A 57,671-nucleotide genomic window follows, 5' to 3' on the forward strand; every position below is an offset into this window, starting at 1 on the left:
GCACGGACGCGCATTCTGCGCCACTGGACCGATCAACTGGCGGCCGAATGCCGCGCCATGGTGGAGTATCAATGCCGCCAGGCCGAGGAACATGTCGCCCCGACATTGTTGATGCCGGGCCCGACGGGCGAAACCAACGAGCTGTACTGTGCCGGGCGGGGCTGCTTTGTGGTGACCGCCGACAATGAAACACCGTTGGTGGCATTTTTCGGCCAGCTAGCAGCGGCATTGGTCACGGGCAACACGGTGTTTGTTTGCCTGCCTGCAGACTACCCGGTCAAGGCCAAAGACGTCGCTGCGCAGCTCGAGCAGAGCGGCTGTGCTGGCGGTGTGATCACCGCGATTGATAACGATCAGCTTGCCGATCTGGTCAGCCATCCCGCTGTGGCTGGCGTGGCCTATGCCGGCAAGCTGTCAACAACCCAGGCGCTTGGGCGCCAACTTGCTGCCCGAGACGGCTTGCTTGCTCAGCTTATCAGTGAAACTGATACCGAGCAGCTGCCGGTTATCGGCAGTCCGACATACTCACTGCGTTTTGTGACCGAGAGGACACGGACGATCAACATTACTGCGGTTGGCGGCAACGCCACCTTGCTTGAGTTGGGGAGCGGTGAGGAACATTAACCAGAGGGTGGGCCGCTGCATGCAGGAATTTAGCTTGCAACCTGCTGGCGGCCGAGCAACCCATCGCTGATTATCAGCGCTAAAACCAAATGCCCCTGCTATGGACAGGGGCTTTATGTGAGGGAACTCAAACAATGATAGAGAATAGCTTTGCTATTACAGCAACGTTTATCGCCTACCTGATCGGTATGCTGGCCATTGGCTACATTGCGTATAAGCGAACGTCAAATTCAGCCGATTACTTCCTTGGCGGACGTACATTGGGACCTTGGCCCGCAGCGCTTTCTGCCGGTGCATCGGATATGAGTGGCTGGCTGCTGCTCGGTCTGCCGGGCTACGCCTATGCGGCGGGTATCGAGTCTCTGTGGCTGGCTGGCGGCTTGCTGCTGGGGACCTGGCTCAACTGGCTGATCTGTGCCAAGCGCCTGCGTACCTACAGTATTACTACCGATAATGCACTGACCATGCCGGAGTTTCTGGCCCGTCGCTTCAACGATAAATCCAAGCTGATCCAAACTATTTCAGCATTCTTTATCTTGCTGTTTTTCCTCTTCTATACCAGCTCGGGTTTGGTTGCCGGTGGAAAGCTGTTCGAGACGGTGTTCGGTCTTGACTATGCCGTTGCGGTGATTGTCGGTACGGTGTGCGTGGTGTCTTACACCTTGTTCGGTGGTTTCCTGGCGGTGTCTTGGACCGACTTGGTGCAGGGCCTGCTGATGGCGGCGGCATTGATGATTGTGCCTATTGCGTCGATGAACGGCAGCCCGGTAGATCTGGCACTGGCGCTGGAAGCGAAAAACCCTGAATTGATGACCCTGTTCAACGATGTGAAGGGCGAGCCGCTATCGGCTATCGCGATTATTTCCCTCGCGGCCTGGGGCCTGGGCTATTTTGGCCAGCCGCACATTCTGGCGCGATTTAAGGCGACCCGCAGCAATGCCGATATCGCTACTGCCCGCCGCATTGCGGTTGGCTGGACGGCGCTGTCGATGGCCGGTGCGATCCTTGTCGGTCTGGTTGGTATTTTGTACGTTGATAACCAGCTGGCCGGTAACCTTGACGACGGCGAGCGTATTTTCATGCTGCTGGTGAACTCAATGTTCCACCCGGTAATTGCCGGTATTTTGCTGGCGGCGATCTTGGCTGCCATTATGAGTACGGCTGACTCCCAGTTGCTGGTATCGTCATCGGCGCTGGCGGAAGACTTCTACAAGCAGGTGTTCCGCCCGCAGGCGTCGTCGGAAGAGATTGTGAAGGTAGGCCGTATCGCGGTGATCGTGCTTTCTATCATTGCCCTTATGTTGGCGATGAACCCAGACAGCACGGTACTTGGCCTGGTGTCTTATGCTTGGGCGGGCTTTGGCGCGGCATTTGGCCCGGCATTGTTGATTAGCTTGTTCTGGAAACAGATGAACCGCAATGGCGCATTGGCCGGTATTGTGGTCGGTGCGATGACCGTGGTGATCTGGAAGCAGCTCAGCGGCGGTATTTTCGACTTGTACGAAATTGTCCCAGGCTTTGTCTTTGCCACCATTGCGATTGTGGTGGTGAGCAAGATGACCGGTGGTGTCTCGCAAGACGTTGCTGCACAGTTCGACACTTACCAGAAGAATCTCGTCGAGTTCAAGTAATCCCCCGGGGTGATTGACTATCTCTAAGGCGGCGTCTGTTTTCAGATGCCGCTTTTTTATGCCCTTGGCAGCTGCATCTTTATCCATCTTTTCAATGCCTTCTGGCTATAAATTCATGCTCTCAATGCAAAGGGATATTGCGCTCATGAACAGCGTGATGCTTATTCCGCATTTTCGTTTTTGACGAGATTAACGCGTTTCATTTCATTGCTTATCCCTCACAATTTATGGGCTTATTAATGCTATTGCTGCCTTGCCTAAGCCTTTCCAGCTTGCGTGTCGGGATTCGGCCAATAGGTATGAACAGCCGTTTACTCACGGTGATGTATGGCGGTTGCGTAAGGTAGCTTGGCGTGAATGGAATGGATAACATTATGAAAATAAATCAGAAAAAAGCAGTGTTAAAGACCAGTCTCACTCTTGCCCTTATTGGCATGGCAAGTGCGGCAGCCAATGCCGAGCCCTATGAGATGTTGCTCAGTGATGTGCTGGCCGATGAACAAGCCATTATCGCAGAGCAGCCCGAAGGGCTGGCATTGGTGATGGAGTCGATCCGGACGCTGGATAACGGGCGCGTCGAGGCGATTACCGTCGGCAACTCGAATAATCCGGAGAATGTCAAACGGGTCGAGTCGATTGTCAGTGAGCAGGATTGGAACTTCCTCTTTGTTGAGCGCCACGCGCAATATACCTATCTCAATTTCCTCAAGGGCATCGGCAAGTTCCCGGCGTTTTGCGGGAATTATGATGATGGCAGAGATGCCGAGGCGATTTGCCGTAAATCGCTGGCGACCATGTTTGCCCACTTTACCCAGGAGACGGGTGGGCATAATGCCTATAGCGAATATCCAGAGTGGCGCCAGGGGCTTTACTATTTGCGCGAGGTGGGCTGGAGCGAAGGCACTTCCGGCGGATACGGTATTTGTGATCCGGGCTTGTGGCAGGGTGAGGCCTATCCGTGCGGTCAGTTTGAAGATGGCTCCTACAAGAGCTACTTCGGCCGTGGTGCCAAGCAGCTCAGCTACAACTACAACTATGGTCCATTCTCCCACGCCATCTATGGCAATGTCGAAAAGCTGCTCAACGAACCTGAGCTGGTGGCAGACTCTTGGCTTAATTTGGCCAGCGCCGTGTTCTTCTATCTTTACCCGCAGCCACCCAAACCCAGTATGTTGCATGTGCTCGACGGCACCTGGCAGCCGAACCAGGCTGATTTGAACGCCGGCCTGGTGCCCGGGTTCGGGGTGACCACCATGATCATCAACGGCGGCGTTGAGTGCGGAGGGTCAAGTGAGCATATCCAGTCGCAAAACCGCATCGATTACTATCGTGAATTTGCCAAGTACCTCGACGTACCTATTGCCGAGGGTGAAGTGTTAGGCTGCGCCAATATGCAGGCCTTCGATGCTGGCGGTGCCGGCGCACTCAACGTTCACTGGGAAGAAGACTGGGGTTGGACACCGGATACACCGACAGGCCAAACCTACAAGTGCCAGCTGGTGGCCTACCAAGGTCCATTTTCTGCCTTCGTCGAAGGGGACTACCGCAAGTGTGTCGAAGATAAATTCGATGTCAATATCATCAATGATCTCGAGGGCGTGCCGCCTACTGCTGATGCCGGGGGCGATATAACCCTGTTCTCGGATAATACCCGGGTCACGCTTGACGGCAGCGGCTCGCATGATCCTTATGGTGAAATTGTCAGCTATCAATGGCAGCAGGTTTTGGGCAATACCCTTGAAATTGCCGCTGCCGATCAAGCGAAAGCTTCTGTCGTTGTGCCCAAGGTCGAGACGGAGACCCTGTACCATTTCGAGCTAACGGTGGTGGATGATGATGGCCAAACAGCATCGGATACCATGACGATCACTGCGAAAGTCGTGCCGGATAATTTCCCGCCTACGGTCACGCTCGCCGGGCCGCAATCAGTGAAAGCCTCGGAGCCGGTTGTTATCACCGCGACCGTCGAGGACCCGGATGATACCGAGTTCAGCTTTAACTGGCGTGCGTCAAACGGTATCTCGCTGGATGTGGCTGAAGATAATCGCTCTGCCAGTTTTGTTGCACCTGTGGTTGAGAGTGAAACGACCGTTACGGTCTGGCTGGATGTTACGGATAGCGTCAATGAGCCCGTAACTGCCTCACACAACCTCGTCATCAAGCCGGCTTCAACCGGTGAATACCCGGCTTGGGAGCTGGGCAAGAATTATGTTGAAGGCGATCGGGTGACGAACTTGGGCGAGAACTATGAATGTAAGGAATTCCCGTACAGTGGCTGGTGCGGTGTCGCTGAGGCCTACAAGCCAGGAGAGGGGCATGCATGGCAGGATGCCTGGACCAAGCTATAGCTGATATGACTAGAAGCTGATATTTATGCGGTGCTCAGCGCCTGAGTGCCGCTTCTTTATCTGAAGAGCAAAGTTTTGCTGGTATATTTGACTATAAAACGAGCACTTGAACGCAAAAGGGAAAAATAATTCTCGGTAGGTATGTTGTAGCTAAGCGATTGACTTTTTGGTGTTATTTTTATCTGGCTTAGTTTTTTTAACGCAAAATTCCGCTTACTCGTGTACTAGTTTGCTATTACATTGTTGCGGGGGTTCTGATAGTTTGTGCTGGTCACCACGCACTATTGTCAACACTATCACTAGAAGAACCTGTTCCATGAAGTTGAAAATTTCCTCTGCCATCATCTCCACACTTTTACTGGCTGGCCAGGCATCCGCCATTACTCTTTATGAAGATGAGCAAAATAAATTCGATGTCGGTGGCGTTTTTGTCCTCGACGCTTTCCAACCGGTCTGGGGCGAAGACGATATCTTCTCTGCCACCCGCAGTATCCTCAACCTGGGCTTTGAGCGCCAGCTGCAAGATGGCTGGACGCTGGATGCCAAGTTCGAGTGGGATCAATTTCTGAATAATCCGACGTCTGGCAGCAGCAACTTCCGTAACCGCTTGGGCTACGTCACCATCAATAACGATGAGCTGGGTAGCCTGCGATTCGGTAAACAGTGGTCGGCATACCATGATGTTGCCCGTTACATGGATAACCTGATCATCATCGACCCTGATGCGACACCGATTTACTCTGAAGGTACTGACGGCGGTTTCGCGGCAACGGGCCGCGGTGATAACCTGGTGGCTTACCGCTACAGCAACAGCGGCGTGAATGTTTCGGCGCACTACGGTTTTACCAGCAACGGTGAATCCGGCAGCTTTGAAGATGAAAACAACCAAGTTCAAAGCGATACGGTCAAGCGTGATTACAACTACGCGCTATCGACCAGCTACGACTTTGACTCGGGCCTGAGCTTGGGTGTGGCTTACCTGGAAAACAAGGTTGAAGTTGCGCAGGCCTCTGAGGTTAACGGCTTGGAAGACGGCGACAAGCAAACAGCATTGACTGTTGGCGGTCAGTATGTTGCTGGTGGCCTGAAGGTGGCAGCGGTTTACACCAAGGGTGAAAATATCCACAAAGCGGGCCTACAGGGCGGTCCTCGCGCAGAATGGGCAGATGCCAACGCAGTAGACGTCTATGCGCACTACGCGTTTGGATCAGGCCTGCGTCCGTACGCTTATGCTTCACACGTTGATTTCGACGGTGAAAATGGCGTAGATGGTGACCGCCAGGTATATGCAGTGGGTTTGTCTTACGCCTTCACGCCGAAAACCGTGCTGTCTTTCGAAGCCAAGCGAAACGAGCTGAACGAGTTCAGTGGTGAGCCTGGCCGTACCGATAACGGCGGTGGTTTCAACTTCGCGTACGTATTCTAATTCTGCTTTCAAGCACTAATAAAAGGCTGGCATGGTTGCCAGCCTTTTTCATGCCGCTATTCGCATGGAGGAGCCAGGTGGATCATCGCCAGGCCGCCGAGTGAGGTTTCGCGGTATTTCTTGTTCATGTCCTTGCCGGTTTGGTACATGGTATCAATCACCTTGTCGAGCGAGATGCGCGATTTGCTGTTGCGCTTGAGGGCCATGCGCGAGGCGTTGATCGCTTTCATTGCGCCCATGGCATTGCGCTCGATACAAGGGATCTGAACCAAGCCGCCAATGGGGTCACAAGTCATGCCCAGCGAGTGCTCCATGGCAATTTCAGCCGCCATGCAGATCTGCTCGTTGCTGCCGCCGCGGATCGCCGTCAGGCCGGCTGCCGCCATTGAGGATGACACACCAATTTCACCCTGGCAGCCCACCTCTGCACCGGAAATAGACGCATTCATCTTGTACAGCATGCCGATGGCGGCGGATACCGCAAGGAAGTCTTTGATTTGCTTGCCATTAAGCTCGTGGATGAACTTGTTGTAGTACATCAGTACAGCTGGGATCACTCCTGCCGCCCCGTTGGTTGGCGAGGTAACGACCTGGCCACCGGCGGCATTTTCTTCGCTGACGGCAAAGGCAAACACGTTTACCCAATCCAGGACCACCATAGGATCGTTCTCGATCTCTTGGTTGGACTCGAGCTTCTTCAGCAGTGCCGGGGCGCGGCGTACCACATGCAGGCCACCTTCCAGTATACCTTCGGTCTCAAAACCGCGGGCCATGCAGTTCGCCATCACCTGCCAGATCTGGTTTGCCTTGGCATCCAGCTCTTCCTGGCTGCGGAAGGCTAGCTCATTGCGCAGGAACATGGCGCCAATACTTATCCCCTCTCGCTCGGTGATTCTGAGGATATCTTCCGCCGAGTTGAATGCGAAAGGTACCTTGACTTCGCTGGTGGCTTTGCCGTTTTGTAGCTCGTCGGCAGTAGCAATGAAACCACCGCCTATCGAGTAGTAGGTCTCGATAAATAGCTGCTTGCCTGCGTGGTCGAAGGCGGTAATGGTCATGCCGTTTTCATGCAACGGCAGATTATCACTGTGAAACAGCATGTCGGTATCGACATTGAAAGCGATGAGCTTTTTACCCGCCAGTAGCAAGGTTCTGTTGGCAATCCCATCGGCCATCGCTTGGTTGGCGGCCTGGATATCAATCGCATCGGGCTTGTTGTGCATCAACCCCAGGATTGATGCTCGGTCGGTGTGGTGGCCTTTGCCTGTTAGCGACAAAGAGCCGTACAGATCCACTTGTACCCGGGCCACATCGTCCAGCATGCCATCCACTTTCTGGCAGAAATCAAAACCGGCCAGCATCGGCCCGTTGGTGTGGGAGCTGGACGGGCCTACACCCACTTTGTAGATATCAAAAATAGATAGCATGGTCTTTCCTTAAAAAATCACATCTATTAATAAGTTTGGCAGAAAGAAACAAGCCGACACGGGAAAAGCAGGAAAAAACCGAAACAATAGTAGGAAATTGGCTAGAACATTGAGAGAGAAAAGAATAAGAGACAAAAATTTGTCTCTTATTCTATTTTCATCAATTGTTGAATTTGTATTTTCTCGGTGAATGGTTTGAGGTTTCTTGTTTGATATAGAAGTTATTTTCTGAAAGGTGATCCCAAAATTATTAATTTATTTTGATGGCTAATTCTAAAAGTTATTAATTTAAATCAAGCGACAAAACGCTTGGTGGGAATGATAATAACATAACTAGGAATATATCATGGAAATAAAGAAAACCTTTTGCTCCTATATTGCAGCGTCAATAATTTGTTCTTTATATTCAATGTCAGTGACAGGGGCTGAACCGGAAAATATTGCCTCGCCTGACTTTGCCTTTGCTAATACCAGCTTGACCTATGGCGATAACGGCTACCAGGAAGATCCGCTGGGGATGATCAGAGCGTTTGACGGAAACCCTTATACTTCATGGCACCCCGCTCTTCGCAAGGACTCTTGGCTTGGGCAGCTGTTTCCCGAAGCCATGGCGGTAACGGGGTATTCAGTCAAAGGCAATATTGAACATTTTAAAATTCAGGCTAGTCACGATGGGATTGCTTGGCAAACCCTCGATACCCAGCGTGAGCAAACCATCAGCTCGCAACTAACCTACTTTACAATACCGGAAGAAAAGGTAGGGGCTTATCAGTATTATCGCCTATATACCATTGGGGATAATTATTCAGCCAATATAAATATGCTTGAACTATATGGCCATCGCGGAGAAAGCAGTGGTGGTGTGCCTGAAGATGTTACGATGCCGCAGTTTGCCTCTGCCAGTTCCAATGCCTGGGTTATGACAGATACGGCCTTTGAATATTTACCGAACCTTCACACCTTGGCATTCGATAATATTAGCGGCGGTTATAACTTTTCGGAAAATACCTATTGGCGCCCCGTTAGCCAGGATAATGAATGGTTGGCTCAGTCATTTACTCGTCCTCAGCGAATTGTCAGTTATACCCTTGAGGCCCCCTCGCAATACATGGCCCCAGAGCACTGGTTGCTGCAGGCCAGTATTGACGGCAGTACATGGTTGACGCTGGATGAACGCCAGAACCAGGAGCTGGGAAAGGAAAAGCAAAGCTACGAGATAGCATTTGAGCAGCAGGGCAGCTACCCATACTACCGTTTGTATTTCCCCTCTAATGTGAAACCGATTGGGGTCAGTGAAGTTGAACTGCTAGCGGCCGGTGCGACAGCCGCGCCCGTGCCACAGGATGATGCGGTGATGGTGGTGATCAGGGATGCGTTTGGCGACGCGCCATGGTACGAGGAAGGCTCGCACGGTGGCTTTGTCATGGCCATTGCCCAAGGTCACTACAATGCTGAGTTGGATGTGGATGAGAGTGTCGAGTTCCGGACATCCAACATCAATGATGACAGGCGCGACAGTGCGCCGATAGATCTGTCCGAAGAGGCTTTTAAGGCCGATGTCATCAATATGAGCTCCAGTAGTACGACCTATGATGCCGGCAAGAAAGCGGTTAAATCGCTCAATGACTATTACCCGCAGCAGCCGCTCAAAATTACCTCGGCTGGTAATGCCTCGACGGTCTGCACTGCTGAAGCGGCTGAACTGGGTCGCCAGGTGGGATTGAGTGCCTCCGCGCTGGAAGCGCACTTTGCTGGTGTCCCCCAGTCCGAGTGGGAGCACTATTACAAAGCCTGTGATATGACGGTCGTGGCAGCCATCGATGCGCAGCAAGAGGAGAGCTGGATTGTCGTGGCGGGCTATCTGGGTGATCCGGACCGCCCACAAAAGCCGCTGGGGATCCTGAAAGACCGCGGAGTTGTCGCCCCCTATAAGATTGATGGCCGCGACGGCACCAGCTTTTCGGCCCCCTATGTGAGCGCGCTGGCTGCCATGATACTGCAACGCGCCCCCGAGCTAACGGCAAGTGAGGTTGCGGCAATCATATTCGCCACCGCTGACGATCTGGGTGAGCCCGGGGTCGATGAGGTATGGGGGCACGGACGCGTCAATCCTGCAAGAGCGATGCAATATATGGACGAGCAGGGATACGGATACCCTTAATAGTGAGGCGGCCTAATGGCCGCCTTTTTTCGCTGTTCAGCGCCTAATTACGGATCAATGATCAAGGAACAGGTAGTTCTGCCAGCTTTTCATTCTGATCAGGACTTTGCGCATTACCGAGACATGTTCGAAGCTATCGGAATAGACCGCTATTTCGACATTGGCCCCTTGTGGCAATTGATACTCACTGAGGTCATCGTTGATTTTCAGTTTGACCAGGGGGCGTCCCTGGCGCAGCAGCAAATCGCTGCCGTAAAGCACTCCCGCGGCCTGGATCTGGCTTTCGCCGATAGCCGGCAACACTTCGACCACCTCGCCCTGGAAGGTTTTGCCGGGCAAGGCCCGGAAAATAAAGTCGGCCTTGAAGCCGGGGCGCAGTCTTAGTAAGGAGTTCTGCCTGAACGCGCCGATAAAGTACTGCTCTTCCTGGTGGACAAACGTCATCACCGGTTTGAGTGGCAGCGGGACGGCCATCATGCCGGGCCGCAATGTTACTTGGGTGACATAGCCGGCGGTAGGGGCATGAACTACGGTTTCCTCAAGGTTGAATTGGGCCTGGATAAGCTGGGCGCGGACCTTGGCGATAGCGGTGTTTTCACCCATGATCTGTGACTCGTAGGCCAACTTGGCACGTTGCTCTTCTGCCCTCGCCGCAGACAGTGACGCCTCCGCGCTGCGGTAGAACTGGCGGCGGTTATCCACTTCCGATTTGGTAAAGGCACCGCGCTTGTAGCCTTTCTCGTAGCGCTGGTATTGGCTCAGGGTCCTATCCCGTTCGGCGATTGCCCGTTCCGTGCTGGCTTTGGCCGCATGGTAAGCCGCCTCTAGGCCCATGACATTTTGTTTCGCTTCGGCCAACGCCGCTAATTGTAACTGGACCTCGGCTTCATACGGCGTGGGATCGACACGGAACAGGATATCGCCCTTTTTGATAGGTGTATTGGCGACAACCGGTACCTCGACCACTTTGCCCCTTACGCCGGGGACTATCGGGGTGGTGACGAAAAACTGCCCGCCCATGTTGCTGTGCGGGTGGTTGTAGTTCATCAGTAGAATCAAGGCTCCGATGAGAATAATGCCGCCAAGTACTGCCGTCGGTACCGTCCACTTGTTGAGCGGGATATTGAAGATCTTGAACACCGCAATACACAGGGCGGCGTAGGTCAGAATAAGTAATAGATCCATTAGTGCTCATCCCCCTGTGTGCGGTCTGGCGGTGTCTCGTTGTTGGACTGTTTGATCTCCATCTCTGCGACTTTTTCGGTCAGGTGTTCGACCCGCTCTGAGAGCTTGAGGATCTCGTGATGCAGCTCGTTTTGCTCGTTCTGGAGTTGGGTGAACCCCCAACCCCGGTCTTCGCGCCATAGCGTGGCCCAAATCCACAGGAACGGCCAAAGCGCATGCAGGGTAAACAAGCTGACCCAGCCGGCATAATGGATGGCATCTTGGTGGGGGTGGTTGCGTTTTTTTGAAATTTCATAGGGAATATCGTGGATAGCGATGATCCCGTAGAACAGGAAAACCGCGACAAAGCACAATACGCCCAGGGCAAAATAGTCGAGAAACATCCTTGCTCCTTGTCCTTATCAGATCGGCGGTGACGTTGTGCCGGCTTCCGGGTAAGGCACATTCCAGTCATTATCAAATTTAGCATTGATTTACTTTTATGCTTGTTTTACTTGGTTTTATTTCGATATCGGCAATGTGAACAAAAGGGGGGATGGCGTATACTCGTCAGGAATTTGTGCTCCAGTTATTGGCCTGTTGGTCGATATATGTAGTCGACGAGAAAAGGATAGCCGCTCAGGGGAAAGCGGTGGCTATCTCACCGAATATTGTCATGGTGTTCGGTAACCAGGAATAAACACTGACCGTAGAGGGGATATGCCTTACCTATTGATTGCTACTGGCCTGTCAGCGGGCCTACTGGCGTGGATCCTGTACCGTTTGTTTGCCTCCAAGGCGAAGCAACAGCAGTCTTTGGAAGAAAAGCGGAAAAAAGAGGCCCGGTACCAGCAAGTGTTGGAAAAAGCCAAAGTGGCCGAGCGCGAGGACAAAATATTCAAGGCGCAGACGGGGCATGTGCCAAGTCAGCTGTCTTTGGCGAAGGAGTATGAATTAACCAATACTCGCGAAGCTATCTACTGGTACGAAAAAGCCGCCAAACTCGACAATATTATTGCCCAGAATGCCCTGGCACGCTTGTGCCGGGCCGACATCGACGATCCTGACGGCGAGGCAAAGTCGCGATACTGGGAGCAGGTGGTCAAAGCCAAGCGTGGCGAGGCGAAAGAGCTGTTCGAGCTTGGCTTGCTATTGATCCGTGGCCTGGGAACTGATATCGACGTCGAAGCCGGATTGGAACAGGTGCGGGAGGCGGCGGACAAAGAATGGCTGGCCGCTATGCTGTTCCTCGGTGATTGGTATCTTTCTGAGTTTTCGCAACCGCATCAGCCGGTGGAGGCCTTCTTGTGGCGTTTTAGGGCCGCGAGGCTGGGTGATATCAACGGTTTTATGAAAACCGCATTTTGTTATCAGGCCGGGATCGGCGTGAGCAAGGACAGTGCGCGCGCCATGTACTGGCTGGAGCGGGCGGCAGAGCGAGGAGAGGGAGAAGCGCAGCTGCTGGTGGCCAAAATGCATAACCGGGACACGATGTCCGATGCTGCCATCGCTTATATCTGGTATTCCTTGGCATACGCTAATGGCTTTAAGCAGGCGAGGAAAGCCCGGGATGGCGTGGTACAGCAATTTGATATCGATACCATCCTTGGGGTGCAGAATGTGGCAAACAGGATCTACAAAATGCTCAAGCAGGGGGCGGGGGTAGAAGCCCACTCGGTGATGCACTTGCTTGACAAACTTTACGATAGAAGCGGTTATCGGCCGACGGAAGAGATGCTTGATTCGATAGCGTTGGGAGAGCTGGCCAGTGAGATGTCGACGCTACAGCCAATTGATAATGCGCAGCAAGCGAAAAATCGGGTGCAGGGGCTTGATGGCGAGGCGCGCTCTGAATCGTCTGATGAGCTGAAAACTGACATATTGTCTGCCGATGCTGTTGATAGCGCCCCTGGCCAATCGGCCATGTCGGGCTATCAGCAGCAATCGTGGCAGATGTCTTGGGATAGCCTGCTGTCAGGCGATATCCGGCAGGATAAGCCCGAGAAAAAGCAGTGACGATGACAAAAAAGGCCCTGGATGAGGCCTTTTTTGTTACAGGGCTTGGATATAGTCAAGCAGCTGGGGCATCTCGGTCAGGGTGATCACCCGCGGATCATTGATTTCTGGCGCATGGGGGGCGGCATAGTGGAAGGTGGGGATCCCGGCATTGAGGCCCGCCTGGACGCCCCGCGCGGTGTCATCGACGAAGACGCAGTCCTGCAGCCGGTAACCCATATTCATCGCGGCAAAGTGCAGTAAGTCCGGGTCTGGCTTCCAGCTACTGGCTTCAAAGCCGCTGAATAATTTCCCTTCGAAGAAATGCAGCATGTTGGTCAGGCCGAGGGTGTGCTCCATTTTATGGACAGGGCCGTTGGAGGCAATACACATGTCGATCCCCTGCTGGGTCAGTTTCTGGAGCAGATCGGGCACCCCGGCAATCGGCGTCAGGTGTTCGTTGAAGAGTTTGCGGCATTCTTCCCGGTACATCGGCTCAAGGATATCGATAGGCGCCGTTACCCCGGTACGGCGCCGGGTTTCGGCCAGGATATCGACAATCTTGCCGCCTTGGAAATGCTCGATACATTCATCGAGGCTGAGCTGTCCGCCGAGCCGGGAAAAGATGTTCACCAATGCCTGGTTACACAGCCGCTCGCTGTCTACCAAGGTGCCGTCGCAGTCAAAGATGACACAGCGGGTGTGATAGGGCTGATCCTGTCTCATAGTTTTATCCTGTCTATCTCGCTGCCTTGATTGTTAATCCAGCCCTACGATTCCGACAATACGAAGATCGGTATTTTGCTAGCTACATCGCCAACTGTTTGTGAAATAGCGAAAATAATTTGAATCAGCGCGCATTGAACCGGCCGCCAGCATTAGCTCGGCTGGTGCTGGTTGATGAAAGCCTCGAGAATAGCGGTGCCTGAGCCGGCTTGCTGTTGCTCGGCCTGCAAAAACGCCCAAATAGCATCTTCATGCTGGGCCACTAAATGGTACAAGCTTTGGTGCTCGGCCGCCGCTTTGGCTTGCTGGCGGTAGCGAAGGGCATAGGGTTCGACCCAGTTGACCAAGGTGTCGACCAAGCTTTCCCAGTCTCGATGCAGCCACTGCTCGGCGTCTTGCTGGCCCTTTTGCTCCATCTTGGCGTCATGGTCTGGGCAGGGAATACCGATAGACGTTAATTCTGTTTTTAGTTTGGTCGCAGTGATTTGCTCGACATTTATCAGAAGTTGCCATTTATGGATGTGGCTATCGTCACTATACTTGTTGGCAAAAGCAGTGAAAAAGGCAATGCCATACAGTTCACCAAGGTAGGCAGAATAAAGCGGGTTTGTTTCCATGGGCACAAGCCTGTGTTGATAGTCTTTGAGGTAAATGCCTGCTGAGGCAGTAGTGGCGATTATAAGGGGTGGCTATGACTTCATCCATATTTCCATCATGGCTTGGCGGCTATGAGGTCAGGGAACATGTGAGGAACCCGAATATTTCGGTCGGGGAGCATACGTATTATTCGGGCTATTATCACGACAAGCATTTTGAGGATCATTGTGTCCGGTATTTGCTTGGCGATCACTCGAGCCGGGCGGTTTGGGAGTCTGGGATTTTCGGCGAGGTCGACCAGCTGATTATCGGCAAGTATTGCTCGATTGCTTCGGGGGCGACTTTTATGCTGGCGGGGAACCAAGGGCACCGCCATGATTGGATATCATCGTTTCCTTTCGATGTTGGTAAGTTCGGTGACAAGGTCAAATCGGGTTTCGAGCGTGCCGGTGATACGGTGATCGGCAATGATGTCTGGATCGGCAGTGAGTGCGTTATTATGCCAGGCGTGACGATTGGTGACGGGGCGGTGATTGGCGCGCGGGCTGTGGTGACCAAAGATGTGGCACCTTATGCGGTGATCGTAGGTAACCCCGGTCAGGAGATCAAAAAGCGCTTTAGCGATGCGCATATTGCCAAACTGCTGGAGATGAAATGGTGGGACTGGCCGCTAAAGCGGTTGCAGGAGAACATGGACTTGATGTGCAGTACGGATATCGACGCCCTGTTCGAGCGATACCAGCATTTTGAACAGTAGTCTGTGTGTGTTGGATATCGAGAAAAACCGGTCAGCTTGCTGGCCGGTTTTTTTGTGCCTGCAGGGCTTACAGAAAGTGGGTTGGGCTATGGCCGGTCCAGCTTTTGAACGCGCGCGAAAAGCTGCTGAGATCGGCAAACCCAAGCCGGAAGGCGATATCAGTCAGGTTGATATTGGGCTGGTTTAGCAGCAGCAAGGCCTTTTCCAGCTTGTACTGCTCCAGCACTTGCCGGTAGCTCGAGCCTAAGTCGGCGAGGCGGCGGTTAAGGGTTCTGACGCTCATCAGCATCTGTGAGGCGATTTTTTCCCGCGAGATAATTTTCAGGTTGCTTTCGTTGTCTAGCAATTTGTAGATCAGCAGGATGATATCGTGGCTCTCCAGTTGGCTGACCGCTTGGCGCAAGCGAGGAATGGCAACGGAATAGATATCGGGATCCCGTCCTTTTAGCCTGATCGTATCGGCATTTGGGGGAAAGCAAATCTTCAGCAGTGGCGAGCCAGTCTCAATCTGGCAGCCCATTAACTGTTCGAATTTGCCTTGCAGCTGGGGAGTGAAGGGCCAGCGGGTGATTTTCAAAACCAGGTTATTGATGCCTCCGGTGGCTTGCTGGATCATCTCGATTAAGGTGGCGACGTACATCATAAACCCCCGATCGGAAACTTTTGATTTGTCATTGAAGGGATCACGGTTGATCACCCACAGCTCGCTGTTTCCCTGGGGTGTTTTGTGGTGTTTGAGCCGGATGGGGGAGCCTATCAAGATACAGTACTGGCAGGCGTCCTGAATCAAGGTCTTGAGATCGTTGGCTGTCCATAGCGCCAGCGAGTAGCAGCTGAAGGTGAGCGGCGAGGCATGCTTGGCGGCAAAGGCTGGGAAAAGCGGTTCGCCACTGTCCTGGCACAGTTGGTTGAACTGGCTACTGAAGGCTCGGAGATCTGCCGGCTGTATTCGAATGCGCTCGCTCTCTGCCGTATCAGGAAAATACAGGCTCGGATCGAGGCCAAATTGCTCCGCCGCTTGGTGAAGCATTTCCCGCCATCCTTTATGGATAGACATGGAAGCACAGGGAACTGGTGGCATGGAAGTACGATAGGTTATGTGACTTAATGAGTATCGTATTCATTAAATAGTCTGCGTGCATTCAGGCGGCAGTAAAAGTGTGACTGGGGTGAAAATTGTCATCCCCACATTCAGCTCTGATTCAGAAGAAGTCCGTTGAAGGTTGCAATTGGCTTAGCTGGAAGTTTGCCTGAGCTGACGCCATATCCGCTGCAGGGCAAGTTCCAGCGGGGTATGCTGGAGCTTTGTTTGCGGCCAGTCAGAACAACGGAGCGGCAATTGCCCGCCCTGCTGCCACAACGATCGCATGTTGATGAAGCGGCGGAATAATGGGGAGAACAATGAAATGGCCTCCATGACCGTCCAGTGCAGGGGGGTGACAGTAACGGGCTTGCCGGTACTGAGGGCCAAGCCGCGGGCGATGTCCTTGATGCTGGCCTGGTGACCCGGATAGTAGTTAACCGACAGCGGGGGGCTGAATCTTGACTCGGCAGAAAGCTGCTGGACCAGGTTCTCGGCCAGATCTGGCAAGTAGGTCCAGTAGTGGTTGGTGCTGTAGGCGCTGGGGGACTGCAGGATTAACTTGTGGTTGGTTTCTTTGACCAAGATATTGAGGTAGCTGTGAGCTTGGGAAAAATTCAGGTTGTGCCCGTAGCACAATACCTGGATATTCGCGCCGGCGCTGGCGGCCGTTTCTAGTTTAGCGCTGACTTTGGGGGGCAATACGTAGGTTACGGGCTGTTTTTTATGCCAGAACGCAAGGCTACTGAACAGGGGCTGCCGGGTATCGTAGACATTGGTGGTGATCACCAAGTTGCGCCGGTACTGGGCCACCAGTTTCAAGATGTCGTCGAGAGAAAAAAACACCCGCCCGCCCTCAATGGGATCGGGCAGGTGCAGGAAAACCGTGTCTGTTTCGGCGATCAAGTCGTTGAGTAGAGCGCTATCTTGCGGGGTAAGCTCGGCCAGGGTCATGTTGGCCGATAACGAAATGGGTTGGCTGGGGTCGGCGACGGTGGCGGTGATTTGCCAATTGAACCGCTCGAGAGATTGGCAAAGCAGGGTCCCCATTTCATGTTCTGCACCTAGAACCAAGGCTCTTCTCATATTTCCCTCCAACCTTGCGATTCATTTCAAAATCATAGTCATAAGTTAAGAGCTTTTTCTCGTTATAGTGAATAGACAAAAACACATAGTGGGTATTTGAGAATGCATAACATGGAGTGGGACAGCATTCGTATTTTTCTTGCTGTTGCCGAAGAGGGGAGCATGTCAGCCGCAGCACTCAAGCTAGGCATGTCCCAGCCGACGGTTAGCCGACATGTTTTGGCCCTGGAAGAAAAAGTAGGCTTCAACTTGTTTGATCGTTCGACTCAGGGCCTGGGGCTGACTGCGGCCGGAAAGGAATTGCTCGGTACTGCCAAAGAAGCGGCAAAAGGGGTGGACGGGTTTATTTATAAAGCCTCGGAACACAGTGGCAAGCAGGTGGGTCATGTAAGGCTGGCAGCCAGTGACGCGATATCGTATTACTGGCTGCCTTCACTGCTTAATGCGTTTCGGCGCCAATTCCCGGCGATTGAAATTGAGATCCTGGTGGCGAATAAGGAGGTTAATCTCAACAAGCGCGAGGCGGACCTGCTGATCTCCAAGGTGAGGCCAGAGCAGTCGGACTTGGTGGTGAGCTTGCTGCACAGTGAACCTATCGGCTTTTATGCCCACCGGGACTATCTCAAGGAATTTGGGTATCCTACTTCGGTGGTGGAAATGCACAACGACCACCATCAGGTTATCGGTTATGATCAGCAGCGGGTATACATTGACACGGCCTGCCAGTTCGGCAACCGGCTCAACAAGTCACAGTTCAACTTTCGAACCGACAGCTTTAAGATGCAACTGGAGCTGGCACGGGCGAAGGCCGGGATTGCGGTCGTATTTCACTCCGTCGCCGAGCGCTATCCTGAACTGGAGCCGATTCATTTCCCGGAGATTGAACTGCCCGATGCTAACTGGTGGTTGGTCTGTCACCATGACGTTCACATCAACCCGCGGATCCGTTATCTGATGGCGTTTATCAGCGAATGGTTTCGTTCTTCACATGATAAAATTCGGCTAATCAGTTAGTTACATTATTTCTGCTGCTCTACCGATGTTGAGCAGCTGCCGCCTCTACATATCGGAGTCTTTTTTCCCCTTTTCTGCCCCTGCTTCTTTCTATAATTTGTTTAGTGCTATCAACAATTCTTTGTGTGTTTTTATTGCATGTGGTTACAAAATAGGCGTGCGAAAACGTTTTCGTTGCTTCAAACTTGATCTGAACCAGTGAAAATTCAATTTTTTTCAAAATTGTCGAAACAAAAGTTGAGTTATTCAAAAAAAATTGAATAATGTAATCAAAAGCTATAAATCAGAAGAAAATGCTGCTCCACACTTTTTCTTCTGGCCAGGTCTTGAAGACCGGATAGACGTGTAACGGAACATTTTGTTCTAGAGCCCAAATTAATCTGATGAGATAACCCATGAGCAACTCTCTAGTACTTGTAATCAACTCTGGCAGTTCTTCACTTAAGTTTGCCCTTATCGATACTGTTAGCGGTGAAGCAACCCTAAGCGGCCTTGGCGAATGTTTCGGCCTGCCTGAAGCGGTAGTAAGCTGGAAAATTGATGGTGAGAAGCACGAGCACATGCTTGAAGCGGAAGGTAACCACCACCAGCAAGCCGTTGACCGCATTGTAGCCCTGCTTGAAGAGCTAGGCATGAAGCAAGACATCGTTGCTATCGGTCACCGTGTTGTACACGGCGGTGAGAAATTCACTAAGACGGTTAAGATCGACGAAACTGTACTGGAAGAGATCGACAACCTGAGCGATCTGGCTCCGCTTCACAACCCTGCTCACGTTATTGGTATGCGTGCAGCGATGAAAGCGTTCCCAAGCCTGTCTCAGTACGCGGTTTTCGACACTGCTTTCCACCAGACAATGCCTGCTAAAGCGTACACAGGTGCTATCTCTCAGAAGCTATACAAAGAGTACGGTATCCGCCGTTACGGTTTCCACGGTACTAGCCATTACTATGTTAGCCGTGAAGCGGCAAAAATGATCAACAAGCCGGTTGAAGACAGCAACTTCATCTCAGTTCACCTGGGTAACGGTGCTTCTGTTTGTGCGATCAAGAACGGCAAGTCGGTTGACACCAGCATGGGCTTCACCCCGCTTGCGGGTCTAATGATGGGTACTCGTTGTGGTGACCTTGACCCAAGTATCATTGAGTTCCTACTGAAGAAAGGTTGGTCTCAGCAGGAAGTGTTCGACGAGCTGAACAAAAAGTCGGGTCTACTAGGTGTATCTGGCCTGACAAGCGACTGTCGCGGCATCATCGAAGCGATGGAAAACGGCCACGAAGGCGCGACACTGGCGTTTGAAATCTTCTGCTACCGCGTGGCCAAGTACATCGGCTCATACATGGTTGCCCTAGACGAACTAGACGCCATCATCTTCACTGCCGGTATCGGTGAGAACTCTCAGCCAATCCGTAGCAAGATCCTTGAGAACCTGAAGATCTTCGGCTACCGTGAAGACGAAGAAGGCAACGCGGCTGCACGTTTTGGCAACGCGGGTGTTATCACCAAGCCAAACACGCCAATGGCTATGGTTATCCCAACCAACGAAGAGTGGGTAATCGCCAAAGAGTCAATGGAACTGCTGCACGCTTAATCGGTTCTGATCCTGCGGGATTAACCCTGTATTTGTAAACGGCCCGGAGTGTTTATGCTCCGGGCCGTTTTTATTTTTGCCGGTTGTATTGGCAAGGGGCGCTGACCGCTCAACCCGGATCAGTCCTCGCCGGGGACCACTCTGCGGCTTTGATGTTGCGGTTGGTGCGAATCAGATTATCGGGATCCCACTTGGTTTGCCAGGGCCTCACGGGCTTGGTTTTCTGGCTTAAGGATAAAACCGCTCTCGGGCTTGGCATAACTTCTGCTCAAAAGCACCCAGTAAATGGCGGTTAATTTCTTTGGTTAGGGGATCCATATCTTTTTCCAAGGGAATGATGACTTGGAGTTGATAATCGACCAGATTGTCGAAGGGCCTTGCTACCGTGCCCAGGGGAATGTCCATGGCGGAAATGCAGTTGATGATTGCCAGTCCTTTGCCGCCGGCTACCAGACGGCTGGCCATATCACTCAATGAGACGGACCAAGTTTTGCTGGGCGTGATCTGAGCCTCATGGAAGAGATCGGAGATCGAGGTGCGAATGTATTCGTTCGGCTCACCGCCAATTAGCGTCTCGCCATTGAAATCGGCTATTTGGATAAAAGGTTTTCGGGCAAGAGGGTGTGCCTCGGGAAGCAGGCAGATATTGGGGATGGTATAGAAAACGCTCTGATAACGAGGGTCCTCCGTCAAGTCGGTGGTGATTGCAAAATCAAATCGCTGGGCAGCCATTTCGGCAATAATCTGGGTTGAGCGGTAGGAGTAGAGCCCGATATCCAAGCCGGGAAACTGGCTGTCGATAGCAATGGCCAGCTCAGGCAGTAAGTTTACCGCAAAGGCGGGCATACTCACGATGTTAAATTGCCCGACCACCTGTTTTTTGAGCCGGTCGGCAAAGCCTTTTAAGTGGGTTAAACCGGCATAGACTTTCTCGACCTCATCGTAGAACAGTTTCCCTTTTCGGGTGGGGAGCAGGCGGTTGTTTACCCTGTCGAACAATGCAAACCCCAGTCTCTGTTCTAGTTGTTTGATTAACCGGCTAATCGCAGGCTGCGTGATCAGCATTTTTTCAGCAGCCTTGGTCGCACTCCTGGTACGCATTATCCACAAAAACGCCTCTATCTGGCTGTCGGTAAACCCTCGTGATGCCATAACATTTCCTTATGCTTCGATAGTGCTAAGTCATTAGATATCTACTTTTAAACCAGTATACAGTAACTCAATAGTCATGGGTTACGAGTATACCGGTTAGGCCATTACAAGTTGTTATGGCTGATATGCTAATCAGGAGAGCAAGATGATCGAAGCGCTTCAAATGAACAATGAGATGTTCACAGCATGGCGGCGGGATATACACCGCCACCCAGAGCTCGGATTCGAGGAATCCCGGACGGCACATCTGGTCGCTGAAAAACTCAGGGCGTGGGGGGTTGACGAGGTACATACTGGGATTGCGAAAACGGGGGTGGTCGGTGTGCTGAAAGGCAGGCAGGCGTCGAACCGGGCGATAGGCCTGCGCGCGGACATGGACGCGCTGCCTATGGATGAGGCCAATCAATTTGATTATGCCTCATGCCTCCAGGGAAAAATGCACGGCTGTGGTCATGATGGCCATACCGCGATTTTGCTGGCAGCCGCGTGGTATTTGTCACAGCAGCGTAATTTCAGTGGCACGGTGTATTTTATATTCCAACCCGCCGAAGAAGGCTTGGCTGGGGCAAAAGTGATGGTTGAGGAAGGGCTTTTTGAGCGCTTTCCCTGCGACAGAGTCTATGGATTGCACAATATGCCCGGGATCCCCCAGGGCAAGATCTGGTTTAGGGAAGGCCCGTTGCTGGCCAGCTCCGATCGCTTTGTTATTGAGATCACCGGCCGGGGAGGACATGCCGCCATGCCCCATATGGCGACTGACCCGACAATCGTGCTGAGCAATATCATCATGGCAGCCCAAACCATCATCAGCCGGAATACGTCTCCTTTGGACGCTGCGGTGATCTCCTTTACCGATGTCCATGCCGGCTCCGGTACCCATAACGTTATCCCCGATCATGCCTCTCTCAAAGGGTGTCTGCGTGCGTTCGATGAACATGTGCGGCGTGAGTCTATCGAGCGGCTGGGGCGACTGGTCGGGCAGGTTGCGGCGTCCTACGGTGCCTCGGCAGAGTTTATTGTAAAACCAGGTAGTTATCCTGCAACGGTGAACGACAAGGGGGCCGTAGCGGTCGCCAAATCGGCTGCCGACGCTGTCGTTGGTTGCGATAGCGTCGATGCCAAGTGTCTGCCGTTATCGGGCAGTGAGGATTTTTCCTTTATGCTCCAGCAAGTTCCTGGGTGCTATGTGCTTGTGGGCAACGGCAGTGAAGGGAGCCGAGGGGGGATTAGCGTCCATAACCCAAGCTATGACTTCAATGACGAAATTATTCCGGTCGGAGCGTCATTTTTTGTCGAGGTGATCCAGCAAGAGCTAGCCATTAAATAACATATTGACGGAGGAAATCATGGAAGAGACCAAACTCCAATCCAGCCGCTCCTTTTCAGTTGTAATGGAATTGATTGAAAAGTTTGCCAATCGCTTGCCGCATCCGTTCGTGATGTTTTTTCTACTCTATCTTGCGGCGATTGTTTTTTCGGCGATATTCAGTGTCACGCTGAGTCCTGTGATTCACCCTGCCACCGAGCAAGAAATCGCCGTTCGTTCGCTGTTGTCATGGGAAGGGCTCGACTATCTGGTGACACACACGGTGTCGAACTTCACTGGCTTCAGGCCGCTGGGTGTGGTGATTGTTCTGATGTTGTCGTTGGGGCTGATCCAGCAGACGGGGCTGGCCGATGCGGCTATCAGGCGGCTGCTTGTTGGCGTCTCTGTAAAATGGATGACGCCTGCCGTGGTTATGACTTCTATCGTCGGTAACCTTGTGTCCGATGCTGCGGTGTTTTTGATCCCTCCGCTTGCCGCCATGATGTTCAAGACGGTGGGGCGCAACCCACTGGTCGGCATTATCGTCTCCTTTGTCGCGGTATTTGCGGGCTTCTCGGCCAACGTCTTCATTGCCGGAACCGACCTGCTGATGTCAGGGATTTCGACCGAGGTTGTGCAATCGGTACGCCCTGAACATGAGGTCAGTGTTCTGGCGAACTGGTTCTTTATGTGCGTGTCGGTACCTTTGATCACATGCATCATCACGGTGATCACCCACAAATATGCCGAGCCTGCCTTGCAGCGTTTCAGCCATTCAGGCGAGGACGCAGCCGAGCCGGTAACCGCAGAGTTGTCTGACACCGAGCAAAGAGCACTCAGAAGGACGGGCATCGTCGCCCTGCTGTTCATCATTGCCGTCGCCTTGTTGGTCTTGCCTGAGTCCTCTGGGCTGAGAAATGCGGACGGTGGCTTGCTGCCATCCCCCTTCATGCGCGGATTGGTGCCAATTCTAATGCTGTTTTTTACCCTGTGCGGCATAACATACGGGGTATCTCAGGGGTCCATCAAGCAAGCGTCGGATATTCCGTCGCTGATGGGGGCGGCCATTCGGGATATGAGCGGCTTCATCGTGATTGTGTTTATGGTGGCACAGTTTATTGCGGTCTTTAATTGGTCTAACTTGGCCATTGTCGGGGCGGTCAATGGCGCCCAGTGGCTAATGGCAATTGAAATGCCCGCACTCTTAGCGTTGCTGTGCTTTATTTTATTCGCTGCCGTGCTCAACCTGTTTATCTACAGTGGTTCGGCGCAGTGGGCGTTGATGGCGCCGGTGTTTCTGCCGATGCTGATGCTGATGGGGCTCGAGCCAGAAGCGGTACAGGCGGCTTATCGAATCGCCGATTCATCCACCAATGTGATTTCCCCCATCAACCCCTACTTGCCGCTGATCTTGGCTTTCATTCACAGCTATAGCCCGCGGTTTACGATTGGCAACCTGCTGGCAACAGCACTGCCGTATTCGCTGGCGATCCTCTCCGGTTGGATAGTGCTGTTCTTTGTCTGGTACGCCTTAGGGTTGCCGTTTGGGATATATTGAAAATGATCACTTGGAGCCTGGTGGCGTCGGTAAAAGTTGCATGAGGGGGAAAACGGCTCGCTGTGAGCCGTTTTTCGGTCCTTGGCGGAGCCAACTTTCAGGGGCGATTTACAGTGTGAATTGGTTGGTGTTATTCACCTTTCCGAAATCGTATTAATTGTATTATTATACTTCTTGTCTGAGCTGTTCGTTGGCTCGGTACGGTATTGCCTTTCAACCGGATAAAGCCCATGTCTCACACTTTGCTGCCGAACATCATTGAATTTCTTACCCATGTCGACCCTTTCGATAAACTGCCCAAGGACTGCCTCGAAAAAATTGCCGGCTGTATCAAGATCAACTACCTAGGGCAGGGGGAGCGGATTGCTTTCTCGACCGATCAGGAAGAGTGTTACCTCTATATTATCCGCTCCGGCGCGATGGAGCAGCGCAAGTCCGACGGGGTACTCAGGGCCAAGCTGGGCGAGCAAGATATCTTCGGCTTCAGCTTCCTGCAAACCGAAGGGGACAGCAGCCAGGCAGAGATGGCCTATACGGCGACGGCGATGGAGAACACCCTGCTCTATTTGATCCCCCATGCCAAGCTCAAACATATCCTGCGCTCGTACCCGGAATATGCCCAGCACTTTGCCGCCCAGGCCCAGGTCCGGATCCAGTCGGCCCTGAGTGTGGTGTGGTCGGATGATGAAAAGGGGTTGTTTTTCAAAACGGTCGCAGAGGTGGCCAGCGACAGGGTCGCCGTCGTGCCGGCGGCTATGTCTATCCAGCAGACGGCTCATCGAATGACGATAGAGACCCCTTCGCCGGTTGCGGTGGTGAAAGACGGCAATACGATTGTCGGGGTGATGACCGATCGCGATTTGGCAAAAAGGGTGTTGGCCAAAGGCGTTGACCCTGAACGGCAAATCCGCGAAGTGATGACCCCGAACCCGCTGACCGTCGCCCCGGATGATCTGGTGATGAAGGCGGCATCACTGATGATGCAGCACAATGTCCGCAGCTTACCGGTGGTCAAGGACGGGCTGGTGGTTGGGGTATTGTCGACCACGCATCTGGTTCAGAAGCACCGGGTACAGGCGATTTTCCTGATTGAGAAGATCAACTACTCCGACTCGCTGGAGGAGCTGGTAGAACTGGCCCCTGAGCGGCAGGCGATTTTCGAAGCCCTGATCGAGGGTAACGTTGGCTCGGAGATCATCGGTCAGGTGATGGCGATGATTATGGATTCGTTCAACCGCCGTATCCTGCAATTGGTTGAGCAGCGGATGGGGCCGCCGCCTTGTCAGTATACGTGGGTGGTTGCGGGTTCCCATGCCCGAAATGAAGTCCATGCCCTGTCCGATCAAGATAACGCCATTATCTTGTCCGATGATGTGACCGATGATCAGCGGATGTACTTCAAGCTGCTGGCAATGGATGTCTGCAAGTGGATGGATGCCTGCGGTTACAGTTTGTGCAGCGGAAACTACATGGCATCGGTGCAGAAGTGGTGCCAGCCTTTGTCGGTGTGGAAGGCGTATTATACCAAATGGGCGGAAAACCCCGAGTATGAGCGACTGCTCAATATCACGGTATTCTTGGAAGTGAGGGCCATTTTTGGCCAGACGGCGCTATCGCAAGAGCTGCAGGCTCACCTGATGAGCTTGCTGGGGAAAAACAGTAGCTTTTTGAGTATCTTGGCCAAAGAAACGGTGGCAACACAACCGCCGCTGGGGATCTTCAATAAGTTCGTACTGGAGAAAAATGGCGAGCACAGCAATACCCTCAACATCAAGAAATATGCGCTCAACCTGATTGTCGACCTGGCGCGGATCTACAGCCTGGCGGTCGGTTGCACCCTGACCGGTACCGAGGAGCGTTTCCACTATGCCTGCGAGCACGGCAGCCTGAGCGAAGAGAGCCTCAAGGATATTATCGGTGCCTACCGCTTTATTACTCGGGTACGCTACAGCCACCAGCTTCAGGCGTTGAAGAAAGGCGAAGTGCCGGATAACCATATCTCTCCGGATATGTTCGGTAGCTTTGAGCGCAAGCACCTCAAGGATGCGTTCCGGATCATCGCCGAACATCAGGATGCGGTGAAGCTGCGCTTCGGACAGGCCTAACAAGTAAGGAAAGCCAGAATAATGAAACGTGTGCTGTCGTATTTCAAGCCGCTGAACCGCCTTTCCAGGGGGCAGGCCAAATGGCGTGACACTTATGCTACCCGAGCCAGTGCCGAGCGGGTTGTCAACTTGCTCGGTCCGGGGCTGCCGGCCCCGGACAGCACCTTGCTGGATCTTGATATTCTCTGCCTCGACTTTGAAACCACGGGCCTGAACCCCGGCAAAGATCAGATCCTGAGTATCGGTTATGTCGAGATGCAAAAGGGGATGCTCAACCTCAGCAGCAGTGAAGAAACATTTATCAAGGACAGCTGCGGCATCAATGCCCATACGGCCATTATCAATCAAATTACCCCGGAAATGCTGACATCTGGCCAAGCGCTCGATGAGGCGATGGAAGCCTTGTTTGAAAGGATGGCGGGCAAGGTGGTGCTGGTCCATGGCCTGACGATCGAGAAGTCGTTTCTCGAGCACTATGTGCAACAAAGGGGTGGGATCCCGTTGCCGCCACTATTGTGGCTCGATACCTTGCTGATTGAAAAGATGCTGGTGACCAACCGCCACATGCGCGAAGAAGGGGATTATCGGCTGTCCTCTATCCGTCAGCGCTATGGCCTGCCGGAGTACCCGAGCCACGGGGCGCTGATAGATGCAGTTGCAACGGGGGAGTTGTTGTTGGCATTGATGACCAAGTGCTTCGGTCATAGTTCACCAAGGCTGGAGGAGGTGTATGATCTGCACCACTATGAGCTGACGATGAGTCAGTGAGGCTGTCTCTGCGGGGCCGAGAGTGGCCCTGTTACACCGAAGCGCTATAGATGCTGTAAGCGATAAATAGGATGATAAGAAAAAAAGCCCCCAATGTTGCTTCTACAAGCCTTGTCAGAATGCTTTTCTTGGAAATAAACAATAAATATACAGCGATAAAAATCAAGAATGCCGTCATGTAAGATTCTCTTGTTGTTCGAAAGGCCGCATCCTTGTCGCTTAATACCAATGTCCGATTTCTTGTGTTGGTTGCAATATTTTGCTGCCGCAATTATACATATTGAACGCTGTTTTTAAAGCGGGGTAAGTTATCGCGGTGATCTGTTTTTCACTATAACCACTAGTCAGCGATGACGGCTTTGACGCGCTAGACGGATATCTGGCTTTCTCCTGAAAGTGAGAAACTGACTTATAGTTAAGATGAATTCCGCTGAGTGAGATCGGCTAATGAAATATCGGCCAAGAAGTAGCATAAGGCTTTACCTGCAAGTCATTATGGTGGGGGGGCTGTTCCTGTCCCTGATTGGGTGCGAGAGCAGCACGTTCTCGCGCAGTGATGCCGAGCCGCCGATGAACCGCCACTACATGGAGCTATACCGCACCACGGAAATAATGGACAGGCCTCCACCACAAATCTATCGCTACCCGCGCCCTCCGGTAAGTTGACGTTGCTCGGTATCGGCTACTTGCATTCTTCCATCAGCGGCTACTAATCGGCAGATAAAAAAAGCCCCAGCCAATGGCTGGGGCAAACGGATCAATTAATGTAGTAACTTTGGCAAGTAACTAGCGATACCAACCTAAATAAAAACTTGGTCAGTCTTCTCGGCTGGTATCAAAAAGCAAAAATGATCGACTAAGATCAGAAATTTCATCGGGGGTGAAGCACTTACTGCACCTTGGCAACCGCATCTTTGACGAGCAGGCCCAGTTCGTCCCACTGCTTGTTGTCAATCAGGTCGCCCGGAACCATCCACGTACCACCACAAGCCAGTACCGAAGGAAGGGCTAGGTAGTCATCGATGTTGCCTAGGCTCACACCGCCTGTTGGCATGAATTTAACTGGGTAAACCGCAGTCAGTGCTTTTAGCATAGACACACCGCCAGAAGGCTCGGCTGGGAAGAACTTGAGGGTACGCAGGCCCATCTCCATGGCTTGTTCAACCAAGCTAGGGTTGTTTACGCCAGGAACGATAGCAACGCCTTTTTCCTGGCAGTACTTAACGGTTGTTGGGTTGAAACCTGGGCTTACGATGAAGTCAACGCCAGCGTCAATCGCTTCGTCAACTTGCTCTTTGGTCAGCACCGTACCAGCGCCGATTAGCATCTCAGGGAATTCTTTGCGCATGTTGCGGATTGCGTCGGCTGCCGCTTCGGTGCGGAAAGTAATTTCAGCACAAGGCATGCCGTTGTCTACCAGGGCTTTACCTAGTGGGATTGCGTCTTCAGCGTTTTTGATAGCAATGACCGGAATGACTTTCAGTGCAGCTAGTTTGTCGTTTAGGTTGCTCATAATTCTTTACTCTCACTCAGTGTGTTAAATCGTTGGCATTGCGTCGGCAGGGATCACAGCCCCACGGTACTGGATAACCGTTGATGCAACCTGGTGGCCTGCATGAGCGGCTTGGGTTGCCGAGCCGCCGGTGAAACGCTTGGCTAGGTAGCCACCGCTGAACGAGTCGCCTGCAGCGGTGGTGTCGACAACCTTGTCGGCCACTAGGGCAGGGACAAATACATTCTGCTCTGCGGTGACAACAAGGCAGGCATCTTTACCGCGCTTGATCGTAATTTCGGTCACGCCGGCACCCTGGGTACGTTCGATACACTCTTCTAGCGTTTCATCGCCGAACAGCAGCTGCTCGTCGTCGAAAGTCAGTAGTGCGATGTCAGTTAGCGATAGCATGCGAAGGTAGGCTTCCTGGGCTTCTTTCACACAAGCCCAAAGCTTCGGGCGGTAGTTGTTGTCGAACAACACCTTGCCACCTTTGCCTTTGAAATCTTCCAAGAAAGTAAATAGCTGCTCGCGGCTTGCTGCCGTCAGGATCGCGAGGCTGATACCACTTAGGTAAATCGCATCAAATGCCATCAGGCTATTTAGCAGGTCTGTACTTTGCTCTTGTTCAAGCAGGTATTTAGCTGCTGCATCGCTGCGCCAGTAGTGGAAGCTGCGCTCACCCGTGCTGTCGGTTTCGATATAGTAAAGGCCAGGCAGTTTACCTTCCAGGCGAAGCACCAAGTCAGTACTGATCCCTTCCTTGTTCCAAGCTGCCAACATTTCATCACTGAAGCTGTCGTTACCCAGAGCTGTTACGTAGGTGGTGTTGATGTCCTTGCCCTTGGTCAGGCGGGACAGGTATACCGCTGTGTTAAGGGTATCGCCACCAAAAGTACGGGTTAGTTGGTCATTGGCTTGTTGCAGTTCAATCATGCACTCGCCAAGAATGGCAATGTTCATTGTAGCCATACATACTCCGAAAAAGGGATGGGGATGAGCGCCGGTGGCCCTCCCCCCATCAAGGTAATTACTTCAAAAAGTCCTGACGAACGGGTGAGAACATATCTAGCAGGATACTGCCTTCTTCAAGGGCTACTGCACCGTGAACCGCTAGTTTTTTAGCGATGTACGCATCGCCTTTTTTCAGTACGCGCTTCTCGCCGTCAACTTCCGCTTCGAAGCTACCTTCAACGACGTAACCGATTTGGTCGTGGATATCGTGGGCATGTGGGTGGCCAATCGCCCCTTTGGCAAAGATCAGGTGTACTGCCATCAGATCTTCAGTGTGACCAACGATTTTACGCTGGATGCCGTCGCCTAGATCTTCCCACTCAGTGTTGTTGATATCGAAAAACATTGTGTGATTCTCCCGAAAATAATGTGTTGAAATAATACAATTAAAAATAGGGTACAAAGGTTCAGACTTTGTTGTTATTGGTTAAGCCGTGCTCGTCTCGGCTGTGGCTTCAGGCTTTTTTCTTGAAGCACTCACCAGCAAAATACCGACCGTTAGCACGATAGAGCCACACAAAATAAACAGTCCGCGCCCTGATGGATCATTCGGGATCATAGCCATAGCCAGAATACCAAAGCCAGCTACGCTGATTAGGTTACCCAGCATTGAACGCTGCGCTGTATCTAGCGATTGCTGCTCGTCACCACCAGAAACAAGCGGGGTATTCCAGTTTTCAAATAGTTTCTCTACTTCTTTCTCACGCTCGACCGTTAGGCCTTTGTAGAAGAATTTAGTCATGATGAACCAGCCACCGGTGAACACAACGTGTGCTGCCAGGCTCAGACCAACCACCAGATCACTCCACTCACGCCCTGTTAGCGGTTGCTCGAGGCCAAACAGGCCCTCGATGTGGTGCGCTTTCAGTGCAATACCGAAGATGAAGGAAACCACCCCACCCACAACCAGCGTTGACCAACCAGCCCAGTCAGGCGTCTTGCGGATCCACATACCCAGAAGGACAGGGATCAGCATTGGGAAGCCAATCAGGGCACCGATGTTCAGTACGATATCGAACAGGCTCAAGTGGCGCAGAGAGTTAATGAATAGACCAATTGAAATGATGATGAAGCCCATCATGATAGTGGTCAGCTTACTGACAATAATCAGCTCTTTCTGGTTTGCATGAGGTCGGAAGATCGGCTGGTAGAAGTTACAAACGAAGATACCGGCGTTACGGTTCAGACCAGAGTCCATTGAAGACATGGTTGCGGCAAACATTGCTGACATCAGCAGGCCAACCATACCGGCAGGCATTACATTCTGCACGAAGGCTAGATAAGCGGCATCACCTGCCTTGTCACCCATTGAGGCGTACTGTGCTGCAAAGTCAGGCATGAATGCACTCACGTACCATGGCGGCAGGAACCAGATAATCGGGCCTACAACCATTAGGATACAGGCAAGACCTGCGGCTTTACGCGCATTCTCACTGTCTTTTGCTGCAAGGTAGCGGTAAGCATTGATACCGTTGTTCATGACACCAAACTGCTTAACAAAGATGAATACTACCCAAAGAATGAAAATACTGATGTAGTTTAGGTTGTTACCAATCAGGAAGTTACCCTGGAAGTTGTCAACGATGTTGCCAATACCCCCACCGTGGAAGTACGCTGCAATCGCACAGGTGATAGTTACCGCCATGATGACCAGCATCTGCATGAAGTCAGAGGCAATAACGGCCCATGAGCCACCCGTTACCGCCATCAGCATCAGTACGATACCGGTGAAGATAATGGTCGCTTCCATCGGGATGTTGAAAACGGCCGCCACAAAAATTGCCAAGCCATTTAGCCAAACACCTGCTGAAATCAGGCTGTCAGGCATACTGCCCCAAGTGAAGAATTGCTCTGTGGTTTTGCCAAAACGCATACGGATGGCATCAATCGCTGTCACTACACGTAGTTGGCGGAATTTTGGTGCGAAATACAGATAGTTGAGGAAATAACCGAAGGCATTTGCCAAGAACAAAATAACGACGGCGAAACCATCTGTAAATGCTTTCCCTGCTGCACCGGTAAACGTCCATGCTGAAAATTGTGTCATGAAGGCGGTAGCACCTACCATCCACCATAACATTTTACCTCCCCCCCTGAAGTAATCACTGGTCGAGGTGGTGAACTTCCTGAACATCCACCCGATCGCGATGAGAAATAGGAAATAGGCCAGAACTACGAAAGTATCAATGGTCATCTTTATCAGCCTTAAGTTTATCGAATTGGCGCTAGTGTAATAACTGAAAAGTTATATTGTAATACAAGGTGGGTGTTTTCGTGACCTCAATCAAGTTTATTTTCCGTGCTGCAAAGTGATTTTTGATTTTGTTTGTTTTTTTGTCTTTTGTAATCATGGTCTTATGTTTGTATTTTGATATAGATCAATTCGTGTTTTGAAATGTGATGGCAGTCGAGTTTTTTCAATGCAGTAATGAAATAAAAATCTATTTGTATTATTTTATGCTCATAAAGAGGTGTGGTATACGCTCTAACTTAGAGGTTAATATGAACACAACAATACTGCCCGTGTTACTTTCAAATGAAGAACTTGCTGATTTGCATAAAGAAATCGGTCGCCCTTCATTAATGGGCAAAACGATTGCTAAGCTGCAGGCTGAGCTTGAGCAATATATGGCGCTACCAATGGACGTTCCTGGTCACGGTGAGGCTGGTGGCTATGAGCACAACAAGCACAAGCAAAACTACCAATACATCAACCTTGCTGGGCGTTTGTTCCTGATCACGAAAGATGAGCGTTATGCCGAGTATGCTGGCAAGCTATTGGCAATGTATGCTGACAAATACCTCACCTTTGATTTCCATATCCAGCGCAATACCAACCCTCCGGGTCGTTTGTTCCACCAAATTCTCAATGAGCACATGTGGTTGATGTATGCAAGTTTAGGCTATTCTTGCATCAGTGCGTGGCTTTCTCAGGCGCAGCGTAGCCACATCGTGGAGCGGTTATTCAAGCCGATGCTGGAGATGTTTACCGAAAAGTACGGCCATGATTTTGACCGCATTCATAACCACGGTATCTGGGCGGTGGCGGCTGTCGGGATCTGCGGTATCGCCATTGGTGAGCGCAAGTATCTTGAGATGTCGGTGTTCGGCCTCAATGGTGACGGCGAAACTGGTGGCTTCCTGGCTCAGATCTCCAAGCTGTTTGCCCCTTCTGGTTACTACATGGAAGGCCCGTATTACCACCGCTTTGCGATCCGTCCGCTAGCCGTGTTTGTCGAAGTGCTGCACCGCCACATGCCTGAGTTGGACATCTACAACTACAAAGGCCAGGTGATTAAGCAGACTACCCAGGCCCTTTTGGCTACTGCCTACCCGAACGGGCTGTTCCCGGCGTTGAACGATGCGTCAAAGACCATGGCTATCACAGACATGGGAGTCGTGGTTGCCGTCAGCATGTACTTCAAGCGCTACGGCTTTGATAAGAACTTGCTGGGCATGGCCCAGATCCAAAATCAGGTCTGGATGCACCCGTGTGGCCAGGCCCTTTCCGAAGCGTGTGATGCCGAGGCGACGATCGAACCGCCGTTCTGGCCGAGCGTGGAGCTGAACGAAGGATCAGACGGTACGTGTGGCGCACAGGGCTTCCTGCGTATGAAGGCGAAAGACAAAGACATCTGCCAGCTTTCCATGAACTATGGCCAGCACGGTATGGACCATGGCCATTTCGATACCTTGGGGATCGCTTTCTACAACCGAGGTCAAGAAGTACTTCGTGAATACGGTTTTGCCCGCTGGGTGAATGTTGAGCCGAAATTCGGCGGACGCTACCTGGACGAGAATAAGAGCTACGCCCGCCAGACCATCAACCACAACAGTGTGACGGTGGATGAGGGTTGCCAGAACCAGTTCGATATCAAGCGTGCAGACAGTGTGCACGGCAAGCCGCATTTCTTCATGGGTGAAGGTACCGAGCTGCAGGCGATGAGTGCCTTTGCCGACGAGCATTACCCGGGAATGGGGATGCAGCGCACCGTGATGATGCTGAAATCCGATATGCTGGAGAGTCCACTGCTGATCGATCTGTACCGCCTAACGAGCGATAAACCGCACCAGTACGACTACTCGCACCAGTACCAAGGCCAGATCATCCGTACCGACTTCGAGTACAAGACCAATACCGAGCTCCATCCGCTGGGTGATAACTATGGATACCAGCACCTATGGAGCCTGGCCCGTGGCGAAGCCGGTAGCAATGCGTTGATCAGCTGGCTGCAGGGTAACAGTTACTACACCTGGCTTGGCACCAGCTCAAGCGCTGACAACGAAGTGATCTTCACCCAGACCGGTGCCAATGATCCGCAGTTTAACCTGCGTTATGAAAACAGTTTTATCTTACGAACCACGGGCAAAGACTTGCTGTTCGCCTCGGCATTGGAGACCCATGGTTACTTCAATGAAGCGGTGGAAGCCTCCGTCAATGCCCGTGGCAAGCTTCACCAGATTAAAGTGCTGGCTCACAGCGAGACCGGCTCGGTAGTTGCCATTGAAGGGGAAGGCATCCGCTTCACAGTGATGGTGAGCAACCAGCCTAATGTGACCGACACGACCGAACATCGAATTATCATCAACGACAAGACTTATAGCTGGAAAGGATTCCTTGCTGTTGAGCAGGAGACGAAATAATGACGTATCAACCATTACTGATGAGCTTCGACGAAGCCGCTATCCTTCGTGAAGATCTGGGTAAAGATACCCTGATGGGCAATGCACTGGCCCGTGACATTGCAAAACTGGAAGACTACATCGCAACGGTTGGTATCGAAGTACCTGGCCACGGCGAAGGGGGCGGCTATGAGCACAACCGTCACAAGCAAAATTACATCCATATGGATATTGCCGGCCGTTTGTACCTGATCACCGAGAACGAAGCGTACCGTGATTACATCCGTAACCTGCTGGTGGCCTATGCCGAGGTTTACCCGACGTTGGAGCTGAACGTCAGCCTTGACAGTAATCACCCCGGCCGTATCTTCCACCAGACGCTGAACGAGAACATGTGGATGCTTTACGCGTCTTGTGCGTATAGCTGTATCCACCACACCTTGCCTGATGACGAGCGCCGCCTGATCGAAAACGATCTGTTCCAGATCATGGCGGATATGTTTGTCGACACCTATGCGCACGACTTCGATATCATCCACAACCACGGTCTGTGGGCGGTAGCAGGTGTGGGTATCTGTGGTTACGCTATCCAGAACCTGGACATCGTGGATAAGGCGCTATACGGTTTGAAAGGCGACAGCGTTAGCGGTGGCTTCCTGGCTCAGCTTTCTCAGCTTTTCTCGCCAGACGGCTACTACATGGAAGGCCCTTACTACCACCGCTTCTCACTGCGCCCAATTCAATTGTTTGCCGAAGCGATTGAGCGTCGTCAGCCTGAGGTGGGTATTTTTGCCCATAAAGATGGCGTGATTAAAACAACCAGCTACGCGGTCATGTCAACGGCATTCCCGGACGGTACGCTACCGGCTTTGAACGACTCGTCTAAGACCATGGACATCAACGATGAAGGCGTTCTGATCAGTACCAGTGCTTGTTTCGGTCGCTACGAAGAAGACGCCAACCTACTGGCGATGGCTGCTCACCAGAAAGATGTGTGGGTGCATATATCGGGTAAGAAACTGTCTGACGCGGTAGCGAAAGAAGCGTCTATCCCTGCATTTAACTGGGGTAGCCTGTTTGTGACTGATGGCCCTGAGGGCGACAAGGGTGGCCTGACTATCCTGCGTCACCGTGACAGTAAAGATGAAGATACCATGGCCTTGCTCTGGTTCGGCCAGCACGGCTCAGATCACCAGTACCACTCGGCACTGGATCACGGTCACTACGACGGCCTGCACCTGAGCATATTCAACAAGGGCCACGAAACCCTGCACGACTACGGTTTCGGTCGCTGGGTAAACGTTGAGCCTAAGTTCGGTGGTCGCTACATTCCCGAGAACAAGAGCTACTGCAAGCAAACTATCGCTCACAACACGGTAGTTGTTGACCGCAAGACCCAGAACGAATTCAACACGGCATTGGCAGAATCCCGTAACGGTGAATTGCACTTCTTCAAGACTGAAAACGAAGACTTCCAGGGCATGAGCGGCATCGTACGCGAATACTACGCCGGTGTAGATATGCAGCGTAGCGTGCTATTGGCGAAAGTTGACGGTATCGAAAACCCATTGATCATCGACTTATACCGCTTGAGCACTGAAGACGAGCACGAGTATGACTTCCCAGTACACCACAGGGGCCAGATCATCCGCACCGATTTCGACTACCAGGCAAACGCCAGCTTGAAGCCAATGGGCGAAAGCGATGGCTACCAGCACATCTGGCAAGTTGCGCAGGGCGAAGTATCAGGCAGCTCGCTGGTTAGCTGGTTGCATGACAACTGCTACTACAGCATGGTGAGCTCTGCGGGTAATAGTGGTGAAGTGATCTTCGGTCGCCTGGGTGCCAACGATCCCGACTTCAACCTGCGTTCTGAGCCAATGTTCGTACTGCGCCAGAAAGCGAAATCTCATCTGTTCGCCAACGTGCTGGAAACTCACGGTTACTTTAACGAAGCGGTAGAGGCCTCGGTTGATGCCCGCGGTAAGGTTGCGCGCATTGAAGTGGTTGGTATGGATGATGTAGCTTCTGTTGTTCGCCTGCATCTTGTTGATGGCCAGGCTCTGACCTATGCGGTCTCTAACCAAACTGGCGGTCTGCAAGACGGCAAGCACGAAGTACGCTTCGCTGGCGAGAGCTTCAGCTGGGAAGGCCCTTTCGCACAGCTATAATTTTATGTCATAACAAAAGCCGGGCTCGCGAGTCCGGCTTTTTTACGTTTAAGACCCTGATGCAGAAATGTATCAGGGTTTTGTATTATTAATAGGGTCATGATGGATATGTAAACGAGATCTGTATCACGAAATTGTCAAGTTGTAGCCAATGAATTACGAATTTAGCGCCACGCCGCTTTTGGTATATTGTATTACAAGTTGGGTGATCTTATAATGCAGCCATCAATCGAGATAGCCGTTCCTCAAGTGGCTACCCTGAGACTGACTTATTATAACAATCTACTTCCTAACTTAAGCTTTGCCTTGTCTAACAGCGCTCTAGGACGGAGCGCTTTTTTTAGCTAAATTGCAGGGGCGAGCTTTGTTCGTCACCCCCACCCTTTATTCTGCTATCCGTTAATTGCTGTTTTTTGAAATTGCGTTTTATTATTTTAGGTATAATGTTTTGCAATGTCGATTTTCTTCGCTTATAATGCAGCCATCAATCGAGATAGCCGTTCCTCAAATGGCTACCCTGAGACTGACTTATTATAACAATCTACTTCCTAACTTAAGCTTTGCCTTGTCTAACAGCGCTCTAGGACGGAGCGCTATTTTTTTGCCTGTTTTTCGCCTTCCCGAAATTCTTGTCAAAGGTTTCTCAGCATTCTCTCGGTGTCTCTGTGAGTTGATTCAATCGGATACATTGCCTAGTTGTTACTGAAATGGAGAGAGAGCGATGATTTCTATTTCACTGACCGCTCGGATAGTTGGCTGTTGAGACATCCGTTTGAGATAAGCTGCCAGGTGGGAAAAGTGCAAAGGGGACTTTTTGATAGGCAGTGACCATTCGGCTAGCATGAACAGGAAGAAGTCGCAGGCCGAGAGGCTATCACCTAACAAGTAATCATTGCCTGCCAATTGGTTATCGATGACAGCCAAGGCATCGGCGATGCGTTCATCCTGCGCGGCAACCACGTTGGGAATGGTGTAACAGAAAGTGCGGGGCGAGGCTGGCATTGTTGGGGTAGTAATACAGTTGGTACACACATGTCTCCTTGCTAGCGAGTATTAGCCAAATTGCTCAAACAGTTCGCCAATCACTGGCAGTACAGAGGCTACCAATAAACCGGACATGGATAAATTGAACCACTTACGGTGTGCGGCATTGTTCAAATACCGTTTGAGCCATGAACCGAAATAGAGCCAGATCCCGACGCAAGGAAACGAGATAACCAAAAATGTGCCCGCCAGAGTCAGCGTCTGGGTACTGAACTCACCGCCCGATACGGTGAACGCGGCAATGGCCCCTGTCGCAACCACCCAGGCCTTGGCATTGACCCACTGGAACAAGGCGCCGTTGAGAAAAGTCAGCGGTTCGGATTGCTCTTTTGCCCCAAGGCTGCCCCTTGAACTTGAAATCAGCCATGCCAAATAGAGCAAATACAACACGCCAGAGATTTTGATGAGGGTGTGTAGGCGTGGGAAGAGTTCGAAGACCTGTCCGAAACCCAAGCCGACCAGCAGCAACATGAAGGCAAAGCCGACGCATATTCCGCACAAGACAGGCAGGCTCTTCTTGATGCCAAAGTTAAGGCCTGAGGTCATCACTAAAATGTTATTGGGGCCTGGCGTGGCTGACGATACCACCGCAAACAATATCAAGGAGTATAAATAGTCCATTATTTCCTCGTGGTTGAAGGCTCGGGATGCTTGCCGTACAGGTAAGCGGTGCTCGTGCCGAAGATCCATCTCGGCGAGCCTTTCAATATGAATAAAAGTGAATAAAAGGTAAAGCCAAACTGGACTATAAGGGCCGTTTTTGCGGCCGGGACGAAAGTCATTACAAGATAAATGTCAGCGCCCCGTATCGGCCGAGGCGCTGTTCGGTAGTTAAATGCCTTCAAGTGCTTCCAGGGACTCTGGCAGGATCTGGCCGCCGTCGACCACGATAGTCTGTCCGGTAATGTAGCCCGCCTCATCGGAGGCAAAGAACAGCGCGGTATTGCCGATATCCTCGACATTGCCCAGGCGGTTGAGCGGAATAGAGGCGGCCATGGTATCGAGGTACTCCTGACCGAGATCCTGCAGGCCCTCGGTATAGATATTCCCCGGCATGACGGCATTGATGGTGATGCCTGAGCGGGCCAGCTCGATGGCTGCGGTTTTGACAAAGCCGAGCTGGCCGGCTTTCGAGGCTCCATAGTGAGACCAACCCGGGAAGCCGGTAATCGGACCGGTAATGGATGAGGTGACGATGATCCGCCCCTTGCCCTGCGCTTTCATTAACGGAGTAACCGCCTTAACGCTCAGGAATAGGCTCTTGAGATTGGTGTTCATCACCTGATCCCAGTTTTCTGGTTCCATATCGCTCAGGCGGGCTTGCGGGAAGATCCCGGCATTGGCACACAACACATCAATACGGCCATATTTTTCCCTGACATGCTCTGCCATTTGCTGCATCTCCTGCCAGTTGCTGACGTCAGCCAAGATGTATTCGGCGTTCAGTCCCTGCGCATTTAGCTCTGAAATGGCTTGTTGCGCGGCTTCCTCACCACGGGCAACGATAACCACATTGGCCCCCTGGCGGGCAAACACGCGGGCAATACCCTTGCCGATCCCCTTGCTTCCGCCTGTGACGATAACTGTTTGTCCTTTGATTGGGCTGAGCATGATGTACCTTCTCCTAAGATTTGCGATGTGTTATGGGGAGGTATAATAATGCGGTGTTGGTATAATTTTTTATGCTTGATTGTAAGAAATTTTATACATCTGCACCTGTCCCAAATTTATGTAATCCGGTCTGGTTGTTTTCACAGATTCGAGCGCTGTATGACGAGGCAATCGCAGTCACGTGAGGTAAGTGGGGCTGGTAATAAAGGCGCGAGATGGCAAAGGAAATGTTGCCCGTATATATCCAAGCGGCTTGGGGCGCCACTTGGATATATACCGTTGAAAACTATTAGCGAGTTAGGCCACTTCGCTTGGCAGGCGGTGTTTTTCTTCCTGGAGCAGGAACTGAGACGCTGCTCGGGCCTTGTCGGCATTGCCAGCCATGATCGCGTCATAGATAGCACGGTGTTCATTGATGCAGACACCACCGTCTTTGGATGAGTGGTGAATGAAGCTCATGAAGATGGTTGCCAACACATTACCGAACGGCAGGTAGAAGTCGTTACCGGTCGAGAAGAAAATCAAGCGGTGGAAATGCATATCCACTTCTGCCCAGCGGGCTTGGTCGAAGTCGTCGGCAATCTCGCACATCTGCTGGAATGTCTCAGACAGCTCGATACGTTGCTCAGCGGTGGCATGGCGGGCTGCTAGCGCGCAGGCTTCTGGCTCGATGGCTTTGCGTAGGCCGAGGAACTGGTGGTAGAAGACTTCGGCGTTTTGCAGGCCTTCCATCCATTCCAGTAGTTGTGGATCGAGGAAGTTCCAATTCAGGCGGTCAACTACTTTGGTACCAATTTTAGGTTTTGACTCAAGCAGACCTTTCGAAGTCAGAAGCTTAACGGCTTCACGCAGTGCCGTACGGCTAATGCCGAATTGTTCACAAAGCGTCATTTCGCCAGGGATCACTTGTCCTTGCTCAAGCTGGCCAGAGAGAATGCGACGGGCGATTTCGCGGGCGACCTGAACATGCAGGCTGCGTTTGGATCCCGCGATCGCGGTAAAACTAGAAGACATGTTAATCCTTGGTTCAATAACTATATGTATGACTATATGACTACAGTATACTGGATTTAGACTGTTTGCCTGAGTAGTTTTGCGTATTTCAGGCAAAAAGCCGACTTTCGTCGGCCTTTTATCGTAATAAACTTTGCCGCTAGGGGCAATTTTTAGCTCAAAAAACAGTTCATAAGCGGAAGCTGGAGCTGTTGATCAGAAGCTGTAAGTAATGCCCACCCGGCTGCGTAGCTCACGGGTATCGCTGGCATCTTTGCGGTTGTAGTTCACGTCACCAAACTCTACGTAAGGGCTCCATGCCCCCGGACGGTAACGGATACTGATGTTGTTTTCGTAGTTGGTGTCTTTACCATCGTACAAGTCGTAACCCTCGGCCTTGTAGTAGTTCATCTCTAGTCCAAACTGCCATTGGTCGATACGGTAGCCAACATTACCCGTTACCCGATGTCGCTTATCGGTGCTGTTGCCGTTGCTATAGGTTTTGAAGTCGTGGCGGTAGCGGCCGCTCAGCGTTAGGCCCTCAACATTATCGAAGGCATAAGTCAGTCGAAGCTGGGGCTTATAGGTCATGCCGCTGCTGCGGCCTTCAATTGGCATACCCGGCTGCAGGGTCCAGTTGCCGTTACGGAAGCGGTATCCCCAGTCGAATTCCCAGCCATTGTTTTGTAAGTCTTCCATAAACTTACCATCTGCACCTTTAAATTTCAGTTCACCACTGAAATAGAGGTTACCGATGCTTTCGTTAATTTTGACACGGCTTGAGTGCTGTTCTGACTTGCCTCTGTATTCGTGGCGGAAGTCGATAGAAGCCGCGCTGACCTGGCCTGCAACTAAGGCTGAGCCAATAAGTAGCATCAGGGAAGAGTGTTTGAACATAGTGTTTATTCCTGAATTGTAGAGCGTTATCGAAAAAGTAATACAATAGTATTGTTTGTATTTTTGTCGTCAATGAAGGGTTGGAGATATTTGTGATCATGATCTTGGGTGATTTTGATCACGGTTTTTGTTTTTATCTATATAATTCAGCGTCTTGTTTTGTTTTGTGGTGTGGTTTTTATATTGTTCATAAATTTATTAAACGTGAAACTGATCATAAAAAGTATGATTTTTGTGTTTTTTAAATAATTTTTTTTCGCCTTTGTTTACTTGTATTGTGGTTTTATTGCCATGATTTATAAGGGTTATTTTATTTGTGTTATTTTTTATTGGTAATTCTTCGTGATCAATATCGCGATTAATGAATATTGTAGTACAAGATATGATGCGGAGTTTTTATAGTATTAGCAAATTAATACACAAAAGGACTTTTACGATGGATCTCAATACCATGATCGTCGGCATCTACTTCCTGTTTCTGATTGCAATTGGATGGATGTTCCGGACATTTACCAATACCACCAGTGATTATTTCCGGGGAGGAGGCAGCATGCTGTGGTGGATGGTGGGCGCTTCGGCCTTCATGACCCAGTTCAGCGCTTGGACGTTTACCGGTGCGGCCGGTAAAGCCTATGATGACGGTTTCGCGGTTGCGATTATTTTCCTGGCCAATGCCTTCGGCTACCTGATGAATTACCTGTATTTCGCACCGAAGTTTCGTCAAATGCGCGTAGTAACAGTGATCGAAGCGATTCGCCTGCGTTTTGGTAAGCACAATGAGCAGGTGTTTACCTGGTCAGGCATGCCTAACAGTGTGATCACCGCGGGTATCTGGCTGAATGGTCTGGCAATTATCGCATCGGGCATTTTCGGTTTCGATATGACCATGACCATTATCCTGACTGGCCTGGTTGTACTGGTGATGTCGGTAACCGGCGGTTCATGGGCGGTTATTGCTTCTGACTTCATGCAGATGGTGATCATCATGGCGGTAACGGTGACCTGTACTATCGTTGCGGTTATCCAGGGCGGCGGTGTTGGCGAGATCGTCAGCAATTTCCCACTGGAAGAAGGTGCTTCTTTCGTATCGGGTAACAACCTTAACTACCTAAGCATCTTTGGGATCTGGGCATTTTTCCTTTTCTTCAAGCAGTTCAGTATCACCAACAACATGCTGAACTCATACCGTTACCTGGCGGCCAAAGACTCTAAGAACGCGAAGAAAGCCGCATTGCTTGCATGTATCCTGATGACCATGGGCCCATTAATCTGGTTCATGCCTTCTTGGTTCATCGCTGGTCAGGGTGTTGATCTTATGGCGCAATACCCAGAAGCAGGCTCTAAAGCCGGTGACTTTGCTTACCTGTACTTCGTACAAGAATACATGCCAGCGGGTATGGTGGGACTGCTGATCTCTGCGATGTTTGCCGCGACCATGTCTTCGATGGACTCGGGCCTGAACCGTAACTCAGGGATTTTCGTTAAGAACTTCTACCAGCCAATCCTTCGCCCTAACGCGCCTGAAAAAGAGCTGGTGGTGGTCTCTAAGCTAACCTCCACGGTCTTTGGCATCGCGATCATCCTGGTTGCCCTGTTTATTAACTCGCTGAAAGGCCTGAGCCTGTTTGACACCATGATGTATGTCGGTGCGTTGATTGGCTTCCCGATGACCATCCCTGCCTTCTGTGGCTTCTTTATTAAGAAAACACCGGACTGGGCTGGCTGGGGTACGCTGGTTGTCGGTGGTATCGTGTCTTACTTCGTTGGCTTCGTTATCACGGCCGACATGGTTCAGAACTGGTTCGACCTTGAGCCGCTGACTGGCCGTGAATGGTCTGACTTGAAAGTGGCTATCGGCCTGATCGGTCACCTGATTTTCACCGCCGGTTTCTTCATCCTATCAACGGTGTTCTACAAACCGCTATCGGATGAGCGCCAGAAAGACGTTGACCGTTTCTTCAATAACCTGGCAACACCGTTGGTCTCAGAATCTACCGAGCAGAAGCAATTGGATAACAAGCAGCGTCGTATGCTTGGCTCGCTGATCGCAGTCGCTGGTGTGGGAGTGATGGCGATGTTTGTGCTGCCTAACCCATTCTGGGGCCGAATGATCTTCGTGCTGTGCGGGGCAATTGTCCTGGGTGTTGGCTTGCTGCTGGTGAAGGCGGTGGATAGCAGCGTTGAAAACAATGCCGAGTTGGCAACCGAACAAGACTAGGGAGCGAATATGTTGAAACGTACACTAACTTCATTGGCCATAGCCGGCGCCTTGTTTGCCGCTCCAGTGTTTGCCCTAGACGGTACGCCAAGCACGGTATTTTTCGATGCCGATCTGATTGCTGAAAGCAAGGCGCGTATTCACAACGATACGGCAACAAAGGAGGCCCAGGCGAGTTACCAGCGCCTGCTGGACGAAGCGGAAGCTGCGATGAAAGTGGGTTTGCTGTCGGTGACCGACAAGACCCTGATGCCACCAAGCGGTGACAAGCATGATTACTTCTCTATCAGCCCATACTGGTGGCCGAACCAAAAGACAGAAGATGGCTTGCCATGGGTCCGCCAGGACGGTAACACCAACCCGGACTCGAAGACCGATGCGACAGACTCTGTCCGTATCGGCCTGTTCACCCGCTCGGTGCGCGCTCTTGGTGTGGCGTACTACTTCTCCGGTGAGGAAAAGTACGCCGAGCAGGCTGCAGAGATGCTTCGCCATTGGTTCATCAACCCTGAAACGCGGATGAACCCGAACATGCGCTACGCCCAGGCCGTGCCGGGCGTCGATGACCAGCGCCGAAGCGGCATGATTGACTCGCGCAGTTTCTCGGATCGCCTGGTTGATGCATTGGCACTGATTGAACTGTCGGAGCACTGGACCGAGCAGGACGATACCGCCATGCGCGCCTGGCTGGGTGACTTCCTTGACTGGTTGATCACCTCCGAGCAGGGCACCGCCGAGCACTTTGCCCCGAATAACCACGGGACTTGGATGCAGGCCCAAATTGCCGGTATCGCTTACTACCTTGGCCGTGAAGATATCGCCAAGATGGCTGTGGCCCAGACCAAGTGGCGGATCCGCGAACAGCTAGATAGCAAGGGCACACAGCCAGAAGAGCTGGCACGTACCCGTGGCTACCACTATAGCTACTTCAACCTGGATGCCATGGCCTATTTGGCACAGCTTGGCGACAAGTTGGGGGTGGATATCTGGAACCATGAATACCGCGGTCGCAGCATGAAGTCGGCGATAGATTACGTGGCGCAGTACCAGCGTCTCGAAGACTGGCCGCACCCTGACAACGATGTGAAGAAGGGCCGCTTCCAGACCTACCGCATGCTGACGGTCTACCGCAAGGCTGATTTGGCCTGGGGCACCGACTACTACGATCAGGTCATCGACAAGATCGGCTTTGGCAATGCCGAGCTGAATAACCTGTCACAGGTTTGGGCCGAGCGGGACGCGTACCTGCTGTATCCAAAACTGTAAACCCTCTCCGTGAAACACCCGGGCGGCAATTACGCCGCCCGGCACAAGGAAAACACCATGAAAAAACAAACGCCTATCGCGATGGCTTTGCTGGCTGCGCTGTCTTTTCACGCCCATGCCGCTTCGCCGACGCCGGTTCAGTTGCCGGAGACGGCGGTTGTAAAGCCTATCGCCGAGGTTTCACTACAATCGCTGACGGCTGAACAGCTGGTTGCCGCCCAAAGTCGTGAGCCGGTCGATGCCAGCAAGGTCGAGGTTGCGGATAACGCGGCCGCAGAGGCTTTGAAGCAGCTGCTGGAAAATGCCAAGCCGGGTGAGGTGATCACTATTGCCCCGGGCCGTTACGCCAACCTGGGTGTGATTGAACTGACAGCGGATGGCATCACAGTGAAAGCTGAGCAGCCGGGCACAGTGCTGCTGACGGGCTTGGTCCAGCTGGTTGTCAAAGGCGATGACATCACCTTGGATAGCCTAGTGTTTACCGAGGGTGGCCCGGCAGAGCGCTTTGGTGGCGTGCGCCTGGAAGGGATGCGCAATACCCTGCAGAACTCGACCTTCTACTACTTCAATGATGATTACGAGTACCAGCCGGACGAGCGACGCAGTGAGTACCCACGTTACCTATGGGTATCGCTATGGGGCAAAGATGGCAAGGTAATTAACAACCGTTTCGAAGGCAAGCACAAGCGCGGTACCCTGATCGGTATTCAGAAGAACATTGACGATCAGGCGGATAACCACCTGATCGAAGGCAATATCTTCTACTCGCAGAAAAAGAACCGCTACAACGAGCTGGCGATTGAAAAAGCGGTACGCTACAACGGCAACAGCTGGGAGGCGATCCGGATCGGTGATTCTAAGAGCAGCCAGTGGCCGTCACGTACCCAATTCGTCAACAACCTGCTGGTGGACTCGGACGGTGAGCGCGAGCTGATCTCGGTCAAATCAGGCGAGAACCGCATCGCGGGTAATACCATATTCGAGAGCGCGTCGATGATCTCCCTGCGCCACGGCAAGGCCAACGTGGTGGAGAACAATGTGATCATTGGTAACAACAAGCAAGATACCGGTGGTATCCGTATCTACGACGAAGATCATGTGGTTCGCAATAACTACCTGGTTGGCTTGCGCGGCTCGGGCGGCCAGATCGCCGGTAATGCCGATGTTCGCGGTGGCGTGGTGATCAACACCGGCATTATCGATGTGAAGAACAACGAGCAGCTTGACCAGGAAGTCAAAGGCAAAGAGCTGAACAAGCAGTGGACGCCGAAGAACGTCATGGTAGAAAACAACACCATGGTTGATGTGGAGTTCGGAATGGTTCACGGCAACCAGGGCCACCGTGTCAGCCTGTTCGATAACAGCCAGGTCGAGACTATCTTCACCGGTGATCACATTAGGTTCAGCAGCAACGTGGTGTTCAACCTGGATGAAACATTGCAGGCAATGCGAGCCGACCCTGCCACACCTCTGACCAACCCAACTTACAGCGATGAGGTTTATTACGGCCAGGTACACGGTGTTGACGGGGTGCCCGCAGGTGTTTCTCAGCACAAACCCACCTACACCAAAGTCGGCGATTTTTACCAGTTCGCTGGAGGCGGGGCGGATGTCTCGAAACTGCACGTGCTGACTGCCGACGAAATCGGTCCAAGCTACCGTCTGCAGGGTGTACCGCAGAACTAGTTTCACCGTTTACTGGTTTGACGTTTGTCCAATTGACGTAGTTTGCCCGGGTACTTTCCAAGCAAGTGCCCGGGCTTTTCTATTTTCTGTTCTGCAGCGCCCATCGTCCGAAAAGTACAAGTGATTGGATTTTCTGTCTATGTCGCTTTGGCTTGGGCTGGTTAACAATGAATACATGCTCAACACAATACAAAATCAACAACATCCAATATCAATAAATCAGCTCTAGGAAGGAACAAACTATGCCTATTCAACAACAGTTTCGCGATGCCATGTCTAACCTTGCCGCAGCCGTTAATGTGGTGACCTCGGGAGGGGAAGCGGGCACCGTCGGCCTGACAGCGACAGCTGTTTGTTCGGTAACCGATAGTCCTGCTACGGTGTTGGTGTGTGTAAACCGCAATAGCGCCTCCAACCAGATCTTCAAAGACAATGGCCGTATCTGCGTGAATGTTTGTGCTGCCGAGCACAAGGACATGTCGATGCACTTTGCCGGGATGACCGGCTTGGCAATGGAAGACAGGTTTCAGCTACCGGGCTGGGAGATCAACCCGCATGGGGTGCCAGTTCTGACCGATTCATTGGCGACACTGGAAGGTAAAATAAAAACTGTCAGCGAAGTGGGCACTCACAGTGTGTTTTTTGTCGAAGTTGAATCCATAACGACTTCCGAGAGCGATGCGCTGGTGTATTTCTCCCGGGAGTTCAAGTCAGTTGAAGCGACACGGAAGATGCCGGAAGTGGCCTAACTGTCGTTTTTTCAGTTTGCACTTTAGCGAAAACAGGCAGCGACCCTTTGTCGGTATAGAGGGTGGCTGCCTGTATATGATTAGAACTTAAGGCCAACCGTGACGGCGATCTGATCTGGCTCGTAACGGTACCTGCCGACATCCAACTTCAGTACTTCATTGGACACGTTGATGTAGAACAGATCGGCGGTCAGGCGCATACCGATACCGTAATAGGTATTGGTATCGCTATAGCTTGTTGAAGAACACTGATTGTATGAACACCACCTGTCATCTTCAGTGGTGCGGTGGAAGCCGAGTGATACATAAGGCTTTAATGACACGCTTGGGCTAAGAGGAAAAGCATAACCGAGATCGGTGCCAAATTTAATGGTGCTGTAATCAACCGAGCCGCGCTGGTAACCATAGTAATCATAACCAGATTCTTCATAGGAAAGGTTGAATCCGACAATGCGGTTGACATCGTACCCTCCCTCAAGCTTGAAGCCAGTATCGGTATCGATATAACGGTCTGACAGATAAGAAATTCCCAAGCCAACACGTGGCCCCTGATAAGCGTTAGGGCCGCCATTGTGGTAATGGTGGTGCGTGTGGTAGCTAGGGCTATGGTGGGCACTGGCCACCATTGGAGCTGTCGTTAGCAGTGTTAAGGCTGCAGTTGCGAATAACTTTTGCATCATTGGTCTTACTATATTATTTGGGGGCGGGAGGATTATGGAGTTAACGGTGCAATTTGTAATTAGCGAACGAAGTGAAATAACATAAAGCTGACAAAAGCCGACACTTTCGAAGCATTTGGCTGCTAATTTGCGTTAAATGTAAGTAAGTGTTTCAGTTCCGGCTTTGGATGAGAGTGCAGTCTATTTCACAAAGCTTTGTCATAAGCTTCCGGTTGACTATGAAGAGAGGGGGCGATGAGGGAACGAGTGGGTGCACCTGGATAGGTGACGACGGTATTTCTCCCCATCTGTTTGGCTTGGTACAAGGCTTGATCAGCCCTTGATACAAGAAAACAGAATGATAATAAAGTTCAGCGTTCTTATATCGAGCGTAAACATATCCATGTCCAATACCCACTCCTACTTTTGGGTAATAGGATCATAGAGCACTGTTAATATTATTCTCAACAACTGGCGTGAAGTGAGAATGTCATCACTTTATATTGCTTTTGTGTCTGTGGGATCAGCCAGGCTCTATGTCTGCTCCTTGGTATCAATCAGCGCATTAAGCAAGGAAGATAGCTGGCGGTATTTCTCTTCGCCGAGTTTGGCTTTGAGTTGAACATACTGCGCTTCTATTTGGGGGCGCAGGCTATCGACCAGTGTTTTTGCTTTCTGGGTGAGGTGGATATAGTACTTGCGGCCATCAGAAGCGGACTTCTTGCGCTGTACGTAGCCCATTTTCTCAAGGCGATTAATGATTCCTGTCAGGCTCGGGCCAAGGATGCAGCACTCGCGGGAAAGGGTTGAGAAATCAATTTCACCAAGCGTATCGAGCACCCGCATCACACGCCATTGCTGCTCGGTGATTTCATTATCCGCCAAGATTGGGCGGAAGTAGTCCATGGATACATCCCTTGCGCGAATCAGCTGCAGGGGAAGCGAGTCTTCGTACTTAGTCACAATATAACCTTCTAGCCGTTACCGTGTTGTCGGAAATTATTATTTTTTTCAGACACATAATCACAATATAAATCAAAGTACCGAAAAGCAGTATACCCAAGTGACTTCAAGTTGCAGGTTTCAGAAGCGATTTTGATTTAGAGCCACTGGCTACAAATCACTGCCTTGTATTCATTCAAGTCATTCTCGCTGAACCAAGCAGCTTACAGTGACTTGGGTATAATAGTATGTTGCTCTTATCTTTTCCTCCAAGAAATTGACCTGTACTCCTTTGGGTATAGCAGAGCTCGGAAACAATGCGGGCTTGCTGCTAGGCAATGAGCCCGCCGTGAATGCAGCCGCTAGGCGTATAAGATGCTCGGTAGGAACAGTACGATGGCAGGCATCAATACAATGAGCGCAAGTCGCACCATGTCTGCCACCCAGAAGGGGAATACCCCTTTGAAGATGGTGGCGGTGTTGATGTCCTTGATAAGGCCGGATAACACAAACACATTGAGTCCGACCGGTGGGGTGATCAAACTGATTTCAGTGACTACCACCACCACGATACCGAACCAGATTGGGTCGAAGCCAAGTTCAACCACCACTGGGAAGAAAATCGGCACAGTCAGCAGCATCATCGACATACTTTCGAATACGCAGCCGAGAATGATGTAGACCAATATGATCAGGCCCAGCGCCATCATAGGAGACACGTTTACCGCCTGGATCATCTCAATCAGGGCCGTCGGTAACCCAGCTCGGTTGATGAAATTAGATAGGATCAGGGCGCTGATCACCACCGCAAACAATGAAGCCGACGTCTTGGCGGTATCGACCAGGATCTCGCGTAAAATGGCATAGTTGAGCTGGCGGCGGTAGGCGGCCAGGGCAAAGGCTCCTGTCGCACCGATCCCGGCAGCTTCGGTTGGGGTAAAGGCGCCGATATAGATCCCGCCCATGACCAGTACAAACAGTGAAATAGTCGACATGATCCCTTTAAGGGCGATAAAGCGTTCTCTCCAGCTGACGCGCTCGCCAGGAGGGGCACTGTCAGGGTTGCGGAACACCACCCACTGTACCGCCATCAGGTAAAGGACGATACCGATGAGCCCGGGGATAAAACCTGCTGCGAATAATTCGCGGATACTGCTTTCCGTTAGTAGGCCGTAGATCACCAGCATCACGCTTGGTGGGATCAAAATGCCCAGGGTACCTCCGGCCGCAATGGAGGCGGCAGCCAATCCGTCCGAATAGCCGAATTTGCGCATTGGTGGCATGGCTACTTTCGACATGGTGGCGGAGGTAGCCAAGCTGGAGCCGCAAATAGCGGAGAAGCCACCGCATGCCAAGATAGTCGACATCGACAGCCCGCCCTTGCGGTGGCCGACAAAGGCATTACAGGCGCGATAGAGTTCATTGGACAATCCTGCCCGTGTCACCAAGTTACCCATCAGGATAAACAACGGGATCACCGATAGGCTGTAGTCTTGTCCGGTATCGATGATGCGGCGGGCTGCCATCGACATCGCTGCGTTCCAGTTGTAGTCGTTGAGATACCAGAACCCAAGGAAACCCACCACGCCCATAGCAAAGGCCAGTGGCAAACGGAGGAAGACAAGGGCAATCAGAACCGTAAAGCCAATAATTGATTCAATCATTTAAACCCCCTTGCTTTCGGTGTTCAGTGATTGGGAGGCGGATGAAGGCAAGAACAGGGTCTTGCCATAGACAAGAGCATTGAAGAAGGTCAGGATGCCGCCGACAAACCCGGTAATGGAAATCAGGTAAGTGACATAGCCAAGAGGCAGCTCAAGAATCTCCGTGACCTCTTCATACTCCATGGAGCGGCCAGCCAGTTTCCAGTTCATCATCGCAACCAGTATCAGTGAGCAGGCGCAGATCAGGTTGATCACCACCTGGCGCAGACCCACCCAGCGCTGGGGGAAGACGTTGTCGAGCAAATCGACACAGATGTTTTCTTCCTGCCACGATACCAATGGAAAGGCCATGAACACCATTACTGCCAGTAATACCTCGATCATCTCGGTAGAGCCGATCAGCGGACTGCTGAAGAAGAAGCGCCCGACCACGTCAACAAAGGTGATCACCATCATTAGCATCAGGCTGAGAGCGGCAAGGGCCTCCAACCCTCGCCGAATCGCCTTGGAAACTCTTGAGCAACTCATAGCTTACAGTCCTCGTTCAAGCTCTTTGTAGAAGTAGTTGTAGGCCGCTTCGCCGTCTACCTTGCGCTGCTTGGCCGATTTGTACCATTTGTTTACCAAAGGCTCGGTCGATTTTTTCAGCTCGGCAACCATCTCTGGTGTTGCTGGAGTGAAGGTGTGGCCGCTGGCGATACCGGCTTCATAACCGACGTTGTCCATGTCATCCCACATCTTGCCGAACAGGCGAGACAGCTTTTCGCCCGAGACGTTGCGGATGGCTTCCTGATCGGCTTTCGATAAGCCCGACAGGGTGTCGCGGTTCATGACGATGGCAAAACTGCCACGGAAGATCCCGCCCGGGTAGACGGTGGTGTTGTCGGCCACTTCGGCCAGGCGGAAAGAAGCAAGGGACTCATAAGGTAGGTAGGTGCCGTCGACCACGCCTTGGGAAATAGACTCATACACTTTGGTGGTTGGGGTGAACACCGGCGTAACCTTCATGTCTTTGGCAATATCAGAGATCACGCCGCCACCAACTCGCAGCTTCTTGCCTTTGATATCGTCCAGCGTTCTAACCGGCCCTTTGGTGATCAGTTGGCCGGGACCGTTAACACTCAAAGCCAGCACTTCAACACCGCGGTGTTCGCGGCCTTTCTTCAGGTAGGCTTCGAAGGTGCGCCAGTAAGCTTGCGAGATCAGCTCAGAGCTGGCGTAGTCAGAGAAAGTGGGAATTTCAGGTAGTTGGGTAAGCTTAAAACGTCCTGCCTTATGGCCGTGGTAAATCCAGGTCACTTCACCGATCCCATCGGTAACCACATCAATCTGGGTTTGCGGAGGGGCAAGGTCATATTCCACCTTTACTGTTACTCGGCCTTCAGTGGCTTCTTCAACCCATTCCCCCCACGTCGGCCAGACAACTTTATTGATACCGTGGTTTGGCGAACCCCAAGTGCTGATCTTGATTGTTTTTTCAGGGGCGGCTTGCACGGCATAAGTGGAAAACATCATTAGTGCAGCGGTGGTCATGGAGGCAATTTTGGTTACACGCATAACAAGATTCCTTTAGTTATGGATGATAAGTAGTGCTCACTGGGTGAGTCGTTATTGGACTTTAGTTAACATATTAACTACTTCGCCAAAAAGCAAAGGCGTTGTTAATGGGGTGTGTCTATTTCCTGTTGTTCTGTTAACTGGATCAATGATTCGAAAATAAAATCACTCCCGAGATTATTTTCTGGGTTGCTTGATTAATGACCAGTCTGTAAATACCTTCTGCAAATGTGATCTTTCCTGCAATTTGTATGTAACGAGATTTGCGTGACAAATTAAATTACAGTTGGCTTTGTTGTTATGATTCTGTTTTTGATGGTTTTTTTTGTTTTATGTCTGCGCGGCTTGAATTGCTGGACATTAGTTAACATATTAACTAATGTATTTAACATGTTAATTAGTTGCTAATTGCTTTCCCTGACAGCATGACCGAGAGCGAGGGATGTTGGCAATCAGCCAGCCAGAAAAAGGAACGCGAAATGTTAACGGAAGATCAAATTCATGTGGCGGCGGAACGATTGTATAAAGCAGAGAAAGGGCGGGAGCAGATCCCGGCACTAACCCTCGACTACCCAGAGATGAGCATGGATGACGCCTACCGTATTCAGAGCCGTTGGGTGGAGCGAAAAATCCGTGAGGGGGCTGAAGTAAAAGGTTACAAAATTGGCCTGACATCGCGGGCGATGCAGATGGCGGTCAATATTGACCAGCCAGATTATGGCGTACTGCTTGATGACATGTTCTTCCCTGACGGTGCCCAAATTCCCGCGGATGACTTTCTCGATCCGCGTATCGAGGTAGAGCTGGCCTTTATTCTTAAGGACAAGCTCGAAGGCGACAATATCACCATTTTCGATGTACTCAATGCGACGGATTATGTGGTGCCAGCGCTGGAGCTGATTGCAGCCCGTTGCTACCGAACCGATCCGCAAACCGGCTATACCCGCAAGGTGTACGACACTATCGCTGATAATGCGGCCAACGCCGGCATCATTCTTGGCGGCCGTCCTATCAAACCCACTGAGCTCGACTTGCGCTGGGCCGGCGCGATGCTTTACCTCAATGGCCAAATTGAAGAAACCGGCCTCGCCGCTGGCGTGTTGGGCCATCCTGCCAATGGGATCTGCTGGGTGTGCAAGCGCTTTGCACCGCACGGTGTCTCGCTTGAGCCGGGCCAGGTGATCTTGGCGGGCTCCTTTACCCGTCCGGTGGCGGTCAAAGCCGGTGACAGTATTCATGCTGACTTCGGCGCGCTCGGCGGTATCTCGGTCAAGTTTGTCTAGGGGGCAGTGCGCTAATGAGTAATCAACTACCTAAAAACGCGTTCAAGCAAGCTCTCACCCAAGAGGCACCGTTATGGGGGCTGTGGCTTGGCCTACCCGATACCAGTTGCGCAGAAATCTGCGGTGGCAGTGGATTCGACTGGGTGTTGATCGATGGCGAGCACGCCTCGTTCGACCTTACAGGTATCAAATACCACCTGCAGGCGCTGGCGCCGCATCCGACGTCGGCCATTGTACGGGCTGAAGATGGCAACCCGACCTTGTTAAAACGTTTGTTGGATATCGGTGCCCAGACTCTGCTGGTACCTATGGTGAATAATGCTGAGCAAGCCAAGCAGGTGGTGCAATCAGTGTATTACCCGCCAATGGGGCAGCGCGGTATCGGCAGCGCCCTGGCAAGGGCGTCGCAGTGGAACCGGATCCCCAACTACCTGCATCAGGCCAATGAGGAGATTTGTCTGCTGGTGCAGGTGGAAACGGTTGAGGCGATTGAAAATATCGAGGCTATCGCGGCAGTGGAAGGGATTGATGGCATTTTTATCGGACCGTCGGATCTCAGCGGCTCGATGGGGCATATCGGCAACCCGGGACATCCGGATGTGGTGGCGGCTATCGATCATGCCATTGAGGTGATCAACCGTGCCGGCAAAGCAGTGGGGATTTTGTCACTGAACCCGACGCAGGCGAAAGGGTATGTCGAACAAGGGGTGAAGTTCATCGGTGCTGGGGTAGACACTTTGTTACTACGTCATGGCGCAGAAGGGCTAGTCAAGACATTGAAAGACAAGGACAGCGACACTGGCACTGAAGCGGCTGCCGTTGCCAACGTGTACTAAGAATCGCGGGGTTGAAAAGGAAGATATGGAAAAGATGTTTAAAGGCAAAGTGGTGTGTGTTGCGCTCAACGATAGTGAGCAACGCCAAGTGATGGCCGGGCAGTTTAATGAACCGCCTTACAAGGCGCCACCAACACAACCAGTGCTGTATTTCAAACCAAGGAATACCTGGAATAACGAATCTGAAGCAGTGGCGTGGCCAGCCGATAGCGATGAGTTTGTGGTGGGTGCCAGCCTGGCGGTCATTATCGGCCAGACTTGCAACCGAGTGTCTCAGCAACAGGCGCTAGAGTATGTCGAAGGTGTTGCTCTGCTGCATGATTTCTCTTTGCCGGAAACCAGTTACTACCGCCCGGATATCAAAGGCAAGTGCTTGGATGGCTCGGCAACCTTGTCATCCCCTGTCACGCTTTCCGATGTCGGCGAGCTATCAGATTTGGTAGTCACGACCATGGTCAATGGCCAGCCAGTACAGCAACTGCCGCTCTCTCGCCTTTACTGGGACGTGCCGGCGCTGCTGGAGCGTATTTCCCACATCATGACACTAGAAACTGGCGATATCATCGCTGTCGGGTTTGCCGGTGAGCGCGTTGCGTTGCAGCCCTATGACAAGGTGTCGTCAACCGTTAACAAGCCCTCATCCGTGGGAGATGCAACTCGTTCAGCTCCATCTATCAGTCTACAAAACACAGTGGGAGGCCAGTACGCATGAAGCGCGCGAGAGTGGAATACAAAGGAAAAGTGTTGGATGTCATCGTCAATTTTGAAGGCGAACTGGTGACTGCAAGTGGCGAGGTACTGCCTTCCCAAGCAGTAAAATGGTTATGCCCAGTGGAGAACCCAGGGACGATTTTTGCCCTTGGTCTGAACTACGCTGACCATGCATCGGAGCTGGCGTTTGAGCCACCGAAAGAGCCGCTGGTATTCCTAAAGGGCGGCAATACCCTGACAGGCCACCTGCAGCCTTCCTATCGTCCGGACGATATCGAGTTTATGCATTATGAGTGTGAGCTGGTGGCCGTCATTGGCAAAAGCGGCAAGAACATCAAGCGCGAGGACGCACTTGAGTATGTCGCGGGCTATACCATCTGCAACGACTATGCGATCCGTGATTATCTCGAGAACTACTACCGCCCGAACCTGCGGGTGAAAAGCCGCGATTCCCTGTGCCCTATCGGGCCTTGGATTGTCGACAAAGATGACATTGCCGATGTGAACAACCTGGCGCTGCAAACCCGGGTAAACGGCGAGCTGACCCAACAGGGCACGACTGCCGATATGATTTTCGATATTCCGTTTTTGATTGAGTATCTCAGCAGCTTCATGACGCTCAGCGAGGGGGATCTGATTGCCACCGGTACACCGAAAGGGCTGAAGGATATCCAGCCGGGTGATGTGGTGAGCTGCTCGATTGAGGGGATTGGCACGCTGGTAAACCCGGTGCTTTCAGAGAAGGCCTTCTACGGTGAACTGACTGACTAGCCTGTTACCCATTCCAATTAAATGATTTAGGGAAGAAAATGATGACTCAGCAACTCGATACCAATATCAACAAGGCCAACAGCTATTTGGCCCGTTTTCAGAATCAAACCCTGGGCCACTATATCAATGGCGAATGGACACTGGGCTCGGAAGGGGAGACGTTTGATAACCTCACCCCGACCGACAATACCTCGTTGGGTAAAGTGGTCAAAGGCTCGGCAGAAGACGTAAACCAAGCGTGTTTGGCTGCCGAGAAAGCCTTTACCGAGTGGGCGGCGATCTCCGGTGCCGAGCGCCGCAAGATCCTGCACAAATTGGCTGACAAAATCGAGGAGCGTGCTGAGGAAATCGCGTTGGTAGAATCCATGGATTGCGGTCAGCCGCTGCGCTTCATGCGCCAGGCAGCGGTTCGCGGGGCGGCTAACTTTCGTTTCTTTGCCGATAAATCGCCTGAGGCGAAAAATGGCCTGTCACTGCACCAGGACAACCACACCAACTATACCATCCGTACCCCTATTGGCCCGGTTGGGGTGATCACGCCGTGGAATACCCCATTTATGCTGTCGACCTGGAAGATTGCCCCAGCGCTGGCGGCAGGCTGTACCGTGGTTCACAAACCAGCGGAGTTCAGTCCGTTAACTGCAGCTATTTTGGCTGAGTGTGCCGAAGAGGCAGGTTTGCCTGCCGGGGTCTGGAACATGGTCAATGGTTTCGGTGAGGTGGCGGGCAAGGCACTGACCGAACACAAGGCGATCAAAGCCGTCGCGTTTGTTGGCGAGACAGTAACCGGTTCGATGATCCAGGCCCAAGGCGCACCGACACTCAAGCGTGTGCATTTCGAACTGGGCGGCAAGAACCCGGTCATTGTGTTTGACGATGCTGATTTCGACCGCGCCTTGGATGCGGTGGTCTTTATGATTTACAGCCTCAACGGCCAGCGCTGTACCAGCTCCAGCCGCTTGCTTATCCAGTCAGGCATCAAGCCCAAATTCATCGAAGCCCTCAAGCAACGCGTCGAGAACCTGCAAGTTGGCCACCCGCTGGATCCACAAACCGAAGTTGGCCCCTTGGTTCACCAGTCTCACTACAACAAGGTATTGAGCTACATGGACTTTGCCGAGCAAGATGGGGCAACCATCGCTGTTGGTGGCCGCGCGCTGCCAGAAATGGGTAACGGTAACTACCTAACGCCGACTTTGTTTACCGAGGCGGACAACACTATGCGTGTGGCCAAGGAAGAGATCTTTGGCCCGGTGCTGACGGCTATCGAATTCGATACAGAACAGCAGGCGCTACAAATTGCCAACGATACCGATTACGGCCTGTCAGGCTATATCTGGACCCGCGATACCGGTCGGGCAATGCGTATGGCAACCCATGTGGAAGCGGGGATGATTTGGGTGAACTCGGAAAACAACCGCAACCTGCCGTCGCCGTTTGGTGGGGTGAAGATGTCGGGTGTCGGCCGTGATGGCGGTGACTGGAGTTTCGATTTCTACATGGAAACTAAAAATATCTGTATTGCCCACGATACCCATAACGTGCCTTCTTTAGGTAAATAAGCAACTAGATACATTGTGCAATTAGGGACCCCCGGCCTGGCTAGGTACCGGGGCCCTTTGCAAGAGGAGAAGGATAATGCCTCATTTCATCATGGAATATTCAGCGAACCTGGAGCAAGACGTTGATATCCCAGCCTTGATGCGAGTGATCCATCGCGAGGCGATTGAGACTGGCGTGTTCCCGAAAGGTGGGATCCGTACCCGGGCAATCCGTTGCGATCATGTGTTGATCGCCGACGAAGATCCGGAAAATAGCTTTATTCATTTGACCGCCAAGGTTGGTGTCGGGCGGGATATGGACACCTTGAAGGCAGCTGCCGATCGGGTGTTCGAGGTGTTTACCCAATATCTGGCCCCGACCTTTGAAAAACGCTACCTGAGTGTCGGTTTTGAGATGACCGAGCTCCATCCGGTGCTCAATTACCGCAAGAACAATATTCACCAGAAACTGGCGAAACAAGGACAGTAGCCATGGGGCAGGCTTGGACGCACTTCCAATATGTCTTTTCCACCATCATGCCGGTGTTCCTGATGATCGGGTTGGGTTATCTCGCGTTCCGCCGTGGGATTTTGCCGCAGAACGGGCACAAGGCGCTGGCGGCCTTTGTGTTCAATTTCGGTTTGCCGGCTGCCATCTTCAGCGCCCTGAGTACCAAATCGTTAGGGGAAGTGTGGCATACCGACTACATCTTGGCCTATACCCTAGGATCTTTGGTGGCGTTTGGTTTGGTCTTTACCTATGCCATCTGGATGCTGCGTCGGACCCCGGTTGAGGGTATCGTGCTGGGCTTGGGGGGGAGTTTCTCCAATAGCTTGCTGATTGGCTTTCCGATCATTTTCTTCCTGTTCGATACCCCGGCGTTGATCCCGTTTTCCCTGACCTTGATTGTCGAGAACCTGATCATGCTGCCTTTGCTGCTGGGATTGGCCGACATGGCGGATAACGATAGCGGCGCCAACCTCAAGGGGAAAATGAAGGAAACCGCGATCAACTTGGGCAAGAATCCGATTGTACTGTCGATAGTCTTGGGACTGGCGTGCTCGGCGATGTCACTACACCCACCACAGGCGGCTGAACGCATTATTGATATGTTGGCCAGCACAGTAACCGGGGTGGCACTGTTCACTATTGGTGGTGGCTTGGTCGGTGTGAGTGTGTCGGGTATGAAGCGGGAAATTGGCACCGTGATGTTTGCCAAACTGCTGATCCACCCGCTGTCGATTTTGGTCATGCTGGTGGTGGTGTTCCAGCTTGACCCGATGATGAGTGCGGTAGGGGTGATTCTGGCCAGCGTGCCTATGTTCGGCGTGTATGCCGTAATTGGCCAGCGTTACCAGATGGGGGGATTGTGTTCGGCGGTATTGTTGCCAACTACCTTGCTGGGCATGCTGACGGTGAGCGCGTTT

The 57,671-nt window shown here is 52.0% G+C and carries 49 protein-coding genes and 1 pseudogene (2 of these 50 running past the window's edge); 28 read left to right on the forward strand and 22 right to left on the reverse strand.

The genetic code is table 11. From position 1 onward, the window contains the following. The 4 genes from PTW35_RS26940 to PTW35_RS26955 all read left to right on the forward strand — a co-directional run. Window positions 1–624, forward strand: partial view of an aldehyde dehydrogenase family protein gene (locus PTW35_RS26940; protein WP_281028257.1) — the 3' portion only. Its footprint begins 69 nt before the window's first position; the window shows 624 of its 693 coding nt (coding positions 70–693); the start codon falls outside the window, past its left edge; the stop codon is at window positions 622–624. 134 nt (window positions 625–758) lie between these two features. Then, a complete protein-coding gene (putP, locus tag PTW35_RS26945) occupies window positions 759–2,255 on the forward strand; it encodes a sodium/proline symporter PutP (protein WP_281028258.1) in 1,497 nt (498 codons plus the stop codon). A 434-nt stretch (window positions 2,256–2,689) separates the two neighbouring features. Continuing rightward, entirely contained in the window at window positions 2,690–4,603 is a 1,914-nt protein-coding gene (locus PTW35_RS26950) for a glycoside hydrolase family 19 protein (RefSeq protein ID WP_281029160.1), read from the forward strand. A gap of 316 nt (window positions 4,604–4,919) precedes the next feature. Continuing rightward, window positions 4,920–6,029 carry a porin gene (locus tag PTW35_RS26955; RefSeq protein ID WP_281028259.1) on the forward strand — a complete coding sequence of 370 codons (1,110 nt, stop codon included), beginning with the start codon at window positions 4,920–4,922 and terminating at the stop codon, window positions 6,027–6,029. Between the two features lie 56 nt (window positions 6,030–6,085). Here the strand turns inward: PTW35_RS26955 and PTW35_RS26960 are convergent, their stop codons facing one another. Next, window positions 6,086–7,456 (reverse strand): L-serine ammonia-lyase, encoded by a 1,371-nt coding sequence (locus PTW35_RS26960; protein ID WP_281028260.1) that lies wholly within the window; start codon window positions 7,454–7,456, stop codon window positions 6,086–6,088. A 346-nt stretch (window positions 7,457–7,802) separates the two neighbouring features. Here PTW35_RS26960 and PTW35_RS26965 point away from each other — a divergent pair, with 346 nt between their 5' ends. Beyond that, window positions 7,803–9,617: a S8 family serine peptidase gene (locus PTW35_RS26965; protein WP_281028261.1), complete on the forward strand. Its 1,815-nt coding sequence runs from the start codon at window positions 7,803–7,805 to the stop codon at window positions 9,615–9,617. Between the two features lie 54 nt (window positions 9,618–9,671). Here PTW35_RS26965 and PTW35_RS26970 read toward each other — a convergent pair whose 3' ends face one another. Beyond that, window positions 9,672–10,802, reverse strand: coding sequence for an HlyD family secretion protein (locus PTW35_RS26970; protein WP_281028262.1), 1,131 nt, complete (start codon window positions 10,800–10,802; stop codon window positions 9,672–9,674). Next, a complete protein-coding gene (locus PTW35_RS26975; protein ID WP_281028263.1) occupies window positions 10,802–11,185 on the reverse strand; it encodes a DUF3302 domain-containing protein in 384 nt (127 codons plus the stop codon). The genes PTW35_RS26970 and PTW35_RS26975 overlap by 1 nt, the downstream gene beginning before the upstream one ends. Window positions 11,186–11,337: 152 nt before the next feature. Here PTW35_RS26975 and PTW35_RS26980 point away from each other — a divergent pair, with 152 nt between their 5' ends. Both PTW35_RS26980 and PTW35_RS26985 read left to right on the forward strand, forming a co-directional pair. Next, window positions 11,338–11,481 (forward strand): hypothetical protein, encoded by a 144-nt coding sequence (locus PTW35_RS26980; protein WP_281028264.1) that lies wholly within the window; start codon window positions 11,338–11,340, stop codon window positions 11,479–11,481. A 20-nt stretch (window positions 11,482–11,501) separates the two neighbouring features. Next, entirely contained in the window at window positions 11,502–12,797 is a 1,296-nt protein-coding gene (locus tag PTW35_RS26985; RefSeq protein WP_281028265.1) for a tetratricopeptide repeat protein, read from the forward strand. A gap of 36 nt (window positions 12,798–12,833) precedes the next feature. Here the strand turns inward: PTW35_RS26985 and yieH are convergent, their stop codons facing one another. Beyond that, window positions 12,834–13,502 carry a 6-phosphogluconate phosphatase gene (yieH, locus tag PTW35_RS26990; protein ID WP_281028266.1) on the reverse strand — a complete coding sequence of 223 codons (669 nt, stop codon included), beginning with the start codon at window positions 13,500–13,502 and terminating at the stop codon, window positions 12,834–12,836. A gap of 152 nt (window positions 13,503–13,654) precedes the next feature. Beyond that, on the reverse strand, window positions 13,655–14,119 hold the full coding sequence (locus tag PTW35_RS26995; RefSeq protein WP_281028267.1) for a hypothetical protein: 465 nt from the start codon (window positions 14,117–14,119) through the stop codon (window positions 13,655–13,657). A 74-nt stretch (window positions 14,120–14,193) separates the two neighbouring features. Between PTW35_RS26995 and PTW35_RS27000 the strand changes: the two genes are divergently transcribed. After that, the gene (locus tag PTW35_RS27000) at window positions 14,194–14,856 is read left to right on the forward strand and encodes a CatB-related O-acetyltransferase (RefSeq protein WP_281028268.1); all 663 of its coding nucleotides are present in this window, start codon (window positions 14,194–14,196) and stop codon (window positions 14,854–14,856) included. A 67-nt stretch (window positions 14,857–14,923) separates the two neighbouring features. Here PTW35_RS27000 and PTW35_RS27005 read toward each other — a convergent pair whose 3' ends face one another. After that, a complete protein-coding gene (locus PTW35_RS27005; protein ID WP_281028269.1) occupies window positions 14,924–15,886 on the reverse strand; it encodes a helix-turn-helix transcriptional regulator in 963 nt (320 codons plus the stop codon). 204 nt (window positions 15,887–16,090) lie between these two features. Continuing rightward, the gene (locus PTW35_RS27010) at window positions 16,091–17,023 is read right to left on the reverse strand and encodes a hypothetical protein (RefSeq protein WP_281028270.1); all 933 of its coding nucleotides are present in this window, start codon (window positions 17,021–17,023) and stop codon (window positions 16,091–16,093) included. 102 nt (window positions 17,024–17,125) lie between these two features. On the opposite strand from PTW35_RS27010, the gene PTW35_RS27015 reads away from it, so the two are divergent. After that, window positions 17,126–18,037 carry a LysR family transcriptional regulator gene (locus tag PTW35_RS27015; protein ID WP_281028271.1) on the forward strand — a complete coding sequence of 304 codons (912 nt, stop codon included), beginning with the start codon at window positions 17,126–17,128 and terminating at the stop codon, window positions 18,035–18,037. Between the two features lie 395 nt (window positions 18,038–18,432). Further along, the gene (locus PTW35_RS27020) at window positions 18,433–19,626 is read left to right on the forward strand and encodes an acetate/propionate family kinase (RefSeq protein ID WP_039466800.1); all 1,194 of its coding nucleotides are present in this window, start codon (window positions 18,433–18,435) and stop codon (window positions 19,624–19,626) included. Between the two features lie 228 nt (window positions 19,627–19,854). Here PTW35_RS27020 and PTW35_RS27025 read toward each other — a convergent pair whose 3' ends face one another. Continuing rightward, a complete protein-coding gene (locus PTW35_RS27025) occupies window positions 19,855–20,778 on the reverse strand; it encodes a LysR substrate-binding domain-containing protein (protein WP_281028272.1) in 924 nt (307 codons plus the stop codon). A gap of 145 nt (window positions 20,779–20,923) precedes the next feature. On the opposite strand from PTW35_RS27025, the gene PTW35_RS27030 reads away from it, so the two are divergent. The 5 genes from PTW35_RS27030 to PTW35_RS27050 all read left to right on the forward strand — a co-directional run bounded on the left by PTW35_RS27030 (window position 20,924) and on the right by PTW35_RS27050 (window position 27,181). Next, complete coding sequence (locus tag PTW35_RS27030; RefSeq protein WP_281028273.1) at window positions 20,924–22,105, forward strand: M20 aminoacylase family protein; 1,182 nt, start codon at window positions 20,924–20,926, stop codon at window positions 22,103–22,105. Between the two features lie 19 nt (window positions 22,106–22,124). After that, window positions 22,125–23,642, forward strand: a complete 1,518-nt coding sequence (locus PTW35_RS27035) for an AbgT family transporter (RefSeq protein WP_281028274.1) — start codon at window positions 22,125–22,127, stop codon at window positions 23,640–23,642. Window positions 23,643–23,872: 230 nt separating this feature from the next. Beyond that, a complete protein-coding gene (locus PTW35_RS27040; RefSeq protein ID WP_281028275.1) occupies window positions 23,873–25,747 on the forward strand; it encodes a putative nucleotidyltransferase substrate binding domain-containing protein in 1,875 nt (624 codons plus the stop codon). A gap of 21 nt (window positions 25,748–25,768) precedes the next feature. Then, on the forward strand, window positions 25,769–26,515 hold the full coding sequence (locus tag PTW35_RS27045; protein ID WP_281028276.1) for a 3'-5' exonuclease: 747 nt from the start codon (window positions 25,769–25,771) through the stop codon (window positions 26,513–26,515). A 447-nt stretch (window positions 26,516–26,962) separates the two neighbouring features. Continuing rightward, window positions 26,963–27,181, forward strand: coding sequence for a hypothetical protein (locus PTW35_RS27050; RefSeq protein WP_281028277.1), 219 nt, complete (start codon window positions 26,963–26,965; stop codon window positions 27,179–27,181). Window positions 27,182–27,404: 223 nt separating this feature from the next. On the opposite strand, the gene PTW35_RS27055 is transcribed toward PTW35_RS27050, so the two are convergent. The 4 genes from PTW35_RS27055 to PTW35_RS27070 form a co-directional block, all read right to left on the reverse strand. Continuing rightward, on the reverse strand, window positions 27,405–28,028 hold the full coding sequence (locus PTW35_RS27055; RefSeq protein ID WP_281028278.1) for a bifunctional 4-hydroxy-2-oxoglutarate aldolase/2-dehydro-3-deoxy-phosphogluconate aldolase: 624 nt from the start codon (window positions 28,026–28,028) through the stop codon (window positions 27,405–27,407). A 24-nt stretch (window positions 28,029–28,052) separates the two neighbouring features. Beyond that, window positions 28,053–28,979, reverse strand: a complete 927-nt coding sequence (locus PTW35_RS27060; RefSeq protein WP_281028279.1) for a sugar kinase — start codon at window positions 28,977–28,979, stop codon at window positions 28,053–28,055. 58 nt (window positions 28,980–29,037) lie between these two features. Next, complete coding sequence (locus tag PTW35_RS27065) at window positions 29,038–29,367, reverse strand: cupin domain-containing protein (RefSeq protein WP_281028280.1); 330 nt, start codon at window positions 29,365–29,367, stop codon at window positions 29,038–29,040. 81 nt (window positions 29,368–29,448) lie between these two features. After that, the gene (locus PTW35_RS27070) at window positions 29,449–31,215 is read right to left on the reverse strand and encodes a sodium:solute symporter family protein (protein ID WP_281028281.1); all 1,767 of its coding nucleotides are present in this window, start codon (window positions 31,213–31,215) and stop codon (window positions 29,449–29,451) included. Between the two features lie 308 nt (window positions 31,216–31,523). On the opposite strand from PTW35_RS27070, the gene PTW35_RS27075 reads away from it, so the two are divergent. Next, window positions 31,524–33,665 carry a heparinase II/III family protein gene (locus PTW35_RS27075; RefSeq protein WP_281028282.1) on the forward strand — a complete coding sequence of 714 codons (2,142 nt, stop codon included), beginning with the start codon at window positions 31,524–31,526 and terminating at the stop codon, window positions 33,663–33,665. Continuing rightward, on the forward strand, window positions 33,665–35,815 hold the full coding sequence (locus PTW35_RS27080) for a heparinase II/III family protein (RefSeq protein WP_281028283.1): 2,151 nt from the start codon (window positions 33,665–33,667) through the stop codon (window positions 35,813–35,815). Before PTW35_RS27075 ends, PTW35_RS27080 begins: the two co-directional genes overlap by 1 nt. 699 nt (window positions 35,816–36,514) lie before the next feature. Here the strand turns inward: PTW35_RS27080 and PTW35_RS27085 are convergent. The 5 genes and pseudogenes from PTW35_RS27085 to PTW35_RS27105 form a co-directional block, all read right to left on the reverse strand. Beyond that, window positions 36,515–36,787: pseudogene (locus PTW35_RS27085) on the reverse strand (glutathione binding-like protein); the annotation flags it as partial. Between the two features lie 81 nt (window positions 36,788–36,868). Continuing rightward, window positions 36,869–37,480, reverse strand: coding sequence for a LysE family translocator (locus tag PTW35_RS27090; RefSeq protein ID WP_281028284.1), 612 nt, complete (start codon window positions 37,478–37,480; stop codon window positions 36,869–36,871). Window positions 37,481–37,690: 210 nt separating this feature from the next. Beyond that, entirely contained in the window at window positions 37,691–38,470 is a 780-nt protein-coding gene (gene fabG, locus PTW35_RS27095) for a 3-oxoacyl-ACP reductase FabG (protein WP_281028285.1), read from the reverse strand. A 297-nt stretch (window positions 38,471–38,767) separates the two neighbouring features. Beyond that, window positions 38,768–39,484 carry a FadR/GntR family transcriptional regulator gene (locus PTW35_RS27100; protein ID WP_281028286.1) on the reverse strand — a complete coding sequence of 239 codons (717 nt, stop codon included), beginning with the start codon at window positions 39,482–39,484 and terminating at the stop codon, window positions 38,768–38,770. A 195-nt stretch (window positions 39,485–39,679) separates the two neighbouring features. Beyond that, the gene (locus PTW35_RS27105; protein WP_281028287.1) at window positions 39,680–40,360 is read right to left on the reverse strand and encodes an oligogalacturonate-specific porin KdgM family protein; all 681 of its coding nucleotides are present in this window, start codon (window positions 40,358–40,360) and stop codon (window positions 39,680–39,682) included. Window positions 40,361–40,796: 436 nt separating this feature from the next. Between PTW35_RS27105 and PTW35_RS27110 the strand changes: the two genes are divergently transcribed. The 4 genes from PTW35_RS27110 (at window position 40,797) to hpaC (ending at window position 46,279) form a co-directional block, all read left to right on the forward strand. Then, the gene (locus PTW35_RS27110) at window positions 40,797–42,578 is read left to right on the forward strand and encodes a sodium:solute symporter family protein (RefSeq protein ID WP_281028288.1); all 1,782 of its coding nucleotides are present in this window, start codon (window positions 40,797–40,799) and stop codon (window positions 42,576–42,578) included. Between the two features lie 9 nt (window positions 42,579–42,587). Next, window positions 42,588–43,844, forward strand: coding sequence for an alginate lyase family protein (locus PTW35_RS27115; RefSeq protein WP_281028289.1), 1,257 nt, complete (start codon window positions 42,588–42,590; stop codon window positions 43,842–43,844). Between the two features lie 57 nt (window positions 43,845–43,901). Then, a complete protein-coding gene (locus PTW35_RS27120; protein WP_281028290.1) occupies window positions 43,902–45,530 on the forward strand; it encodes a polysaccharide lyase 6 family protein in 1,629 nt (542 codons plus the stop codon). A gap of 242 nt (window positions 45,531–45,772) precedes the next feature. Further along, window positions 45,773–46,279, forward strand: coding sequence for a 4-hydroxyphenylacetate 3-monooxygenase, reductase component (hpaC, locus tag PTW35_RS27125; protein WP_281028291.1), 507 nt, complete (start codon window positions 45,773–45,775; stop codon window positions 46,277–46,279). A gap of 80 nt (window positions 46,280–46,359) precedes the next feature. On the opposite strand, the gene PTW35_RS27130 is transcribed toward hpaC, so the two are convergent. From PTW35_RS27130 to PTW35_RS27150, 5 genes are all read right to left on the reverse strand, one after another. Further along, window positions 46,360–46,959 (reverse strand): porin family protein, encoded by a 600-nt coding sequence (locus PTW35_RS27130; protein WP_281028292.1) that lies wholly within the window; start codon window positions 46,957–46,959, stop codon window positions 46,360–46,362. Window positions 46,960–47,472: 513 nt separating this feature from the next. After that, window positions 47,473–47,901 (reverse strand): homoprotocatechuate degradation operon regulator HpaR, encoded by a 429-nt coding sequence (gene hpaR, locus PTW35_RS27135; protein WP_281028293.1) that lies wholly within the window; start codon window positions 47,899–47,901, stop codon window positions 47,473–47,475. Between the two features lie 341 nt (window positions 47,902–48,242). Continuing rightward, on the reverse strand, window positions 48,243–49,544 hold the full coding sequence (locus tag PTW35_RS27140; RefSeq protein WP_281028294.1) for a TRAP transporter large permease: 1,302 nt from the start codon (window positions 49,542–49,544) through the stop codon (window positions 48,243–48,245). Continuing rightward, a complete protein-coding gene (locus PTW35_RS27145; RefSeq protein WP_281028295.1) occupies window positions 49,545–50,072 on the reverse strand; it encodes a TRAP transporter small permease subunit in 528 nt (175 codons plus the stop codon). A 3-nt stretch (window positions 50,073–50,075) separates the two neighbouring features. Then, a complete protein-coding gene (locus PTW35_RS27150; protein WP_281028296.1) occupies window positions 50,076–51,101 on the reverse strand; it encodes a TRAP transporter substrate-binding protein in 1,026 nt (341 codons plus the stop codon). A gap of 479 nt (window positions 51,102–51,580) precedes the next feature. Between PTW35_RS27150 and hpaH the strand changes: the two genes are divergently transcribed. The 7 genes from hpaH to PTW35_RS27185 form a co-directional block, all read left to right on the forward strand. Beyond that, window positions 51,581–52,384 (forward strand): 2-oxo-hept-4-ene-1,7-dioate hydratase, encoded by an 804-nt coding sequence (gene hpaH / locus PTW35_RS27155; protein WP_281028297.1) that lies wholly within the window; start codon window positions 51,581–51,583, stop codon window positions 52,382–52,384. A gap of 14 nt (window positions 52,385–52,398) precedes the next feature. Next, complete coding sequence (gene hpaI, locus PTW35_RS27160; RefSeq protein ID WP_281028298.1) at window positions 52,399–53,220, forward strand: 4-hydroxy-2-oxoheptanedioate aldolase; 822 nt, start codon at window positions 52,399–52,401, stop codon at window positions 53,218–53,220. A 25-nt stretch (window positions 53,221–53,245) separates the two neighbouring features. Next, window positions 53,246–53,932 (forward strand): fumarylacetoacetate hydrolase family protein, encoded by a 687-nt coding sequence (locus PTW35_RS27165; RefSeq protein ID WP_281028299.1) that lies wholly within the window; start codon window positions 53,246–53,248, stop codon window positions 53,930–53,932. Further along, entirely contained in the window at window positions 53,929–54,702 is a 774-nt protein-coding gene (locus PTW35_RS27170; RefSeq protein WP_281028300.1) for a fumarylacetoacetate hydrolase family protein, read from the forward strand. The genes PTW35_RS27165 and PTW35_RS27170 overlap by 4 nt, the downstream gene beginning before the upstream one ends. Window positions 54,703–54,743: 41 nt before the next feature. Next, window positions 54,744–56,264, forward strand: coding sequence for a 5-carboxymethyl-2-hydroxymuconate semialdehyde dehydrogenase (gene hpaE, locus PTW35_RS27175; RefSeq protein WP_281029161.1), 1,521 nt, complete (start codon window positions 54,744–54,746; stop codon window positions 56,262–56,264). A gap of 76 nt (window positions 56,265–56,340) precedes the next feature. After that, window positions 56,341–56,733 (forward strand): 5-carboxymethyl-2-hydroxymuconate Delta-isomerase, encoded by a 393-nt coding sequence (locus PTW35_RS27180; RefSeq protein ID WP_281028301.1) that lies wholly within the window; start codon window positions 56,341–56,343, stop codon window positions 56,731–56,733. A gap of 2 nt (window positions 56,734–56,735) precedes the next feature. Beyond that, window positions 56,736–57,671 carry the 5' portion of an AEC family transporter gene (locus PTW35_RS27185; RefSeq protein ID WP_281028302.1) on the forward strand. 27 nt of this gene lie beyond the right edge of the window, so only the first 936 of its 963 coding nucleotides appear in the window; the start codon lies at window positions 56,736–56,738; its stop codon lies off the right edge, out of view.

The sequence above is a fragment of the Photobacterium sp. DA100 genome (assembly GCF_029223585.1).
Taxonomy (GTDB): domain Bacteria; phylum Pseudomonadota; class Gammaproteobacteria; order Enterobacterales; family Vibrionaceae; genus Photobacterium.

What these genes read in the sequence shown, in the direction of transcription:
- PTW35_RS26995 (WP_281028267.1), bottom strand. Translation starts at nt 14,119, where the DNA reads ATGGAAACAAACCCGCTTTATTCTGCCTACCTTGGTGAACTGTATGGC.
- PTW35_RS26985 (WP_281028265.1), top strand. Translation starts at nt 11,502, where the DNA reads ATGCCTTACCTATTGATTGCTACTGGCCTGTCAGCGGGCCTACTGGCG.
- hpaH (WP_281028297.1), top strand. Translation starts at nt 51,581, where the DNA reads ATGTTAACGGAAGATCAAATTCATGTGGCGGCGGAACGATTGTATAAA.
- PTW35_RS27120 (WP_281028290.1), top strand. Translation starts at nt 43,902, where the DNA reads ATGAAAAAACAAACGCCTATCGCGATGGCTTTGCTGGCTGCGCTGTCT.
- PTW35_RS26970 (WP_281028262.1), bottom strand. Translation starts at nt 10,802, where the DNA reads ATGGATCTATTACTTATTCTGACCTACGCCGCCCTGTGTATTGCGGTG.
- PTW35_RS27025 (WP_281028272.1), bottom strand. Translation starts at nt 20,778, where the DNA reads ATGGCATCACGAGGGTTTACCGACAGCCAGATAGAGGCGTTTTTGTGG.
- hpaE (WP_281029161.1), top strand. Translation starts at nt 54,744, where the DNA reads ATGACTCAGCAACTCGATACCAATATCAACAAGGCCAACAGCTATTTG.
- PTW35_RS26950 (WP_281029160.1), top strand. Translation starts at nt 2,690, where the DNA reads ATGGCAAGTGCGGCAGCCAATGCCGAGCCCTATGAGATGTTGCTCAGT.
- PTW35_RS27165 (WP_281028299.1), top strand. Translation starts at nt 53,246, where the DNA reads ATGGAAAAGATGTTTAAAGGCAAAGTGGTGTGTGTTGCGCTCAACGAT.
- putP (WP_281028258.1), top strand. Translation starts at nt 759, where the DNA reads ATGATAGAGAATAGCTTTGCTATTACAGCAACGTTTATCGCCTACCTG.
- fabG (WP_281028285.1), bottom strand. Translation starts at nt 38,470, where the DNA reads ATGCTCAGCCCAATCAAAGGACAAACAGTTATCGTCACAGGCGGAAGC.
- PTW35_RS27170 (WP_281028300.1), top strand. Translation starts at nt 53,929, where the DNA reads ATGAAGCGCGCGAGAGTGGAATACAAAGGAAAAGTGTTGGATGTCATC.
- PTW35_RS27100 (WP_281028286.1), bottom strand. Translation starts at nt 39,484, where the DNA reads ATGTCTTCTAGTTTTACCGCGATCGCGGGATCCAAACGCAGCCTGCAT.
- PTW35_RS26960 (WP_281028260.1), bottom strand. Translation starts at nt 7,456, where the DNA reads ATGCTATCTATTTTTGATATCTACAAAGTGGGTGTAGGCCCGTCCAGC.
- PTW35_RS27015 (WP_281028271.1), top strand. Translation starts at nt 17,126, where the DNA reads ATGCATAACATGGAGTGGGACAGCATTCGTATTTTTCTTGCTGTTGCC.
- PTW35_RS27040 (WP_281028275.1), top strand. Translation starts at nt 23,873, where the DNA reads ATGTCTCACACTTTGCTGCCGAACATCATTGAATTTCTTACCCATGTC.
- hpaI (WP_281028298.1), top strand. Translation starts at nt 52,399, where the DNA reads ATGAGTAATCAACTACCTAAAAACGCGTTCAAGCAAGCTCTCACCCAA.
- PTW35_RS27055 (WP_281028278.1), bottom strand. Translation starts at nt 28,028, where the DNA reads ATGAGCAACCTAAACGACAAACTAGCTGCACTGAAAGTCATTCCGGTC.
- PTW35_RS27090 (WP_281028284.1), bottom strand. Translation starts at nt 37,480, where the DNA reads ATGGACTATTTATACTCCTTGATATTGTTTGCGGTGGTATCGTCAGCC.
- PTW35_RS27150 (WP_281028296.1), bottom strand. Translation starts at nt 51,101, where the DNA reads ATGCGTGTAACCAAAATTGCCTCCATGACCACCGCTGCACTAATGATG.
- yieH (WP_281028266.1), bottom strand. Translation starts at nt 13,502, where the DNA reads ATGAGACAGGATCAGCCCTATCACACCCGCTGTGTCATCTTTGACTGC.
- PTW35_RS27005 (WP_281028269.1), bottom strand. Translation starts at nt 15,886, where the DNA reads ATGCTTCACCAAGCGGCGGAGCAATTTGGCCTCGATCCGAGCCTGTAT.
- PTW35_RS27030 (WP_281028273.1), top strand. Translation starts at nt 20,924, where the DNA reads ATGATCGAAGCGCTTCAAATGAACAATGAGATGTTCACAGCATGGCGG.
- PTW35_RS27145 (WP_281028295.1), bottom strand. Translation starts at nt 50,072, where the DNA reads ATGAGTTGCTCAAGAGTTTCCAAGGCGATTCGGCGAGGGTTGGAGGCC.
- PTW35_RS27110 (WP_281028288.1), top strand. Translation starts at nt 40,797, where the DNA reads ATGGATCTCAATACCATGATCGTCGGCATCTACTTCCTGTTTCTGATT.
- PTW35_RS27140 (WP_281028294.1), bottom strand. Translation starts at nt 49,544, where the DNA reads ATGATTGAATCAATTATTGGCTTTACGGTTCTGATTGCCCTTGTCTTC.
- PTW35_RS27130 (WP_281028292.1), bottom strand. Translation starts at nt 46,959, where the DNA reads ATGATGCAAAAGTTATTCGCAACTGCAGCCTTAACACTGCTAACGACA.
- PTW35_RS27105 (WP_281028287.1), bottom strand. Translation starts at nt 40,360, where the DNA reads ATGTTCAAACACTCTTCCCTGATGCTACTTATTGGCTCAGCCTTAGTT.
- PTW35_RS27020 (WP_039466800.1), top strand. Translation starts at nt 18,433, where the DNA reads ATGAGCAACTCTCTAGTACTTGTAATCAACTCTGGCAGTTCTTCACTT.
- PTW35_RS27080 (WP_281028283.1), top strand. Translation starts at nt 33,665, where the DNA reads ATGACGTATCAACCATTACTGATGAGCTTCGACGAAGCCGCTATCCTT.
- hpaC (WP_281028291.1), top strand. Translation starts at nt 45,773, where the DNA reads ATGCCTATTCAACAACAGTTTCGCGATGCCATGTCTAACCTTGCCGCA.
- PTW35_RS27065 (WP_281028280.1), bottom strand. Translation starts at nt 29,367, where the DNA reads ATGTTTTTCGATATCAACAACACTGAGTGGGAAGATCTAGGCGACGGC.
- PTW35_RS27180 (WP_281028301.1), top strand. Translation starts at nt 56,341, where the DNA reads ATGCCTCATTTCATCATGGAATATTCAGCGAACCTGGAGCAAGACGTT.
- PTW35_RS27000 (WP_281028268.1), top strand. Translation starts at nt 14,194, where the DNA reads ATGACTTCATCCATATTTCCATCATGGCTTGGCGGCTATGAGGTCAGG.
- PTW35_RS27115 (WP_281028289.1), top strand. Translation starts at nt 42,588, where the DNA reads ATGTTGAAACGTACACTAACTTCATTGGCCATAGCCGGCGCCTTGTTT.
- PTW35_RS27075 (WP_281028282.1), top strand. Translation starts at nt 31,524, where the DNA reads ATGAACACAACAATACTGCCCGTGTTACTTTCAAATGAAGAACTTGCT.
- PTW35_RS27010 (WP_281028270.1), bottom strand. Translation starts at nt 17,023, where the DNA reads ATGAGAAGAGCCTTGGTTCTAGGTGCAGAACATGAAATGGGGACCCTG.
- PTW35_RS27060 (WP_281028279.1), bottom strand. Translation starts at nt 28,979, where the DNA reads ATGGCTACAATGAACATTGCCATTCTTGGCGAGTGCATGATTGAACTG.
- PTW35_RS27035 (WP_281028274.1), top strand. Translation starts at nt 22,125, where the DNA reads ATGGAAGAGACCAAACTCCAATCCAGCCGCTCCTTTTCAGTTGTAATG.
- PTW35_RS27045 (WP_281028276.1), top strand. Translation starts at nt 25,769, where the DNA reads ATGAAACGTGTGCTGTCGTATTTCAAGCCGCTGAACCGCCTTTCCAGG.
- PTW35_RS26965 (WP_281028261.1), top strand. Translation starts at nt 7,803, where the DNA reads ATGGAAATAAAGAAAACCTTTTGCTCCTATATTGCAGCGTCAATAATT.
- PTW35_RS26975 (WP_281028263.1), bottom strand. Translation starts at nt 11,185, where the DNA reads ATGTTTCTCGACTATTTTGCCCTGGGCGTATTGTGCTTTGTCGCGGTT.
- PTW35_RS27050 (WP_281028277.1), top strand. Translation starts at nt 26,963, where the DNA reads ATGAAATATCGGCCAAGAAGTAGCATAAGGCTTTACCTGCAAGTCATT.
- PTW35_RS26980 (WP_281028264.1), top strand. Translation starts at nt 11,338, where the DNA reads ATGGCGTATACTCGTCAGGAATTTGTGCTCCAGTTATTGGCCTGTTGG.
- PTW35_RS26955 (WP_281028259.1), top strand. Translation starts at nt 4,920, where the DNA reads ATGAAGTTGAAAATTTCCTCTGCCATCATCTCCACACTTTTACTGGCT.
- PTW35_RS27070 (WP_281028281.1), bottom strand. Translation starts at nt 31,215, where the DNA reads ATGACCATTGATACTTTCGTAGTTCTGGCCTATTTCCTATTTCTCATC.